General features: G+C 37.6%; 58 protein-coding genes, 1 tRNA gene and 4 pseudogenes (2 of these 63 only partly in view). 39 read left to right on the forward strand and 24 right to left on the reverse strand.

The genetic code is table 11. The features are described 5' to 3' along the window. Positions 1 to 1,089, forward strand: partial view of a M1 family metallopeptidase gene (locus tag N4G44_RS05225; RefSeq protein WP_474924915.1) — the 3' portion only. It extends 780 nt beyond the left edge of the window; only the last 1,089 of its 1,869 coding nucleotides appear in the window; its start codon lies beyond the left edge, outside the window; its stop codon occupies positions 1,087 to 1,089. Positions 1,090 to 1,142: 53 nt separating this feature from the next. On the opposite strand, the gene N4G44_RS05230 is transcribed toward N4G44_RS05225, so the two are convergent. The 8 genes from N4G44_RS05230 to clpB form a co-directional block, all read right to left on the reverse strand. After that, on the reverse strand, positions 1,143 to 2,132 hold the full coding sequence (locus N4G44_RS05230) for a zinc metalloprotease (protein WP_474924919.1): 990 nt from the start codon (positions 2,130 to 2,132) through the stop codon (positions 1,143 to 1,145). Positions 2,133 to 2,548: 416 nt separating this feature from the next. Then, entirely contained in the window at positions 2,549 to 3,565 is a 1,017-nt protein-coding gene (locus N4G44_RS05235) for a zinc metalloprotease (RefSeq protein WP_474924921.1), read from the reverse strand. 260 nt (positions 3,566 to 3,825) lie between these two features. Continuing rightward, positions 3,826 to 4,467 (reverse strand): response regulator, encoded by a 642-nt coding sequence (locus N4G44_RS05240; protein ID WP_474924925.1) that lies wholly within the window; start codon positions 4,465 to 4,467, stop codon positions 3,826 to 3,828. Further along, positions 4,464 to 5,249 carry a sensor histidine kinase gene (locus tag N4G44_RS05245; protein WP_474924927.1) on the reverse strand — a complete coding sequence of 262 codons (786 nt, stop codon included), beginning with the start codon at positions 5,247 to 5,249 and terminating at the stop codon, positions 4,464 to 4,466. Before N4G44_RS05245 ends, N4G44_RS05240 begins: the two co-directional genes overlap by 4 nt. Next, positions 5,219 to 5,875, reverse strand: coding sequence for a hypothetical protein (locus tag N4G44_RS05250; RefSeq protein WP_474924929.1), 657 nt, complete (start codon positions 5,873 to 5,875; stop codon positions 5,219 to 5,221). Before N4G44_RS05250 ends, N4G44_RS05245 begins: the two co-directional genes overlap by 31 nt. 23 nt (positions 5,876 to 5,898) lie before the next feature. Further along, complete coding sequence (locus tag N4G44_RS05255) at positions 5,899 to 6,441, reverse strand: hypothetical protein (RefSeq protein ID WP_474924931.1); 543 nt, start codon at positions 6,439 to 6,441, stop codon at positions 5,899 to 5,901. Positions 6,442 to 6,619: 178 nt separating this feature from the next. Then, entirely contained in the window at positions 6,620 to 6,772 is a 153-nt protein-coding gene (locus N4G44_RS05260) for a hypothetical protein (protein ID WP_474924932.1), read from the reverse strand. Between the two features lie 333 nt (positions 6,773 to 7,105). Continuing rightward, positions 7,106 to 9,700, reverse strand: a complete 2,595-nt coding sequence (clpB, locus tag N4G44_RS05265; RefSeq protein ID WP_474924933.1) for an ATP-dependent chaperone ClpB — start codon at positions 9,698 to 9,700, stop codon at positions 7,106 to 7,108. Positions 9,701 to 10,166: 466 nt separating this feature from the next. Between clpB and N4G44_RS05270 the strand changes: the two genes are divergently transcribed. The 15 genes and pseudogenes from N4G44_RS05270 (at position 10,167) to paaZ (ending at position 25,286) form a co-directional block, all read left to right on the forward strand. Next, complete coding sequence (locus N4G44_RS05270) at positions 10,167 to 10,742, forward strand: TetR/AcrR family transcriptional regulator (RefSeq protein ID WP_474924934.1); 576 nt, start codon at positions 10,167 to 10,169, stop codon at positions 10,740 to 10,742. A 161-nt stretch (positions 10,743 to 10,903) separates the two neighbouring features. Continuing rightward, positions 10,904 to 12,220 carry a phenylacetate--CoA ligase family protein gene (locus N4G44_RS05275; protein WP_474924935.1) on the forward strand — a complete coding sequence of 439 codons (1,317 nt, stop codon included), beginning with the start codon at positions 10,904 to 10,906 and terminating at the stop codon, positions 12,218 to 12,220. Further along, a complete protein-coding gene (locus N4G44_RS05280) occupies positions 12,220 to 13,305 on the forward strand; it encodes a 2Fe-2S iron-sulfur cluster-binding protein (RefSeq protein ID WP_474924936.1) in 1,086 nt (361 codons plus the stop codon). The genes N4G44_RS05275 and N4G44_RS05280 overlap by 1 nt, the downstream gene beginning before the upstream one ends. Positions 13,306 to 13,379: 74 nt before the next feature. After that, positions 13,380 to 14,321, forward strand: coding sequence for a 1,2-phenylacetyl-CoA epoxidase subunit PaaA (gene paaA, locus N4G44_RS05285; RefSeq protein ID WP_474924937.1), 942 nt, complete (start codon positions 13,380 to 13,382; stop codon positions 14,319 to 14,321). A gap of 387 nt (positions 14,322 to 14,708) precedes the next feature. Beyond that, the gene (gene paaB, locus N4G44_RS05290) at positions 14,709 to 14,990 is read left to right on the forward strand and encodes a 1,2-phenylacetyl-CoA epoxidase subunit PaaB (RefSeq protein WP_260540475.1); all 282 of its coding nucleotides are present in this window, start codon (positions 14,709 to 14,711) and stop codon (positions 14,988 to 14,990) included. 87 nt (positions 14,991 to 15,077) lie between these two features. Next, positions 15,078 to 15,827, forward strand: a complete 750-nt coding sequence (gene paaC / locus N4G44_RS05295) for a 1,2-phenylacetyl-CoA epoxidase subunit PaaC (RefSeq protein WP_474924938.1) — start codon at positions 15,078 to 15,080, stop codon at positions 15,825 to 15,827. Positions 15,828 to 15,908: 81 nt separating this feature from the next. After that, a pseudogene (paaD, locus tag N4G44_RS05300) lies at positions 15,909 to 16,372 on the forward strand (1,2-phenylacetyl-CoA epoxidase subunit PaaD). 224 nt (positions 16,373 to 16,596) lie between these two features. Beyond that, complete coding sequence (locus tag N4G44_RS05305) at positions 16,597 to 17,397, forward strand: enoyl-CoA hydratase/isomerase family protein (RefSeq protein ID WP_474924939.1); 801 nt, start codon at positions 16,597 to 16,599, stop codon at positions 17,395 to 17,397. A gap of 126 nt (positions 17,398 to 17,523) precedes the next feature. Beyond that, entirely contained in the window at positions 17,524 to 18,693 is a 1,170-nt protein-coding gene (locus tag N4G44_RS05310) for a 3-hydroxyacyl-CoA dehydrogenase NAD-binding domain-containing protein (protein ID WP_474924940.1), read from the forward strand. 86 nt (positions 18,694 to 18,779) lie between these two features. Then, positions 18,780 to 19,181, forward strand: coding sequence for a PaaI family thioesterase (locus tag N4G44_RS05315; RefSeq protein WP_474924942.1), 402 nt, complete (start codon positions 18,780 to 18,782; stop codon positions 19,179 to 19,181). Positions 19,182 to 19,269: 88 nt separating this feature from the next. Next, entirely contained in the window at positions 19,270 to 20,475 is a 1,206-nt protein-coding gene (pcaF, locus tag N4G44_RS05320) for a 3-oxoadipyl-CoA thiolase (protein WP_474924944.1), read from the forward strand. 78 nt (positions 20,476 to 20,553) lie between these two features. After that, positions 20,554 to 21,147 (forward strand): acyltransferase, encoded by a 594-nt coding sequence (locus N4G44_RS05325; protein ID WP_474924946.1) that lies wholly within the window; start codon positions 20,554 to 20,556, stop codon positions 21,145 to 21,147. Between the two features lie 238 nt (positions 21,148 to 21,385). Next, positions 21,386 to 21,802, forward strand: coding sequence for a transposase (locus tag N4G44_RS05330; RefSeq protein ID WP_474924947.1), 417 nt, complete (start codon positions 21,386 to 21,388; stop codon positions 21,800 to 21,802). 75 nt (positions 21,803 to 21,877) lie between these two features. After that, positions 21,878 to 22,705 carry an alpha/beta hydrolase gene (locus tag N4G44_RS05335; protein ID WP_474924950.1) on the forward strand — a complete coding sequence of 276 codons (828 nt, stop codon included), beginning with the start codon at positions 21,878 to 21,880 and terminating at the stop codon, positions 22,703 to 22,705. Between the two features lie 85 nt (positions 22,706 to 22,790). Next, positions 22,791 to 25,286, forward strand: coding sequence for a phenylacetic acid degradation bifunctional protein PaaZ (paaZ, locus tag N4G44_RS05340; RefSeq protein WP_474924952.1), 2,496 nt, complete (start codon positions 22,791 to 22,793; stop codon positions 25,284 to 25,286). Positions 25,287 to 25,350: 64 nt separating this feature from the next. Here paaZ and N4G44_RS05345 read toward each other — a convergent pair whose 3' ends face one another. Further along, positions 25,351 to 25,887 (reverse strand): CPBP family intramembrane glutamic endopeptidase, encoded by a 537-nt coding sequence (locus N4G44_RS05345; RefSeq protein ID WP_474925056.1) that lies wholly within the window; start codon positions 25,885 to 25,887, stop codon positions 25,351 to 25,353. A 346-nt stretch (positions 25,888 to 26,233) separates the two neighbouring features. Between N4G44_RS05345 and N4G44_RS05350 the strand changes: the two genes are divergently transcribed. The 4 genes from N4G44_RS05350 to N4G44_RS05365 all read left to right on the forward strand — a co-directional run bounded on the left by N4G44_RS05350 (position 26,234) and on the right by N4G44_RS05365 (position 30,245). Then, positions 26,234 to 26,962, forward strand: a complete 729-nt coding sequence (locus N4G44_RS05350; protein ID WP_474924953.1) for a DUF4241 domain-containing protein — start codon at positions 26,234 to 26,236, stop codon at positions 26,960 to 26,962. Further along, complete coding sequence (locus tag N4G44_RS05355) at positions 26,955 to 27,641, forward strand: SMUG2 DNA glycosylase family protein (protein ID WP_474924955.1); 687 nt, start codon at positions 26,955 to 26,957, stop codon at positions 27,639 to 27,641. The genes N4G44_RS05350 and N4G44_RS05355 overlap by 8 nt, the downstream gene beginning before the upstream one ends. A 28-nt stretch (positions 27,642 to 27,669) precedes the next feature. After that, on the forward strand, positions 27,670 to 28,896 hold the full coding sequence (locus N4G44_RS05360) for a DEAD/DEAH box helicase (RefSeq protein WP_474924957.1): 1,227 nt from the start codon (positions 27,670 to 27,672) through the stop codon (positions 28,894 to 28,896). Positions 28,897 to 29,072: 176 nt separating this feature from the next. Beyond that, positions 29,073 to 30,245, forward strand: a complete 1,173-nt coding sequence (locus tag N4G44_RS05365; RefSeq protein ID WP_474924958.1) for a hypothetical protein — start codon at positions 29,073 to 29,075, stop codon at positions 30,243 to 30,245. Between the two features lie 188 nt (positions 30,246 to 30,433). Here the strand turns inward: N4G44_RS05365 and N4G44_RS05370 are convergent, their stop codons facing one another. Genes N4G44_RS05370 through N4G44_RS05380 form a run of 3 tightly spaced genes read right to left on the reverse strand, consistent with a single transcriptional unit; the run spans position 30,434 to position 31,821 of the window. Further along, positions 30,434 to 30,640 (reverse strand): T9SS type A sorting domain-containing protein, encoded by a 207-nt coding sequence (locus N4G44_RS05370; protein ID WP_474925058.1) that lies wholly within the window; start codon positions 30,638 to 30,640, stop codon positions 30,434 to 30,436. Next, positions 30,544 to 31,254, reverse strand: coding sequence for a T9SS type A sorting domain-containing protein (locus N4G44_RS05375; protein WP_474924959.1), 711 nt, complete (start codon positions 31,252 to 31,254; stop codon positions 30,544 to 30,546). Before N4G44_RS05375 ends, N4G44_RS05370 begins: the two co-directional genes overlap by 97 nt. A gap of 21 nt (positions 31,255 to 31,275) precedes the next feature. After that, a complete protein-coding gene (locus tag N4G44_RS05380; protein ID WP_474924960.1) occupies positions 31,276 to 31,821 on the reverse strand; it encodes a phage tail protein in 546 nt (181 codons plus the stop codon). Positions 31,822 to 32,128: 307 nt separating this feature from the next. Between N4G44_RS05380 and N4G44_RS05385 the strand changes: the two genes are divergently transcribed. The 12 genes and pseudogenes from N4G44_RS05385 to N4G44_RS05440 all read left to right on the forward strand — a co-directional run bounded on the left by N4G44_RS05385 (position 32,129) and on the right by N4G44_RS05440 (position 38,895). After that, positions 32,129 to 32,893, forward strand: coding sequence for an enoyl-CoA hydratase/isomerase family protein (locus N4G44_RS05385; protein ID WP_474924962.1), 765 nt, complete (start codon positions 32,129 to 32,131; stop codon positions 32,891 to 32,893). A gap of 134 nt (positions 32,894 to 33,027) precedes the next feature. Beyond that, on the forward strand, positions 33,028 to 33,645 hold the full coding sequence (locus N4G44_RS05390) for a hypothetical protein (RefSeq protein WP_474924964.1): 618 nt from the start codon (positions 33,028 to 33,030) through the stop codon (positions 33,643 to 33,645). A 60-nt stretch (positions 33,646 to 33,705) separates the two neighbouring features. Continuing rightward, positions 33,706 to 33,995 (forward strand): annotated as a pseudogene (locus N4G44_RS05395) (winged helix-turn-helix domain-containing protein). 65 nt (positions 33,996 to 34,060) lie between these two features. Further along, entirely contained in the window at positions 34,061 to 34,351 is a 291-nt protein-coding gene (locus N4G44_RS05400; protein WP_474924965.1) for a hypothetical protein, read from the forward strand. Positions 34,352 to 34,372: 21 nt separating this feature from the next. Then, positions 34,373 to 35,212: a metallophosphoesterase gene (locus tag N4G44_RS05405; protein ID WP_474924966.1), complete on the forward strand. Its 840-nt coding sequence runs from the start codon at positions 34,373 to 34,375 to the stop codon at positions 35,210 to 35,212. Between the two features lie 12 nt (positions 35,213 to 35,224). Continuing rightward, positions 35,225 to 35,524 carry a hypothetical protein gene (locus N4G44_RS05410; RefSeq protein WP_474924967.1) on the forward strand — a complete coding sequence of 100 codons (300 nt, stop codon included), beginning with the start codon at positions 35,225 to 35,227 and terminating at the stop codon, positions 35,522 to 35,524. 6 nt (positions 35,525 to 35,530) lie between these two features. Next, positions 35,531 to 36,016, forward strand: a complete 486-nt coding sequence (locus N4G44_RS05415; RefSeq protein WP_474924968.1) for a Coq4 family protein — start codon at positions 35,531 to 35,533, stop codon at positions 36,014 to 36,016. Between the two features lie 9 nt (positions 36,017 to 36,025). After that, on the forward strand, positions 36,026 to 36,322 hold the full coding sequence (locus N4G44_RS05420; protein ID WP_474924969.1) for a hypothetical protein: 297 nt from the start codon (positions 36,026 to 36,028) through the stop codon (positions 36,320 to 36,322). 91 nt (positions 36,323 to 36,413) lie between these two features. Further along, positions 36,414 to 37,526 (forward strand): DUF4153 domain-containing protein, encoded by a 1,113-nt coding sequence (locus N4G44_RS05425; protein WP_474924970.1) that lies wholly within the window; start codon positions 36,414 to 36,416, stop codon positions 37,524 to 37,526. After that, positions 37,523 to 37,777 carry a hypothetical protein gene (locus N4G44_RS05430; RefSeq protein WP_474924971.1) on the forward strand — a complete coding sequence of 85 codons (255 nt, stop codon included), beginning with the start codon at positions 37,523 to 37,525 and terminating at the stop codon, positions 37,775 to 37,777. Before N4G44_RS05425 ends, N4G44_RS05430 begins: the two co-directional genes overlap by 4 nt. Before the next feature lie 13 nt (positions 37,778 to 37,790). Then, a complete protein-coding gene (locus N4G44_RS05435) occupies positions 37,791 to 38,330 on the forward strand; it encodes a hypothetical protein (RefSeq protein WP_474924973.1) in 540 nt (179 codons plus the stop codon). A 52-nt stretch (positions 38,331 to 38,382) separates the two neighbouring features. After that, positions 38,383 to 38,895, forward strand: coding sequence for a hypothetical protein (locus N4G44_RS05440; RefSeq protein ID WP_474924974.1), 513 nt, complete (start codon positions 38,383 to 38,385; stop codon positions 38,893 to 38,895). Positions 38,896 to 38,967: 72 nt separating this feature from the next. On the opposite strand, the gene N4G44_RS05445 is transcribed toward N4G44_RS05440, so the two are convergent. From N4G44_RS05445 to N4G44_RS05465, 5 genes are all read right to left on the reverse strand, one after another. Further along, positions 38,968 to 39,156: an ACT domain-containing protein gene (locus N4G44_RS05445; RefSeq protein WP_474924976.1), complete on the reverse strand. Its 189-nt coding sequence runs from the start codon at positions 39,154 to 39,156 to the stop codon at positions 38,968 to 38,970. 20 nt (positions 39,157 to 39,176) lie between these two features. Then, positions 39,177 to 39,320 (reverse strand): ACT domain-containing protein, encoded by a 144-nt coding sequence (locus tag N4G44_RS05450; RefSeq protein WP_474924979.1) that lies wholly within the window; start codon positions 39,318 to 39,320, stop codon positions 39,177 to 39,179. A gap of 138 nt (positions 39,321 to 39,458) precedes the next feature. Next, complete coding sequence (locus N4G44_RS05455; RefSeq protein WP_474924982.1) at positions 39,459 to 41,111, reverse strand: S8 family peptidase; 1,653 nt, start codon at positions 41,109 to 41,111, stop codon at positions 39,459 to 39,461. Positions 41,112 to 41,220: 109 nt separating this feature from the next. Further along, positions 41,221 to 41,670, reverse strand: a complete 450-nt coding sequence (gene dtd, locus N4G44_RS05460) for a D-aminoacyl-tRNA deacylase (RefSeq protein ID WP_040993744.1) — start codon at positions 41,668 to 41,670, stop codon at positions 41,221 to 41,223. A gap of 1 nt (position 41,671) precedes the next feature. Next, positions 41,672 to 42,127, reverse strand: a complete 456-nt coding sequence (locus N4G44_RS05465; RefSeq protein ID WP_474924983.1) for a Rieske (2Fe-2S) protein — start codon at positions 42,125 to 42,127, stop codon at positions 41,672 to 41,674. A gap of 110 nt (positions 42,128 to 42,237) precedes the next feature. Between N4G44_RS05465 and greA the strand changes: the two genes are divergently transcribed. From greA to N4G44_RS05500, 7 genes and pseudogenes are all read left to right on the forward strand, one after another. Beyond that, positions 42,238 to 42,708 carry a transcription elongation factor GreA gene (gene greA, locus N4G44_RS05470; RefSeq protein ID WP_040993748.1) on the forward strand — a complete coding sequence of 157 codons (471 nt, stop codon included), beginning with the start codon at positions 42,238 to 42,240 and terminating at the stop codon, positions 42,706 to 42,708. 42 nt (positions 42,709 to 42,750) lie between these two features. After that, positions 42,751 to 43,139, forward strand: a pseudogene (locus N4G44_RS05475) (HIT family protein). A gap of 59 nt (positions 43,140 to 43,198) precedes the next feature. After that, the gene (gene clpX, locus N4G44_RS05480) at positions 43,199 to 44,386 is read left to right on the forward strand and encodes an ATP-dependent Clp protease ATP-binding subunit ClpX (RefSeq protein ID WP_474924985.1); all 1,188 of its coding nucleotides are present in this window, start codon (positions 43,199 to 43,201) and stop codon (positions 44,384 to 44,386) included. A 73-nt stretch (positions 44,387 to 44,459) separates the two neighbouring features. After that, positions 44,460 to 46,400, forward strand: a complete 1,941-nt coding sequence (locus N4G44_RS05485; RefSeq protein ID WP_474924986.1) for a T9SS type A sorting domain-containing protein — start codon at positions 44,460 to 44,462, stop codon at positions 46,398 to 46,400. Positions 46,401 to 46,405: 5 nt separating this feature from the next. Next, positions 46,406 to 46,624 carry a signal peptidase gene (locus tag N4G44_RS05490; RefSeq protein WP_474924987.1) on the forward strand — a complete coding sequence of 73 codons (219 nt, stop codon included), beginning with the start codon at positions 46,406 to 46,408 and terminating at the stop codon, positions 46,622 to 46,624. 62 nt (positions 46,625 to 46,686) lie between these two features. Beyond that, positions 46,687 to 47,979: a TlpA family protein disulfide reductase gene (locus N4G44_RS05495; RefSeq protein WP_474924988.1), complete on the forward strand. Its 1,293-nt coding sequence runs from the start codon at positions 46,687 to 46,689 to the stop codon at positions 47,977 to 47,979. A 44-nt stretch (positions 47,980 to 48,023) separates the two neighbouring features. Then, a tRNA-Met gene (locus tag N4G44_RS05500) sits at positions 48,024 to 48,097 on the forward strand. 217 nt (positions 48,098 to 48,314) lie between these two features. On the opposite strand, the gene N4G44_RS05505 is transcribed toward N4G44_RS05500, so the two are convergent. The 7 genes and pseudogenes from N4G44_RS05505 to N4G44_RS05535 form a co-directional block, all read right to left on the reverse strand. Next, positions 48,315 to 48,893: a hypothetical protein gene (locus N4G44_RS05505; RefSeq protein WP_474924990.1), complete on the reverse strand. Its 579-nt coding sequence runs from the start codon at positions 48,891 to 48,893 to the stop codon at positions 48,315 to 48,317. A 74-nt stretch (positions 48,894 to 48,967) separates the two neighbouring features. Continuing rightward, positions 48,968 to 49,612 (reverse strand): hypothetical protein, encoded by a 645-nt coding sequence (locus N4G44_RS05510; RefSeq protein ID WP_474924991.1) that lies wholly within the window; start codon positions 49,610 to 49,612, stop codon positions 48,968 to 48,970. Between the two features lie 41 nt (positions 49,613 to 49,653). After that, positions 49,654 to 51,845: pseudogene (locus N4G44_RS05515) on the reverse strand (peptidase domain-containing ABC transporter). A 232-nt stretch (positions 51,846 to 52,077) separates the two neighbouring features. Continuing rightward, positions 52,078 to 53,586: a vitamin K epoxide reductase family protein gene (locus N4G44_RS05520; protein ID WP_474924992.1), complete on the reverse strand. Its 1,509-nt coding sequence runs from the start codon at positions 53,584 to 53,586 to the stop codon at positions 52,078 to 52,080. A gap of 729 nt (positions 53,587 to 54,315) precedes the next feature. Beyond that, on the reverse strand, positions 54,316 to 55,149 hold the full coding sequence (locus N4G44_RS05525) for a DUF3810 domain-containing protein (RefSeq protein WP_474924993.1): 834 nt from the start codon (positions 55,147 to 55,149) through the stop codon (positions 54,316 to 54,318). A 142-nt stretch (positions 55,150 to 55,291) separates the two neighbouring features. Further along, positions 55,292 to 56,737, reverse strand: coding sequence for an MFS transporter (locus tag N4G44_RS05530; protein ID WP_474924994.1), 1,446 nt, complete (start codon positions 56,735 to 56,737; stop codon positions 55,292 to 55,294). 5 nt (positions 56,738 to 56,742) lie between these two features. Then, on the reverse strand, positions 56,743 to 57,472 hold the 3' portion of the coding sequence (locus N4G44_RS05535; protein WP_474924995.1) for a lysophospholipid acyltransferase family protein. It continues 32 nt past the right edge of the window; 730 of the gene's 762 nt are visible here — the last part of the coding sequence; its start codon lies off the right edge, out of view; it ends in the stop codon at positions 56,743 to 56,745.

Consider the following 57,472-nt stretch of genomic DNA (forward strand, 5'->3'; position numbering starts at 1 on the left):
CAGGAAATGAGATCCGGAAAGGTAACCAAACAAAACAAATGGAATACCTGGAAATTCAAAGCTAACCATATTACAGATTTCTGCTTTGCAATGAGTAATCATTATGAATGGGATGCTTCAAGTGTTCAGTTAAAAACAAAAAGGGCAAGCGTACAGGCAGGTTATAAAAACGGAGCCAAGGATTTTGAGCATTATGTAGAATGGATGCGTTATAATCTGGATTGGTTTTCAAAAAAATGGCCGGGCGTGGAATATCCGTATAATGTAATGACGGCTATCCAGGGGTATGCAGATATGGAATATCCAATGATGATTAATGATACCAGTATTCCGGATGATCTTCGTGATGCGCGTCTTACGGCAGATCATGAGATTGCCCATACTTATTTCCCTTTTTATATGGGAATCAATGAAACCCGTTATGCCTTTATGGACGAAGGCTGGGCTACCACACTGGAATATCTGATTGGAATTGATGAAAACGGAGAAGCTGCTGCAAAGGAATTTTATAAAAACTTCAGGGTTAAAAGATGGATCAACGATGCTTCTGCCGAGCAGGATCAGCCGGTGATTACCATGAGTACGCAGGTAAGCGGAGCCGGGTATGGAAATAATTCTTACGTAAAAGCGTCCCTGTCTTATCTTGCACTAAAAGATTATTTAGGAGACGACCTGTTTAAAAAAGCACTTCTTCACTATATGGATAACTGGAATGGGAAACATCCTGTTCCATGGGATTACTTTAATTCAATGAATACAGGGTCCGGTAAAAATCTGAACTGGTTCTTTCAAAACTGGTTTTATACGAACAACTATATTGATTTGAAAATAACCGGTGCTTCTCAGCTTAATGATCTCCTTACGGTCAACGTGGATAATGTAGGAGGTTTTGCCATTCCTTTTGATGCTGTTCTTAATTATGAGGACGGATCTGTGGAAAGGCTTCATTTTTCGCCGGGTCTGTGGGAAAAGAATCAGAAGCAGGCGGATCTTACCGTTCCTATTAAAAAGAAAATAAAGTCGGTAACTTTGGATGGAGATATCTTTATGGATTATACTCCTGAAAATAATACAAAAGCATTAAAATAAAGAAAGCGCCTGAATTGAAAATTCAGGCGCTTTTTATTGAAATCAAATTGTTATTAATTAATTCTTAATCCAGCTCTTGCTCCTGTAGAAGCTACTACAGATTGCATTCTAGTTTTTTGTCCGGAAGAGAACATGAACATTGCCGCATCATCCACATAATCCATATAATTCATGAACATAACAGATCTTTGAACTCCACTACAAGTGTTGTATAATGGATAAGTAGGTTTTCCATAATTAGCACCTGTTTGTGTAGGAGTGTCTGTTACTAAATCGTTTCCACAATTAGCATCTCCCCAAATGTGTCTAAGATTCAGATAATGTCCTACTTCATGAGTAGCAGTTCTTCCCAAGTCATAAGGTGCAGACGATGTATTTCCGAAATATTTAGCTGCAATTACTACCCCATCATTCCAAAGTCCTGCAGATTCTGGAAATGTTGCATAGCCAAGTATTCCTGCCATATCACTAACTACCCATATGTTAAAATAATGGGTAGGATCAGTAGCATCTATTCCTTTAGTTGATGTTTTTTTCATGGCATCATTTGTTTTCCAGCTTCTTACAGTCGTGGCTTTTCTGTTAACCGTTACTAATCGGAATTTAACACCGATATTACCTGCAGCAGTAGAAGCAAATTCTGCTGGAATTTTATTAATATCACTATTAGTAGCAGAGTAATCTGCATTTAATGTATTGATTTGAGATTGAATCTGGGCATCAGAAATGTTTTCTGCGGCAGTTCTATATAATACATTAACAATAACCGGAATTTCTACAGTACCATCTGCTAGTACTTTCCCCACTTTTAAGTCATTTGCAAATTTTTCTGTATTAGCTTCTAATTCAACGAACCTTTGTCTAAGTTCAGCATTGTTTTTTAATGCTTCCTGTCTTACTTCTTCAGATGCACAGCCTCTTTTTGACATATTAGCTGTAGTTACATCCTCATTTGCAGGATTTTCATTTTGGTTTGACATGTTGTCGCTGTTACAAGCCGACAGAAAGCCTAATACAACGGCTCCCAATAATAGTTTTTTCATAAGTTGTTATTTTGTATAGTTTCAGATTGTGAATTTATATGATTAAAAATTATTATGCAAATTTTTTTTAATTTTTATTATAGATGTGATAATTTTTGATTCGATTCATTATTGTTTTATTTGTTTATTTTGCTTTTCTTTGATTTTATGCTAATTTAAAAATTGTATGAAAAATAATTTGATATTTTTAAAATTTATAGTAAAATTTTAATTTTTCAGAGTTGTAAATAGGTTGTTTGGTTTGCTATTGATGAAGATCCGAATGGTGATTTTTAAACTCAAATTTCTTGAGTCAAAACATTTTCCTTTTGCATTTATCATTTTGTCTTAATAGATCAAAGCCTTAAAAATACTGATCGTAAAAAGAGCCTGAAGAAAAAACTTCAGGCTCCTATTTAAGTTAATTTGAATATTGATTATCTTAATCCGGCTCTTGGTCCGCCTGCAGCTACTACGGCTTGCATTCTTGTTTTCTGATTGGCAGAGAACATGAACATAGCTTTGTCATCTACGTAATCCATATAGTTCATAAACATTTGGGAACGGCTTACTCCTCCGCAAACTCTGTTTAAAGGATAAGTAGGAGTACCGAAGTTAGGACCCGGAGAAACAGGAGTGTCATTAGAGTAATCTGTCTGGCAGCCTGTATCGGAAGATCCCCAAAGGTGAGGCAAGTTCAGGTAATGACCTACTTCGTGCGTAACGGTTCTTCCTAAGTTAAACGGAGCTGAGGCACCAGTTTTTCCAATATATTGGTAACCTATTACAAGACCATCATACCATAATCCTGCAGATTCAGGATAGTAGGCATATCCAAGGGTTCCCGGCTGGTTGCTCTCATCAAGGATAGAATTAACCACCCAGATGTTAAGGTTTTTAGTAGGATCAGTGGCGTCAATCCCTCCTGTAGAGGCTTTCTTCATTTCTTCCAGATCAGATCTCCAGCCTGTTTTTGTGTATTGTTTACGGTTGGTTGCTACCAGTTTGAAGCTGATTTTAACGTTCCCGGCGGCAACGGGCTGAAATGCTGCTGGTATTTTATTAATATCCGTGTTGGTTGCTCCATAATCTGCATTCAGTACTGCGATCTGTTCTGCAATTCTTGCATCAGAAATGTTCTGTGTGGAAGTGTTGTAGATTACATTAAAGACAACCGGTATTTCAACAGTTCCGTCGGCAAGTACCTTGCCCATTGTTAAATCCCTTGAAAACTTTTCAGATTGTAATTCATTGGCTTCAAATCTGGCTCTCAGTGCCGGATCATTCTGAAGTTTCTTCTCTCTTATAAGGTCGGAAGGACAACCTCTTTTTGCATTGGTGATTCCTGTGGGAGCAGCCGCATCCTGGGATATTTCCTCCTGGCTTGAAATATTATCACTGTTACAAGCTGACATGAAGCTCAGAACGAGAGCTCCGAATAGTAGTTTTTTCATAATAAATTATAAATGGTTTGGTCCCCAAATTTATATTATAAAAAATTAATAAACAAAATATTTTTGCAAATATTTGAATATTTTTCATTCAAAGCCCTTTAATATTGAATATTATTCGATTTTTATGTATTTTGGTTGAATTTTAATCATATCACTAATGTGTGTTTAAAATATTTTATAGTTAATTATAGTTTTGTTTAAAATAATCAGGTGATATATCTAAATTGATTTATATTTTTAATTTCATTTTCTGTCTTTGATCAACCAGCAAAGCCATTCTTAATGGCAAAAACAGCCAGACCAACCCGTGTTTTAAGATCAAGCTTATCACAAAGCTGATCCCTGTAGCTTTCCACCGTTCTCGGACTGCAGCACATTTTGTCGGCAATTTCCTTATAACTTAGCTCAGTAACGGTGTATTTCAGGAATTCTTTTTCGCGGTCGGATATTCTTACGGCATTTTCTGCTTCTTTTTCTTTGTTCAGGTTAGAGAATATAATTTTTGATGCCCATTCCGGATAAAAGAATCCATCGGAATTTAATTTTGTGAGAGCAGTTTCCAGATCCTTCGGATGGGTGTTTTTCAGTAAATATCCTTTTGCCCCGTTTTTGATCATTTTAATAACGCTGTTGTCGTCTCCCTGCATACTGAGCGCCATTACTTTGATGTCCGGATGGTGCAGCGTAAGCCAGGCGGCAGTTTCAAAGCCGTCCATAATAGGCATGCTGATGTCCAGCAGAACAATATCCGGGATTTTACCGTTGTCTTCAAATTTCTGGATAAGGTCTTTTCCATTCTCACACACATAGATTACTTCAAATTCATTAAAATTATCAATAATTCCTTCCAGTGCTTTGGCTATAAGTACGTGATCATCAACAATCACTATTGTTTTTTTCATGGCTGTTTCTTTAAAATAATATGAAGTGAAGTGCCGGTATTTTCCTGACTTTCAAGGGTGAAATCGGCTCCTATGATGGCTGCTCTGTTTTTCATATTGGTCAGGCCTATGCCGTTTGATTTTATTGTATCGCTGTCAAATCCAATACCGTCATCTTGAAGGTTCAGCTCCCAAAGTATATCTTCAGACGTATTCAGTTTGATCAGGATATTCTTGCAGTTGGCATGCTTGATGCTGTTCTGGATAAATTCCTGGGTAATCCTGAGCAGTACATTTTTGTGTACAAAGCTCAGATCAAGCTGCCTGAAATTATGTTCAAAAGTCACCTGGCACCTTTTAAACGTATTTGTATTGTCTACCTCTTCCTGAATCAAAGTTACAATTTCCTTTTGGTTTATATTGTCGTCTGTCAGGGTTTTTGAAAGACTTCTGAGATCCTGGAGCGATTGGTTTATGATCTGGGATACCTGGTCGATCCTTTCGCTCACCTCGGGAACTCTGTTTTCGTAGAGAAGCTGTTGGGTGTAAAGGCTTACCAGCGTCAGTTTCTGTCCGATATTGTCATGAAGCTCTCGGCCTATCTGCTGCATGGTAGCCTGCTGAATTTCAAGCTGTGTGGCGAGGAGCTCACGCTTGTGAATCTCGTTTTTTACTTCAATTTCATTCATGTACTCTCTTTTGCGTTGTTTGTATTTGCGGATATATACCATTACAGCGATAACAAACAATACAAAGAAGATATTGAATAAGATTAAGGTTGTGAAGAGCTCTGTTTTCCCCATATGAATGAAATTGAGAATAATAAATACATAATGATCCCTGATATCAGAAAATAGGAAAAATAAACATTATAAATTTCTCTGTAATTTTTTATAAGAGTAAAAAATGTCCAGAAAGGAAGAGTTCCTATATAAAATAAGGTGACTCCCAGATTAATATAAAACATTTTGTTCCTGCTGAAATTCAGAATATCGGAAGAGTTGATCTGCTTATAATATTCCATAATAACGAGTACCATGAGTATTAAACATCCAAAAGTATAATTAAAAGAGAAAATTATTTTTTTGGAGGTAAAGAAAGATTCACTTGGGAGAAATGATAACAGATATAACAGCGACAAAAAATAGAACAGTTTTGGTTTCCCTAATGATTTAGAAGCATAAAGCCAATAAAAGAAAAGAAACTCAACAGGGATAACAAAATAGTTGTAAAACTTGGGCTTGTCATATTCTATCAATAAATGTCCCCATTTTCCCATTACTTCACACAGGAACATGAGGACAAGATAAAGGGAAAAATACTTCCAGTGTCTTTCTTTACTGCTGTTAAAGTAAATAATTGATATTATGGCAGCGAGACCTTCGGCCCAGATTAAAGATTGTTGAAGTATATTCTGAAAATCAGTCATGTGTGTTGTGAAAATTGGTTATTTTAATTAGAAAATTGCTCAACCTTTGGGTTTTCCGGAGGGGACAGGGCTCCATGGTTTTCAGCAATTGTTTCCGGAGAAAGGCTCTCGCCGTTTTTCGATGCCATGGCTAATGAGGATCCGGCATTTGAAGGACAAAAGTCATAATTAAGCATTTCCCCGTTCTCATCTGCTTTTTTCAGGGTAGGAATCATCACCAGGGTATGCCTTTCTGCATATTCCAACTCTACAGGATGGCTTTCCATAATAGCCCAGTCTTCAGCTTTTGGATAGGCTGCATAATAAAACCTGATGCCTAAATCTTCTTCAGAAACTCCGGGATTTACTTTTTGCGCTTCATTTTCTATACAGGCAATGAATTTTTTAAGTTTGGGAAGGTCAAACCAGATCGCGTGGGAATCGGTAATTCCTAATTCTTTATTCACAGCCTGCATCTGGTTATTTCTGTAGTTGTCTATCAGTTTCTGAACAAGATCAGAGGCGATAGTATTGGCAGCTAAAACAGCTCCAAGTGATCCACTCTCAAAAGTAGGTTTTGTTTCCATAACGTTAGTTTTATAAAAGAATGTTAGTTAGTAGTGCAAATTTCGTAAAAAATAAGCAGTAAACTGATGTGTTTTTTCCTGTTTATTTTCCGTGTTTTTACGGATTGTGCATTAGTTTATAAAATGATAAAACCCTCAGGTACACTGAGGGTTACATACTTTATGGAGTTTACTTCTCTTAAATGCAAGGGTATCTTCTGGGATCTCTGCAGATATTCCCTGTTGAGCAGCATAAACCTGCAGGACAGTTCATGTCGATATCGCACTCTACTATTTCAGCAGAGGCACCGCCGCTGATTTTCTTTAAATCATTTCTTTTTAACTTTTTCATAAATTCATTTTTAAAGTTCAAGAACTGGTTGACATTCTGTCTGTGCACAGGCAAGGCTTATTTCAGTACAGTATTCTGTAACGCAGTTGCTGCTTACAGAGCCGTCAGAATAAGTTATTGTTATGCATCTGCAATCTTTTTTCCGCCTAAAATGGTTTTTAGTGCATTTCTTTTTAACTTTTTCATACTGATTTTGTTTTAGTTATAATTTGATGAGATATAAATGTACAAATATTTCACAAGATTTGGATAAATTTAATCTTCAAAAAAATAAGTGATGCAGATTGGGCTGCACCACTTACTTACAAAAATAATATATATGAAAAAAACTACTTATTGATCTGCCGGTCTGAAAACCAAACCGGTCTCTTCGAAATAATCCAGGGCAATCCTGTCGCCGTCATTTACTTTTCCTGCAAGGATCTCTTTGGATAATTTATTTAAAACTTCCTGTTGGATCACTCTTTTCAGTGGTCTCGCTCCGAAAGAAGGATCATATCCTTTATTCATCAGGTAATCTATTGCATCCTGAGTGGCAGTCATGATAATGTTGCGTTTGGCCAGCATATCATTGAAACCTCTCAGCTGATACTGAACAATTTTTCCGATTTCTTTTCTGCTCAAAGGCTGGAACAATACCACTTCATCTATTCTGTTCAGGAATTCAGGTCGTAAGGTCTGTTTCAGAAGATCGAAAACTTCATCCTTGGTTTTGTCGACGATCTCATCCTGATTTTCGTCCGTAATATTTTCAAAGTTCTCCTGGATCAGATGTGAACCTAAATTCGAAGTCATGATAATAATCGAATTCTTGAAATTCACTACACGTCCTTTATTATCTGTCAGACGTCCGTCATCCAGAACCTGAAGCAATGTATTGAAAACATCAGGGTGTGCTTTTTCAATCTCATCAAGCAGAACTACGGAATAAGGTCTTCTTCTTACCGCTTCTGTCAGCTGTCCGCCTTCATCATAACCCACATATCCCGGAGGAGCTCCAACCAGTCTGGATACACTGTGTCTTTCCTGATATTCACTCATGTCGATTCTCGTCATATTATTCTCATCGTCGAATAGATATTCCGCCAGTGCTTTCGCAAGCTCTGTTTTACCGACACCTGTTGTTCCTAAGAATAAGAAAGACCCGATAGGTTTTTTCTCATCACTTAATCCCGCTCTGTTTCTTCTGATTGCATCTGCAACGGCTCCGATAGCTTCATCCTGTCCAACCACGCGGTGGTGGAGCTCCGTTTCAAGATTCAGCAGTTTTTCTCTTTCGGACTGAAGAAGTTTGGTTACAGGAATTCCTGTCCATTTAGCAATAACTTCAGAAATGTTTTCAGCAGTAACTTCCTCCTTAATCAATTCATTCTGATGATTTTGCATCTCCAGTTCCAGTTTTTGCAAAGCATCTTCTTTCTCCTTAATTTTTCCGTACTGGATTTCTGCTACTTTTGCGTAGTCTCCTGCTCTTGAAGCCTTTTCTGCTTCGAGTTTCAAAGACTCAATATCTTTTTTAAGCTGAGTTAAATCCTCAGATTTCTGTTTCTCTTTAAGCCATTTCGCATTGATCTCATTTCTTTCCTCTGAAATTTTAGCGATATCTTCCTTTACATGATCAATCTTCGTCTGGTTGCCTTCTCTCGAAATGGCGGCCAACTCAATTTCCAGCTGCATTAATCTTCTGTCCAGGACATCCAGCTCTTCCGGTTTCGAATTGATCTCCATCCTTAATTTTGCAGAAGCTTCATCAATAAGGTCAATGGCCTTATCCGGTAAGAAACGGTCCGAAATATATCTCTGGGACATTTCCACCGCAGCAATGATCGCTTCATCTTTGATTCTTACTTTGTGGTGAGCCTCGTATTTATCCTTAATACCACGCAGAATGGAAATCGCAGATTCTGTATCCGGTTCTTCCACCATTACTTTCTGGAAACGTCGTTCCAATGCTTTATCCTTTTCAAAATACTTCTGATATTCATTCAAAGTGGTGGCACCAATCGCTCTTAATTCACCTCTTGCCAAAGCCGGTTTAAGAATGTTTGCAGCATCCATAGCTCCTTCACCGCCTCCTGCTCCCACCAAAGTGTGGATCTCGTCGATAAAAAGAATGATCTGTCCTTCAGATTTGATCACTTCATTCACTACAGATTTCAGACGCTCCTCAAACTCACCTTTATATTTAGCTCCGGCAATCAGAGCACCCATGTCCAGTGAATATAAAGTCTTGTCCATCAAATTTTCAGGAATATCCCCTGAAATAATACGGTGTGCAATACCTTCTGCAATTGCGGTTTTACCTACACCGGGCTCCCCGATAAGGATCGGGTTGTTTTTTGTTCTTCTCGAAAGAATCTGCAGCACCCTTCTGATCTCTTCATCACGCCCGATCACCGGATCCAGCTTTCCTTCCGCTGCTAATTCGTTGAAGTTTTTAGCATATTTATTTAAAGACTGGTAAGTTTCCTCTGAGCTTGCAGAGGTTGCCTTACTTCCTTTTCTTAATTCTTTAATGGCACCTTCCAGAAGACTTTTGGTGACCCCCATATCTTTCAGCATTTTGGATACTTCGGAACTGGTGTCCAGTAATGATAACCATAAATGCTCGATCGTTACGTATTCGTCACCCATTTTTTTGGCGATATTCGGGGCATCCAGCAAAACTTTGTTGGCTGATTGAGAGAGGTAAATATTTCCTCCCTGAACTTTTGGAAGCTTTTCAATATTTTCTCTGTTTCGCTCCCTAACCAGGCTTGCATCTGCCTCAGACTTTTTTAATAGGAAAGGCGAAATATTTTCATCTACCTGAAAAATACCTTCAAGTATATGTTGCGGCTCAATACTCTGGTTGCCAAATTCCATAGCAGTCTGCTGTGCTGCTTGGATGGCTTCTTGTGATTTTACAGTATATTGGTTTAAGTTCATATTCTTTATATTTTGTATAATATTTTGTTTTGGTTCAGTTTTAAAAAGACATCAAGAAACCAAATTTTAAGGCCCGGTTTCCTAATGCCATCAATTATTTAATCATTTAATCGGTTACTTTATTTCAAAAACCGTTCAATTATTAAATTTACAAAAAATACGGACAAATTTTCCGGATTATCTATTTTTAACGATAAATTAACTTGACAAATTTTCCGGTTCTTTCATATTTGGTTTAAAATAATGGAAAAACCGTCAGATTGAAGAACGCAAAATTGTAAAACGAAGAAAAAATAGTTTCAGACGACCTCTTTACATCAGCTTAACTTAAAATTCCCCTCCACTGGAGGGATGGCAAATCACAGATTTTACGGGGTGGTTCTACAAAACTCCCGCCTCTGTGTTTAAAATCATAAGGTTAATTCAACTTATTTATCCCAGAATAATTACTTTTGCATTTTACCAGATGGAGCTTAAAGAAAAACAAAGGAAAATTTTAGACGTAGCCGTAGAACTTTTCAAAGAGAAAGGTTATATGGGCAGCTCGGTTCGGGACCTGGCTACAAAGCTTAATATAAAAGCTGCGTCACTGTATGCCCATATCCGTTCAAAAGAAGAAATTCTTGAATGGATCTGTTTTGGTATCGCACAGGAATTTTTTGATGAACTCCAGGAAGTAAAAAATACAGACATTGCGCCAAAAGATAAGCTCAATTTATTTTTAGATAAACACTTATCCGTTGTTCTTCAGAACAGGGATGTTACCCATATTTATTCCAATGAATGGAAACATCTGGAAGAAAGACTTCCCGAATTTATTGAGCTTAGAAAAAACTACCAGGAAGAAGTGGAGCAGTTAATTTCCGAGATTTATAAAGCCGAAAACTGGGAACTGAAATCACCTACCTTTACGACAAGATTTATTCTTCACACCCTGAACAACTCTTATTTCTGGTTCAAAAGAAATACAGAATCTACCTCTGAAATTACTGATGAAATCCGTGCTAAGCTCCTTTACGGCTTATTAGGAAACCAAAAATAGCAATCCCCTAAAGCAAATTGGCCTTTTTGCGATTTTACCTTTTCGCCATGTCCATGCTGAAGTTATTTAGAATCATTCAAAATGTGACAAAAGTCATAAAAATTTTGCCAGCATAGAAATTCTTTTTAAATTTACACCTAACAAATGTTAGTTAGTTGAATATGGATTTTTCAGTTGAATATGTAAAGCTCGACCAGTTGAGACAGCTCCAGTCTGACCGGTTGACAAATTTGGTCGGCTATCTTGGAGAGAGATCGGAATTTTATAGAGGGAAATTTAATGAATCGGGAATATCTCCACAGGATATAAGGTCAATTGAAGATATCACGAAACTTCCTATTACTTACAAACAGGATCTGAGAGATAACTATCCGTTCGGATTGTTTACAGTTCCGAAGAATGAGCTGCAGAGGATTCACTGCTCCAGCGGAACAACGGGAAAGCCTACCGTGGTAGGTTACACCAAAGAAGATGTTGATCTTTTTAGTGAAGTAGTTGCCAGATCATTATATGCAGCAGGGGCTAGGCCGGGAATGCAGCTGCACAATGCCTACGGATACGGAATTTTTACCGGAGGATTAGGACTTCATTACGGGGCGGAAAAATTAGGAATGAGTGTACTTCCGATTTCCGGAGGGATGACAGCCAGACAGGTTGATCTGATTCTTGATTTTAAACCTGAAGTCATTTGCTGTTCACCGTCTTATGCTTTGACGATTGCTGATGAATTTGCCAACAGAGGAATTTCGGCAGATGAAATCAGTCTTAAATATGCTGTTTTGGGTTCAGAGCCCTGGACAGAAATCATCAGGAGTCATATTGAAGAAAGATTAGGGCTTCATGCAACCAATATCTATGGGTTAAGCGAGATCATCGGTCCCGGAGTATCCATGGAAGATTTTGAGGAGAAAGGAGGGGCTTACATCTGGGAAGATCATTTTTATCCGGAAATCCTGGACCCGGTTACCAAACAACCCGTTCCATTTGGAGAAGAAGGTGTTTTGGTGATTACCACTTTAACCAAAAAAGCAATGCCGCTTTTACGCTATTGGACGAATGACATTACAAGTCTCTATTATGATGAAAATGCCAAGAGAAGCATGGTGAAAATGAGACCCATCAAAGGTCGTGTAGATGATATGCTGATCGTAAGAGGGGTAAATGTTTATCCAAGCCAGATTGAAGAAGCATTTTCCCATGTAAAAGGAGTGGTTCCGAACTACTACCTGACCCCTGTTGAAAAAGAACAGATGTGTGTAGCATTGGATATTGATGTGGAAATTGATGATGAATTTGTGAAAACACAAAAAATAGATGCTGATACCGATGATTATTTTAATTTTGTCGGCAGCTTTGGAAAAAACATAGAAAACGAAATCAAAAAGAGGGTAGGGATTACCACGAAAGTAAAAATTCATGCTCAGGACAGCCTGCCAAAGTGCGAAGGCGGAAAAATTAATAGAATACTAAAAAAATAATGAATTCATTTTATAAACTTAAAACGGTAAAAGTTCAGAAAGATACCTCTGATGCGGTAAACGTAGCAGTGGAAATTCCTGAGGAGCTGAAGGATAAATTCAGGTTCAAGCAGGGACAGTATCTTAATTTCCGGATGATGATCGACGGGAATGAGGAAAGACGTTCTTACTCTATCTGCAACGCTCCGAGTGAAAAAAGCAATACACTGGAAGTACTGGTTAAGCTTTTGGAGGGTGGAAAAGTTTCGGGATATTTTAATGAGCACCTTCATATGGATGAAGTGCTGGAAGTAATGCCTCCGATGGGTGGTTTCAATACTTCTTACCATCCCAGCAATGTGAAAACCTATGTAGGTTTGGCAGCGGGAAGCGGTATCAGCCCGGTTTTGTCCAATATTAAGGAAAGCCTTTATCAGGAGCCCAACAGCTCTGCTTATCTGTTCTACAGCAACAGAAGCATGAATCATGTAATGAAGAGGTCTGAAATTGATAAATTGGTTGAGCAGTTCAACGGAAGACTAAAAGTAATCTATCTGGTAAGCCGTGAAAAACATGAAGATCCTGTATTCGAAGGAAGAATTTCTGCTGAAAAGCTGGAGCAGCTGTTTGAAAGATATACTGATATTGATGTAAAAGAGGCTACTTATTTTATTTGCGGACCTGCAGAAATGATCAAAGGAATTGCAGATTATCTGAAAAAAGATAAAAAAGTACCTGCTATCCAGGTATTGTTTGAATATTTTACAGCTCCCGATGAAGAAAATTCGGAGGAAATGAGTGAAGAATTCAAAGCGATAGCCAATATTGAAAGTATGGTAACGGTGATCATTGATGACGATGAGTATTCGTTCCACCTGAATTCCAAAAAAGAAAGTATCTTAGATAAAGCATTAAAAGACAATCTTCCTGTGCCTTTCGCATGTAAAGGAGGAGTGTGCTGTACGTGTAAAGCAGAAGTTCTGGAAGGAGAAGTTTTCATGGAAAAGAATTTTGCGCTTACCGAAGAAGAAGTAGCCAGAGGTTATGTTCTGACATGTCAATGTCACCCGACTACGAATGTGGTGATGCTTAATTATGACGTTTAATTGTATTAATGACTTGATGTAAAATGTATTCATGAATACATTAATACTTTTTACATTTTACAAAAACAAAAGAAATGGACTTAGAAAAATTTGTTCAATACGTTCACGAAGAAAATAAAGTAGAGCCAAAGGATATCATGCCTGATGATTACAGAAAACTTTTGGTAAGACAGATCTCACAGCATGCCCATTCTGAGATTGTAGGAATGCTGCCGGAAGCCAACTGGATCTCAAGAGCTCCTTCATTAAGAAGAAAAATGGCTCTTTTGGCAAAAGTTCAGGATGAAGCGGGACATGGTCTATACCTTTATGCGGCTACTGAAACCCTAGGAAATGGAACCATCAGAGCGGACAGGGATGCAACTTATGATGATATGCTTTCCGGTAAAGCTAAATATTCAAGTATTTTCAATTATCCTACATTAAGCTGGGCGGATATTGGAGCTATCGGCTGGCTGGTAGATGGTGCTGCCATTATGAATCAGGTAATGCTGATGGGAAATTCTTACGGCCCTTACTCAAGAGCGATGGTGAGAATCTGTAAAGAAGAATCTTTCCACCAAAGACAGGGTTATGAAATTCTGATGGCGCTTTGCCGAGGTACCAAACAGCAGAAAGAAATGGCTCAGGCTTCGTTAAACCGTTTCTGGTGGCCGGCTTTAATGATGTTTGGCCCGAATGACGATAGCTCGCCAAACTCTAAAATCTCTATGAACTATAGAGTAAAAAGAGAAAGTAACGACAGTCTTCGTCAGAGATTTATAGACGTTACCGTTTCTCAGGCTGAGTTTTTAGGATTAACAATTCCGGATAAAGACCTGAAATGGAATGAGGAAAGACAGCATTACGATTTCGGGGAACTTCCGTGGGATGAATTCATGGAAATCCTTAAAGGAAATGGACCTGCCAATAAAAAGCGTATCGAGACCAAAAGAAAAGCTCAAAGAGAAAATGCATGGGTAAAAGAGGCAGCAGTGGCTTTTGCTGAGAAAAGTGCAAAAACAGTAGAAAAATAACCATCAAATTATGAAAAGAACATTGGTATTCCTTTTTTCATCTTTAATATTTTTAATAGCATGCGGTACTCAATCTGCGGCAACAAATGTTTTTGATGATACTTATGGATATTCAGAAAAAATCCGGTTAAAGTAGGCAATTTAAGCCCTGTAAACTCGATTGAATATTTATCATCATTAACAGGTCCCAACGGGGAGGAAGTCAGTTTTGACAGACTGGGAAGTTGCTGTGCTTTTAAAACTAAAAATGCATTAATCGGAGATATGGGACTTCTTGATAAATATCGGGTTACCTATGAAGGTAAAAAAGATACCGTTTATCTGTATATGAATATTTATGATAAAGCAGAATTAGGAACACCAAAAGGATTTAAAAGAAAATAAGATATGAGTCAATTAGATATGTGGGAAGTGTTTATTCAGACTAAACCGGGATTATCTCACAAACACGCCGGAACAGTTCAGGCACCGACAGCAGAAATGGCCTTGCAAAATGCAAGAGATGTTTATACAAGAAGAAAAGAAGGAACCTGCGTATGGGTAGTTCCAAGTAAATATATTGTGACTTCGGAAGGGATGGACCAGGATGCATTTTTCGATCCTGCAGATGACAAACTATACCGTCATCCTACGTTCTACGATATTCCTAATGACGTAAAAAATATGTAATTAATAAGACTTCAAGATACAAGATATCAGATACAAGACTTTTGTCAATCTGAAATCTAATGTCTGAAATCTGAAATCTATTAAATAATGAATCCACTATATAATTATTTATTGAAATTTGCCGATGACAGTTTCATCATGGGGCAGAGATTATCCGAATGGTGCGGTGAAGGCCCCTACCTGGAGGAAGATATTGCATTGACGAATATTGCGCTGGATGAACTCGGGCAGGCCAATAATTTCTATCAGTATGCTTCAAGAGTTGCCGATAACGGTAAAAGTGAAGATGACCTGGCATTTTTAAGATACGAACACGAATATGTGAATGCCCACTGGGTGGAACTTCCCAACGAAGATTATGCACAAACTATTCTTAAGGTATATGTTTTCTCTGTATACCAGAAACTGATGTACGAAGCATTATCCCATTCTGCGGATGAAGAGCTTTCCGCTCTTGCCCAGAAATCTTTGAAAGAAGTAAAATACCACTATACCCATGCTTCTTCATGGATGAAAATTTTTGCCCAGGGAACGGAAGAAAGTAAAAGCCGTTTGGTAAAAGCTATTGAAAATATCTGGGAGTATACCAAAGGCTTGTTCGCAAAAGTGGAAGGAGAAGATGATTTAATTGCTTTAAACATTGCTCCGGATGTTGATGAATTATACAAAGAATTTGTAGCGATTACAACAAAAGATTTCCAGGAATATGGATTGGCATTCCCTGAAAATCCATTTATGCAGCCAAAATCCAGAACAGGATATCATACAGAATATTTCGGATACATTCTTTGTGAGCTTCAGTATATGCAGAGAGCTTATCCGGGATGTACATGGTAAGATAATTTGTTGATGTTTTGATTTGTTGATGTGAAATTATCAACCCATTATCAAATCATCATATTATCACATCTATTATTTATGAATGATTTATTAAACATACTATCCCAGGTTCCCGATCCCGAAATTCCGGTGATCAATGTTGTGGAACTAGGTATTGTAAGAGAGGCAAAAGTTACAGGCGAGAATGCCTGCGAAGTAACCATAACGCCTACTTACTCTGCCTGTCCTGCCATGTTTACTATTGAGGAAGATATCATGAAAATCATGAAGGAAAACGGCTGGGATGCCAAAGTAGTCACCAAAATGTTTCCCATATGGACCACAGATTGGCTGACGGATGAAGCGAGGAAAAACTCCGTGCTTACGGAATCACACCTCCTGAAAAAGGAGCAGACGAGCACCACATCGGGAAACCGAAAAAATGTCCGCGTTGTGGCTCTATGAATTCAAAACAGATCAGCAGATTCGGATCTACCTTGTGTAAGGCTTCTTACCAATGTCTGGACTGCCTGGAACCTTTTGATTATTTTAAATGCCATTGATTATTAATGTAACAATATACCAATGTACCGGTTACCAGAATAATTGTTACACTGTTATCCTAATAGATTGCTAAATTATTTTGATGTTATGCATAACTACTTATTGTTACATAATTAAACTGCTAGATTGTTACATTATATAGATTGTTAGATTATTTTATATTGTTAAATTAGAGCAGTGTAATTTTTAATTCTTTTAATCATTTAATTTTAAATTTAAAACCATGTATACACAACTTGATATTGAAACGCATTTTGACGGGAAACTGAAAATAGCTTACCTCAATCAGCCAGAAACTATGAACGCGCTTACTAAGCCTTCTTTATCGGATCTTAAAGATTTTATTAAAGAATGCAACGAAGATCCAGCAGTAAGATGTGTGGCCATTTCGGGAAGGGGAAGAGCTTTCTGCTCCGGTCAGAACCTGGATGATGCTTTTGTGCAGGGCAATGAGCACCACGATAACAATATCATCAGAAAAATTGTAGTGGACTACTACAATCCTCTGGTAACAGAAATCACCCATTGCAAGAAACCGGTTGTGGCATTGGTAAACGGTCCGGCAGTTGGTGCCGGAGCTATGTTAGCCCTGATCTGTGACTTCGTTTTGGCAGTTGATAAGTCCTATTTTGCCCAGGCATTTTCAAATATCGGACTGATTCCTGATACGGGGGGAACTTATTTCTTACCAAAACTATTGGGAAGACAATTAGCCAATTACTTAGCATTTACAGGAAAAAGGCTGTCAGCTGAAGAATCCAAATCCTATGGTTTGGTTGCTGAGGTTTTCACAGAGGAAGAGTTTGCTACTAAATCCATGGAGATCCTTGAAAAAATGTCAAATATGCCGACTGCTGCCATTAAATTAACCAAAAAAGCTTTTGCCCAGTCTTACAGCAACACATTGAAAGAACAGCTTGAACTGGAAGGTGATCTACAGCAGGAAGCCGCGGAAACAGAAGATTTTATAGAAGGTGTAAATGCCTTTTTACAGAAGAGAAAACCTGAATATAAAGGGAAGTAAATTTCGTATTAATGTATTCATGTAAAAAGTATTCATGACTAATGCGATCTAAAAGTAACCAAGAATGCATTTTGTCCAGCCTTTTACATGAATACTTTTTACATAAATACATTGTACAAAAATAAAATGAACGTAGGAATTATCGGTGCTGGGACTATGGGAATCGGCATTGCACAAGTAGCCGCCACGAACGGATGCAAAGTCTGGGTATATGATGCCAATCCAAAACAGGTAGAAACAGCCACTGTAGGTTTAGAAAAAACATTAACCAGACTGGTTGACAAGCAGAAAATTTCGGCAGAGAAAATGGTTGAAATTTTAGCTAACATATCTATCGCTACAGAATTGAAAGACTTCAAAGATTGCGGACTGATCATAGAAGCCATCATCGAAAACAAAGACATAAAAACCAAAGTATTTACAGAGCTCGAAACCTATGTTTCCGAAGACTGTATCATCAGTTCCAATACATCATCCATTTCTATCACCTCTCTCGGTGCAGAATTAAAGAAACCTGAACGTTTCATCGGAATCCACTTCTTCAATCCGGCTCCATTAATGCCTTTGGTTGAAATTATTCCATCTTTGCTTACAGAAAAATCATTAGCTGAAAAAATGTATAACCTCATGAAAGAATGGGGTAAAATGCCTGTAATCGCTAAAGATATTCCCGGATTTATCGTCAACAGGATTGCCCGTCCTTACTATGGTGAAGGTTTGAGAATTGTTGAAGAAAATATTGCAACTCCTGAGCAGGTGGACGAAGCCATGAGAACACTTGGAAACTTTAAAATGGGACCTTTTGAACTGATGGATTTGATTGGTGTTGATGTGAACTTTGCAGTAACAACAACCGTTTACAAAGATTATTTTTACGATCCGAAGTATAAACCGTCACTTCTTCAGCAAAGAATGTCCGAAGCCAAACTTCACGGCAGAAAGACAGGAAAAGGTTTCTACAATTATACTGAAACCGACAAAGGAGGTTCGACGACCAACGGCAGTCAATATGCAGAAAATCCGGCAGCTCAGAAAGATGATGCCTTATATCAGCAGATCTTTTTAAGAATCATTTCAATGTTGATTAATGAAGCAGTAGAAGCCAAAAGATTAGGTGTTGCCAGCGATGAGGATATTGAACTGGCGATGCAGAAAGGAGTAAACTATCCGAAAGGGCTATTAGCCTGGGGTAAAGAAATAGGGTACTCAAAAATCTCCGAAACCCTTCAAAACCTTTACGAAGAATACCAGGAGGAAAGGTACAGACAAAGTCCTTTACTTAAAAAAATGAATTAGGAATATGCTGATGTGCTAATCCGGTGATTAAACAACAATCAACATATTAACACATCATCACATCATCATATCAACACATTAAATGTATGACGCCGAGACAAGTAGCAGATTATATGTTCGATCAGGATTATTTTTCCCAATGGATGAATATCAAAATGATCGAAGTCAAAGAAAACTATTGCTTAATAGAAATGCCCATCAAAAAAGAAATGCTTAATGGGCTTAAAACCGTTCACGGAGGTGTTACGTTTGCCTTTGCAGATTCTGCACTGGCGTTTTCGTCCAACAGTTCCGGAGATGCAGCTGTAGCATTGAATTGTATCATTAATTTTACCAAAGCAGGAAAAGAAGGTGATGTTTTCAGAGCAGAAAGCATCCTCGTGAACAATACCAGAAAAACAGCCGTTTACGACATTAAAATTACCAATCAAAAAAGCGAATTGGTAGCCAAATTTGTCGGAACTGTTTATAAAATAGGAAAAAAGTAACTGAATTATAGATGTGGTGATGTGTTGATATGTTAATCTGACGATTAATCAACACATTTTCATATCAGCACATTATCAAATTAAAATCATGAACAACGTATACATCATAGACTACGTACGAACGCCAGTTTCAAAACTGCAGGGAGGATTATCAGAAGTAAGAGCTGATGATCTGGCTGCTATTGTTATTAAAGAAGTAGTAGCAAGAAATCCTGAAGTTCCTGTGGACGAAATTGAAGATGTTATTTTCGGATGTGCCAACCAGGCGGGAGAAGATAACCGTAATGTAGCCCGTATGGCTCTTTTGCTGGCAGGACTTCCTTACAAAATCGGCGGTGAAACGGTAAACAGGCTTTGTGCTTCGGGAATGTCTGCGGTAGCTAATGCTTTCCGTTCCATTGCAGCAGGAGAAGGCGAAATTTATATCGCAGGTGGGGTAGAACATATGACGCGTTCCCCTTATGTAATGTCTAAACCGGGTTCTGCTTTCGGAAGAGACAGCCAGATGTTTGATACTACTTTCGGATGGCGCTTTGTTAATCCGAAAATGAAAGAAATGTATGGAGTAGACGGAATGGGAGAGACTGCAGAAAACCTTGCCGATATTCACAATATTAGCAGAGAAGATCAGGATAAATTTGCCCTTTGGTCTCAGCAGAAAGCTACAAAAGCTCTGGAAAGCGGGAGACTGGCAGAAGAAATTGTAAAAGTTGAAATTTCACAGAAAAAAGGAGAACCTAAAATTTTTGATACAGACGAATTCATTAAGCCAACATCTTCTTTGGAAGGTTTAGGAAAGCTTCGCCCCGCTTTCAGAAAAGAAGGAACCGTAACTGCAGGAAATGCTTCAGGAATGAATGACGGAGCCGCAGCCCTTATCCTTGCAAGTGAAGAAGCTGTAAAAAAATATGGATTAAAGCCTAAAGCAAAAATCTTAGGGTCTGCCGTTGCAGGTGTAGAACCGAGAATCATGGGAATAGGGCCTGTAGAAGCAACGCAGAAACTATTGAAAAGACTGAACCTTTCTCTTGATGATATGGATATCATTGAGCTGAATGAAGCATTTGCAGCACAGGCTTTAGCGGTAACCAGAAGTTTAGGCTTAAAAGATGATGATTCAAGAGTGAATCCAAACGGAGGCGCTATTGCCATAGGGCATCCACTGGGAGTTTCCGGGGCAAGAATTGTTGGTTCTGCTGCGATAGAACTTGAAAAACAGAATAAGAAATATGCATTGTGTACCCTTTGTATCGGTGTCGGACAAGGCTATGCAATGGTCATTGAAAAAGTATAATTAATGTGATGGATATGTTGATGCGGTGCAAATTATCATCAACATATCATCACATCAACAAATCAACGCATCAGCATTATGAACATCTACTCATACCACGGCATACGTCCCATCATCAAGCCATCTGCTTACATCCATCCGCAGGCGGTAATCATTGGGAACGTAGAGATCGGCGAAGAAGTATATATCGGACCCAATGCCGTGATCCGCGGTGACTGGGGAAAAATTATCATTAAAGACGGCGCGAATGTTCAGGAAAACTGTACCCTTCACGTATTCCCGAATATTGAGACCATTCTTGAAGAATCTGCACACATCGGACATGGAGCTATCATCCATTCCGGGCATATTGGTAAAAACTGCCTTGTTGGAATGAATTCCGTAGTGATGGACAAAGCCGTTATTGGTGATGAATGTATTATTGGAGCCCTAGCCTTTGTGCCTGCCAACTTCAAATGTGAGCCGAGAAAACTCATTGTAGGAAGTCCGGCAAAGATCATCCGTGACGTTTCCGATGAAATGATCCACTGGAAAACCGAAGGAACCAAGCTTTATCAGGAATTGGCAAGAGAAGGAAAAGAAGCTATCTTGCCTTGTGAACCCTTTACAGAATATGTTCAGCAAATTCCCACGAAAATTGTTGATTACAGTATCTGGGACGATATAAAATAATTGTCCTTAATAAACCTCATAGGTTTTCAAAACCTATGAGGTTTAAATATCAAAAAACACACAAATGAAAAAAGTAAATGTCAAATACAGAAAATTTTGAATATGGATATGTGTATCACATCTACTCTCACGCAAATGGAAGAGATTTAATTTTTAGAGAAGAAAAAATTATAAATATTTTTTAGATAAACTTGTAAAATATATTATTCCAATAGCTGAAATATATGCATATTGTTTAATGCCAAATCATTTTCATTTATTGGTAAGATTTAAAAGTGAAGACCAAAATCCAAATGAAGATGAACATAAATATTTAATGAAACAGTTTAGTAATTTGTTAAATGGTTATGCAAAAGCTTATAATAAAAGATATGATCGAAAAGGTTCTCTTTTTCTTGATTATTTAAAACGTAAAAGAGTGAATGATAATGCGTATTTGATTAAACTATTTCATTATATCCATAATAATCCCGTTAATCATGGATTTGTTGAAGATATTAAAGATTGGAAATATTCATCTTATCATTCTTATATTAATTTGACTAAAGAAAGTAAAATTGAAAGAACAGAAATGATGCAATATTTTGATACAGTAAATGATTTTATAGAATATCATCAATCAAATGTTGAATATGATTTCTTGACAATTGAATAAAATATTTCGACTCAAACCTCATAGGTTTCTAAAACCTATGAGGTTTTGAAAGGACAACCAGTAATAAAATAAAGTATGATCAAAAAAATCCTCACACTTTTCAGTATTCTTTTTGCTTTCCAATTTATGGTTTTAGCCCAGAATAAAACTGTAAAACCTCTGACTATCGGAGAAATTCGAACATTAAAATCTAAGGTATTAAATGAAGACAGAACCTTAAACATCTATCTTCCCCAAGGATTTGATAAAACAAAATCATACCCGGTGATCTATCTGTTGGATGGAAGCATGAATGAAGATTTTATTCACGTGACAGGATTAGTACAATTCTTTAATCAGATGTATGCCATGCCGGAAACTATTTTAGTGGGAATTGCTAATGTAGACAGGAAAAGAGATTTTACTTTTCATACGGATTTAAAAGACTTGCAGAAAGATTATCCTACAACAGGATATTCTGATAAGTTTATTGCTTTTCTTGAAAAAGAATTAAAACCTTATGTTGAAAGCCAGTTTAAAACTACTGACAAATATTTGTTCGGTCAATCTCTGGGAGGACTTCTGGCAACAGAAATACTTTTGAAGAAACCTGAAATGTTCAACAATTATTTTATCATCAGCCCGAGTTTATGGTGGGATGATGAAAGTCTTTTAAAACAGGCTCCTCAGTTACTTACAAAATCTCCGGATACTAAAAAATTCGTTTATGTTTCTGTAGGGAAAGGAGAACATCCTGTGATGGTACAAGATGCTGAGGCCTTCTATGATGTTTTGAAAAAGGCAGGCAAGAAAAACTGGACATTAGAATATAAAATGATGGAAACAGATAACCATGCCACCATTCTTCACAGAAGTTTGTATGAAGGTTTGGTGAAAATGTTTCCTTATAAAGAATCGAAATAAATTAAAATGTAACAATATGAAAATGTATCGGTGTAATAATTATTGTTAAACTGTTAAACTGATACATTGTGAAATTCAATACTATATGGAAAAATTAAAAAACTATATACACGGAGAATGGATAGAAGGAACCGGAAACGGAATCCCGTTATACAATGCCGTTACAGGCGAGCAGGTTGCTGTTTCGGATACGGAAGGGCTTAATTTTGAGCAGGCTCTTGACTATGGGAGAACAGTCGGCTACAAAAACCTTTCTTCCATGACTTTCTACGACAGAGGCGAGATGCTGAAGAAAGTAGCCCTTTACCTTTTGGAAAGAAAGAAAAAATATTACGAATTATCATATAAAACAGGAGCTACCCATGCAGATTCGTGGGTAGATATAGAAGGAGGTTTCGGTACCTTCTTTACCTATTCCGGACTGGCCAAAAGAATGCTTCCGAACACACCGTTTTGGGTAGATGGGGAAACTCAGAAGATTTCGGCCAACGGTACTTTCTTAGGAACTCACATTCTGACACCAAGTGAAGGGGTTTCCATACAGATTAATGCTTACAACTTTCCTGTTTGGGGAATGCTTGAAAAACTATCAACGTCATTATTGGCAGGAGTTCCATCTATTGTAAAACCGTCACCATTCGGGTCTTATCTTACCAATGCTGTTTTTCAGGACATGATCGAAAGCGGTGTCTTACCTGAAGGAGCGGTTCAGTTGGTTTGCGGTGAGCCTGGAAATATCCTTGATTATGTTCAAGATGGTGATTCCGTACTGTTCACTGGTTCAGCCAACACAGGAAGAAAGCTTAAGTCTTTGCCATCTGTGGCCGGAAATGCAGTCCGTTTCAATATGGAGGCAGATTCCCTGAACTGTTCGATTCTTGGTCTGGATGCAAAACCGGGCACCCCGGAATTTGATCTGTTCATCAAAGAAGTAAGAAACGAAATGACTACCAAAGCAGGACAGAAATGTACAGCGATCAGAAGGATTATTGTTCCTGAGCACCTGATTGGAGATGTGCAGAATGCTTTATCCAAAGCTTTGGATCAAACTAAGATCGGGAATCCATTAAGCAGAGAAACCAGAATGGGATCTTTGGTTGGGAAACAGCAGTATGATGAGGTGGTAAGAAAAGTAAATATTTTAAAATCCGAAACAGAACTGATATATGACGGAAAACACGAGCTTGTAGATGCCAATTATGATAACGGAGCATTTATGAGTCCGAAATTATTCCTTAACGATAAGCCTTTCGAGAAAAATATCTCTCATGATGTAGAAGCCTTCGGACCTGTTTCTACATTAATGCCTTACAAAGATGCAGAAGAAGCGGCAGCTCTTGCAAAAAGAGGTAAAGGAAGTCTCGTAGGCTCTATTATTTCTCATGATGAGAACTTTATTGCTGAAACTTCATGGAAAATGGCTTCCCAGCACGGAAGAATTTTTGTGCTGAACAGGGATAATGCTAAAGAAAGTACAGGTCACGGTTCTCCACTTCCTACCCTGATGCACGGAGGTCCGGGAAGAGCAGGAGGAGGTGAGGAAATGGGCGGATTGAACGGTCTTCATTTCTTTCTTCAGAAAACAGCCATTCAAGGTTCACCGGATGTTTTGAAAGCGATTACAAAAATTTATCAGCAGGGTGCGGAGAAAAAGTTCTCAGACAAACATCCGTTCCAGAAATACTTTGAAGAAGTTGAAATCGGAGATTCATTGGAAACAGCAGGAAGAACGGTTACCGATGCGGATATCGTTAATTTCTCCAATGTTTCATGGGATCATTTCTACGCTCATACCGATGCTACAAGTTTAACGGGAACTATTTTTGATAAAACGGTTGCCCATGGATATTTTATTCTCTCTGCAGCAGCGGGATTGTTCGTTTCCGGTAAAAAAGGACCGGTTATTGCCAATTACGGACTCGAAAACTGTTCATTCTTTAAACCGGTGTATGCAGGAGATACCATCACCGTTTATTTAACAGCCAAAGAAAAAATCAACAGAGGAGTAAAAGGGAGAAACATTCCTTCCGGTGTTGTAAAATGGCTGGTTGAAGTGGTAAATCAAAGAGATGAAATCGTTTGTGTCGCAACCATTCTGACACTCGTGGCCAAACATTCTCCATTTATCGACCTCAACGTGAAAAATGTAGGTAAAATATTGAATGGCCTGTCAGAAAATGCCCAGCCTAATTGGGGGAAAATGTCACCTCAGCAAATGATTGAGCATCTGGAGCATGGTGTTCTGGTAAGTTTAGGAGAACCGGAGGCTGAAAAATGCTTCACACCGGAAGAACAGCTGGAAAAATGGCAGGATTCCCTTTACAATCATAGAAAAATGCCAAAAGATTTCCCGGCCCCGTTCCTGGCTGAAGACGAAACTTTACTCGAATTGAAACATAAAAATCTTGAAGCTGCCAAACAGTCTTTCCTTGATAATTTAAAAAGATTTTCAATTTATTACAAAGAAAATCCACAGGCCGAACATATGAATTATGTATTCGGAAAGCTGAATAAAGAAATGTGGGAGCTGATGCACAAAAAGCATTTTACCCACCATTTTGAACAGTTTGGACTGATTTAAAGAATCATCAATAGTGCAATTAATAGCCGCAGCCCAAAAATTGGGCTGCGGCTTTATTATCGGTTTACATGACAGTTTTGGGAGGTTGTTTTGATTTTGAATACCTTAAATAAAAATAGACAATAGCAGGTAAAACCAATATCTGAAACAGAAATACAAATAAGGATAAGATACCTTCAAGCTTATGGTTATTGGCTTTTATAAGAATTTGAGCGCCCAGTGGTCCGGCCGAAAAGACTACAATATTAAAAAGATTCCAGCCCAGATGAAGGCTTATGGGAAGATAGAGTGATTTTGTTTTTGCGAAGGCAAAAGCCAACATCCATCCAAAAATACCGGTCATTAGAAAAATAATACCCATCTGAAACGGATTGCCAAAAGAATTAAAGGAAAACCAGTGATAAATGCCAAAACACGCTGCAGAGAGAATACATGCTTTCTGAATGCCAATTTTTTCTATGGCTAAATATAGTAAAGCTCCTCTGAAGATGAGTTCTTCAAATAATACAGACTTTACAGTAAACCACACACCTGCCATTAAAGTCCGGAATGTCAGTTGATCATTAGCGATCCAGCTGTTATTGGCAAATGTTACCGCCATCACCTGATAAAGCGAACAACAGATAGCTGCTAAAAAAATCCTGCGGTAAAGTGCTTTATTCTTTCCGGGGACAGCTTAAGTCCAAGGACAGATAGGTTTTTTCCTGCGATGAATCGAAGGAGGAGCCAGGAAATTATAAGCTCAATAATAATTCCGATCATGGTAAAGTAGTTTTTTTGAATAAAAGATAAAGCTATATTCTTCGAAAACTAAGTTAATGAAAATATTGAAATTCAGATAGTAACGTTTTGAAACAGTAGTTAAAAATTTAAGAACCAACAAAGAATTTGATTTCGACAGGATAAATAGGTATTTTTAAGACTTCAACCTATCATAAAAATAAATAATGGACGAAAGCTGGGTGCAAAAATGGAAAGAGGTAAAAGATATTCTTACCTGTCCTGTAGATTTGGAAAACTATTTTACTTCAGATGAAATTCTGGAACAGAAGATGGAGGTAATGGAAATTGGAAATGTTTCTCTGCCTTCCGGTAAAATACTTGTAAGAGATCCGTTGGTTTTTCTTAACTCTGGTGAGAAGCCCTATTTTGTACAGGCTCCGAAAGGAAATTTTCCTGTAAAGATCGCGGTTGTAAAATCAGAAGAATGGGGGGATCGTTACGCCGTGGTAAAAGTAGAGTTCACCATGCAGAAACCTGTGCTGTACAGGGAAGCCTTGATTGGGATAGAAAATCTTGAAGGATTAAATGAAGGAGACTATTTCGGGTTCATGGTTGATGCCGGATTGGGCTGCATTACAGATGCGGATGTGCTTCCTTATTTTGATAAGTTTCTCACTGATTTGAATGTTGAAAACATTTATGACGATTATTTTGCAGAGCAGTTTGCAAAAAGTTATAAAGAAAATCCGGAAAACCAAAGAGAGCTGGGAGACTGGATCAACTGGACGGTTCCCAATACAGATTATCATATTCCAATGTTTGCAAGCGGTTTCGGAGATGGATGTTACCCTGTTTATTTTGCATATGATGAAAAAGATGAGATCTGTGGATTGTACATCCAGTTTATCGATATTGAGCTGGCATTGTCTGATGAAGAGGAAGAAGATGAATAAAACATTTGCCGATAAAGTTATAGAATTCAATATAAACCTAAAGTTTTCAGGACATCTTCCTGAAGGCTTCGAAGTGATGAATCCATATCTGGACAGTCCGGAAACGGTGAAGGTTATGCGGGAATTTTATCATAAATATTATAATGACCACAACCGGAGAAAATTTATTATCGGAATCAATCCCAGCCGGCATGGAGCGGGAGTGACCGGGGTTCCTTTTACAGATACCAAAAGACTGGAAAGCATCTGTGGCATAAAAATGAATTCGGCCCGTACCCATGAAGTTTCCTCGGTTTTTGTTTATGATATGATTGATCAATATGGTGGAGCAGAAGAATTTTATAAGGATGTTTACATCAATTCACCTTTTCCGCTGGCTATCGTAAGAAAAGCGAAAACAGGCTGGCTGAATGCCAATTATTATGATGATAAAAATCTTTTTGAAGCAGTAAAAGACTTTATGATAGACTCTCTGAAGAAGCACATCAGCTTGGGTGTAGATACTTCTGAAGTTTTTGTACTTGGGAAAAAGAATTCAGAATTTATTTCGAAGCTGAATAAAGAAGCTCAGTTATTTGAGAAAATGACCGTACTCGAACATCCCAGATATATCCAGCAGTATAAAACAAAAGAAAAACAGCTATATATTGACAAATATATTTTAGCATTGAAAAAATAGCTGTTAATTGCATTATTGAATCTTAACCATGATTATTTTTCCTGTTCATACAAAATTTAAATACACCTGGCGTGCTTATCAGAAGAGATTTCTCGATAATTTGGATGGACTTCTTACCGATCGACATCTGCACGTCACTGCACCTCCTGGTTCCGGAAAAACAGTCTTAGGACTGGAAGTTATGTTGAGGCTTAATCAACCTACTCTTATTATAGCGCCAACTTTAGCCGTCAAAAATCAGTGGGTTCAAAGATTCTGCGAACTTTTTCTGGATACAGAAACCGTCCCCGACTGGATCTCAGGTGATATTAAAAATCCCAGACTTATTACTGTAACCACTTATCAGGGAATTCATGCAGCATCAGGTTTTCATGATGACGAAGAAACGGAAATTAATAAAAAATCAAAGAAGGTTTCCTTAGGTGAAATTATAAAGAAACTGCAGAAGCAGAAAGTCAAAACCTTTATTTTTGACGAAGCTCACCATCTTAAAAATGCATGGTGGAGAAGTTTGATGGAACTAAAAGCAGCGATAGATCCTGTCGTTATATCTCTCACTGCAACTCCGCCTTTTGATGTTTCAGGCTCCGAATGGCAAAAGTATATTCAGCTGAACGGTCCTATAGATGCCGAGATTTCCGTTCCAGAATTAATGATTGAGGGTGATCTCTGCCCGCATCAGGATTTGGTATATTTTACATTGCCATCCTATGAAGAACAGCAGAAAATAGAACATTATCATACCCAGGCAGAGGTCTTTTTTAAAGAAATTGAAAATGATAACATTCTTCTCAATGCATTGGAACAGCATCCGGTGTATCAACAACCAATGGAACATCTGGAATGGATCTATGAAAATATTTCCTCTTATACTTCTGGACTTGTTTATCTTCATTTTAGAAAAAAAGAAATCTCTGAGATCCACTTTAAGATCATTGGCGATCAGCATCAGTACATTCCGGAATTTGATTTTTTCTGGCTCGAAGAACTTCTCGATTTTTATCTGGTTGTAGACGAGATAAATTTTAAAAATGAAGAAGAACACCGTACTACTTTAGGCAACAGATTAAAAAGACAGGGATTTCTGGAGAAAAAGACCATTAGTTTTTTTAACAATAAAAATTTAATTCAGATCCTTAATTCGAGTATTGAGAAGCTTCACGGTATCAAAAGTATTGTAGAATTTGAGTTTTCGGTTCTCAAGGAAAATTTGAAAATGGTGATCCTGACTGATTTTATAAAAAAGAATACGTAAGCACAGAAACAGAAAATAATCTGCCGCTTGATAAAATAGGAGCAATCCCAATATTCGAAAAACTAAGAAGAGATAATTCTCAAAATAAAAAAATTGGAGTTCTGACAGGAAGTATCATTATTATCCCGGCAACTGCAAAAGACAAAATAAATGAGTTGTGCGGCAGAAAGGGGATATTGGAAATTTCATTTTCGCCTCTTCATTATGATCAAGGCTACGTCCAGATCAATCTTACGGAACAGATAAAACATGATATCATCCATATCATTACCGAAATTTTTCAGCAGGGTTACATTCAGATTTTGATTGGAACAAAAGCTTTATTGGGGGAAGGGTGGGATGCTCCCAAAATGAATACCTTAATTCTCGCCAGTTTTGTGAGTTCATTTGTTCTTTCCAACCAGATGAGAGGAAGAGTGATTAGAATAGATAAAGACACTCCTCAAAAGACAGGAAATATATGGCATCTCGTATGTTTCGATCCAAAAAGTGAGAATGGTGGGCAGGATATGGACATTGTGAAGAAGAGATTCAAAACCTTTGTAGGAATTTCCACTCGGGAGGATTCCTCTATTGAAAATAATTTTGAAAGACTTCATATCAAGACTATCGAAAAAGAAGATGAAATCCCATCCATCAATCAGGAAAGTTTTTCTTTGGCTAAAAATAGAGAGTTTTTATCACAACGGTGGAAATCGGCTTTAGATAGAGGAAATATTCTTATCGAAGAAATTAAGATTCCTTCTGAAGATATGAAAGCAGTAAAAAACATGAAGATGACCTATCTGGGAAAAATGACTTCAGCTCTTTCCAAAGTTATGATTTCATCCGTTTTGCTCTTTTGGCATGACCTTCTTTTAGGGATACTGAAAAATATCAGGGGAATTGATTCTATCAGGAATTTTTTCTGGATTGTACTTTTGTTTGGAGGATTGGGATTTGTGATCTATGGCGGAAAGTTTTACCGGGCATTAAGACAATATCTGAAATACAGAAATGCAGCCGGATATATGAGACTTATTGGTGAAGTTGTTCTGAGGTCCTTGATCTATGAACGAATTATTACAAATGTTCCTGAAAAGCTACAAGTAATAAGCTCAGGATCTAAAAGTGATACATTCTGTTATCTGAAAGGTGGAAGCCATTACGAAAAATCTCAGTTTATTCAGATTTTGCAGGAGGTTATTTCTAAAATTGATAATCCACGATATCTTCTTAAACAACAGGCTAAGTTTTTTTTATTAAGAAAAGTATATATTATCCTGTACCTGAAGTTTTTGCCAAAAATAAAAAAAGCGCTGATCTGTTTGCTAAAAACTGGAATGAAAAGATCGAGAAATCTGAGTTGATATTTACCCGAACTATTGAAGGGCGGCAGATTTTATTACAGTTAAGGTTTCAATCTTTGATAAAAAGAAATGTAAGAATTGAACATCTTCATAAATGGACAAGATAAAGTAAAATCCCCGGAATGACCCGGGGGATTTTTCATTTATGCATTTAGAATCTTTAGCGCACAAATCGCTTATGAAAAATTTTACTTTTTGATAATCTTGGAAGATCCTGAAGATGTTTTAAGAATATAAACACCATTCGAAAGTTCCGAAACGTCTGCCTGATTATTTCCTTTCCTCACCTCTAATTTTTTCAGCAATTTACCGTCCTGGCTGTAAATTTCTGCTTGTCCGTTTTCTTCCGTTGTAATGATAAAAGGTCCATTAGTTGGGTTAGGATAGATGTATATTTCTTTTTCGAAACTGCCGTTTCATTCGTTGCCAGCACTATATTGCTGTCTTTTACCCAGGTAAAGGCATCAAACCCTGCATATCTGAAATTACCGCCTAAGGTAATCCGTAGCTCATCAATCACTATATTCGAATAATTCTGGCCATTCAGATTGGTAAGGTCAATAAGAGTATATCCATTAGTGGAGCCCAGTGACGTTGCAAAACCGGTTGTTTTTGTCTGTGTAAACTTCGTGATACCGCTCAGCTTTCCCGTAATGGTAAGGGTGCCGGCTACATTCAGATCCAGATTAAGGGCAGACAGGTACATCCAGAAGCGATTGACTTTAAATAAATTGGATGTAGTTTTTATACTGAATGAAGGAGGCGAAGCAGCATCATTGGAATTATCAATATACCTGTTATCGTTAGCTGTTCCGTTCCAGCCTGTACCCGGATAATTACCCTGGATATCAAAAGTCCCTACATGGGAGATAATGTTAAAAATCACTCCATTGTCTGTGAAGCTCGAACTTCCATGAGATTCGGTTTCAAATTGTTCTGTGCTGGTCTGCCCGAAAGACAGTAAAGATATGAGCAGACTGCAAACGGTTAAAAAAATAGATCTTTTCATGATTTAGGTTTTAAATGGTTTCTAACTGCGAGGTGGATAAATACCTTCTACGCAAATGATATAATTTAGCCCTAAGAAAGGCGGCATATTGTTTACCGGAATACTCTGTCCCGTATAAGAAATTGATTTTACATTAATAGCAGTATCAGGATCGGCCTGTACAAAGCTTGGTACGGCAGTAAAATCCCTTCCTACCTGATTCCCTGTTATGGCAATTGAGGTACTTGCAGAAGGAGTAGATGTTGTAGCATTTGCATTAGCTACCTTTAATTGAAATCCTCCCATGCTTGGCATGTTTTGTTGAAGAAGTGTATTCTGCTCTGTTCCGGAAACGATTCCCAGAGGATAAGACTTACCGGTATTCATATTTCCTGCTCCCAGAGCCATACGTCCGATCAGATTAGGCAGTGCGAAAGTAGATATCCCGTCACCCCCGTACGTTGTTCCCAATAAAGAAAATAGTGCAGAGTTTTGAGAAATACTCAATATACTGCCGTCGCAGAACATCCAGCCTCTTGGTGCAAAATTGCCTGCAAATAGTTTTACGATTCCCATGTACTCATCCATGATAATATTTTTTTCAGTTTTAAAATTTTCCTACTCTGTTCTCTGGGCTTTTCGGATACCGCCTTTAACTGTAAGTTTGATAAGTCAAAGGAACAATATATAGAAAGGCAGTACTAGAGTAGAAAATACCAAATTGGGGAGTCCGTATTTATACGTAGTAGTGATTTATTTTTCCTGATGAAAAGAGGTTTTTATTATGAGAAAATGCGGATATTGAACAGATACATTTTAATCTGGAATTTATGTTCCATAATTTCTCCGGAAAGGCGGTATTTAGTATTTTTGTAAGAATCCAATTAAAATAAAAATGAACGAATTCGTAGCATCAGAAATTAAAAACAATATTGCCGAAATTACCTTCGGAACTCCCAAAAGCAATTCCCTTCCGGGAGCTATTTTAGAAAAGCTGGCTCAGACCATTCTGGATGAAGGAGCTAAAGAAGAAGTGAAAGCTATTCTGGTAAAAAGCGAAGGAGAAAAGGCATTCTGTGCAGGAGCAAGTTTTGACGAGCTTTTAGCAATTGAAGAATTAGAGGCTTCCACAAAATTTTTCGGAGGCTTTGCTAAAGTTCTTAATGCAATGAGAAACTGCGGAAAAATTGTTGTGGTAAGAGTTCAGGGAAAAACTACAGGCGGTGGAGTAGGTATTGCCTGCGGTGCAGATTACTGTTTTGCTACTAAAGATTCAGCTCTGGCACTTACGGAGATTAATTTGGGAATCGGGCCTTTCGTAATCGGGCCTTATGTGGAAAGAAAAATCGGGAAATCACAGTTCGCTGCAATGGCGATTGATGCAGATTTCAGATCAGCAGAATGGGCGGAACAGCATAACGTTTACCATTCCGTATCGGAAAATATCCAGGAAATGGATTCCAAACTGGAAAAATTTATGCAGACGCTGGCTTCCAGAAGCAGTGATGCTTTAGCTTTGATCAAAAAAGTATCCTGGGAAGGAACCGATCATTTCAATGAACTGATGCCGGCAAGAATTCACATGAGTGCAAGCCTGATCCTTGAAGATTCTGCTAAAAAAAATATTGAAGGAATTAAAGAAAGATTAAGAGCGAAATAATCTTTTTCATTATACATTATTAAAACCGCTGATTATTTCAGCGGTTTTTTGTTTGACAAGAAATCACTGAAATTTTAAAAAAATATTTTGCAGATTAAAATTAAATTATAACTTTGTAATTCAAAGTTCTTTTTATGGATTCGAAAAACTATCACGAAGACTTATCTCACATCCGTTCCATGATGGAGCGGTCTTCCAGATTTATTTCATTGAGCGGACTGTCAGGTGTTTTTGCAGGGCTGGCTGCGCTGATCGGTGCCGGATACGTGTATTTTGTTTTCCAAAGGGAAGGAATTGACTATTTTGATGGTGACAGGAACTTTTTCAGTCCTGCATTAGTTAAAGAACTTGTACTTACCGGTGCAGTGATTTTGATGACAGCTTTATTGAGCGGTTATATTTTTACAGCCAATAAAAGCAAGAAGAAAGGCCAGAAGATCTGGGATGCCACAACGAAGCGTTTACTTGTAACCTTTGCCGTTCCTTTGGTAACAGGCGGAGTTTTCTGTCTTGCGCTTCTTTTTCACCATCTGTTCGTATGGGTTGCCCCGGCTACATTGATATTTTACGGAATTGCCCTGGTCGCCGCAGAAAGATATACTTTGACGGATATTAAATATCTTGGATACTGTCAGATCATTTTGGGCCTCATTTCCCTCTTCTTTTTAGGCTGGGGACTCCTGTTTTGGACCATTGGTTTTGGAATTTTACATATTGTGTATGGGCTGATCATGCATAAAAAATATAAATAAAGATTAAATTTGCAGGATTTAAGAAAAACCTCTTAAATTTTCTGCAGCTACTGACTTACTATGATAAAGATCAATCAACTCAATAAAGAATTCGAAAGCCGTGTAAGACTGGGGATTATGTCCGTTCTTATGGTCAACGACTGGGTTGATTTTTCTGAAATGAAAGGACTTCTGGAAATTACGGACGGTAACCTTGCCAGCCATAGCAATGCCCTTGAAAAGTCAGGATATATTGAAGTAAAAAAGAATTTGTAGGTAAAAAGCCTAAAACCTCCTACCGTGTTACCCAAAATGGAAGACAGGCTTTTAACGAACATCTGGATGCCCTTGAAAAATTATTGGGACGATAAGTTCTATATTTTTTTGAAAATTAACTTTGAAATACAAAGTGCTTTATAAAATAAAATTAAATAAAATGATGACACAAAAACAAAAAACAATCACGATTTATGCCCTTCCATTGGCTTTACTGTGTATTCCATTGCTGGGAAATGTATTTTCTAAAGAATTCAATTGGTCAGCTTCAGATTTTCTGGTAGCAGGTGCTTTACTTTTTACAGCCGCTTTTATGATCAATCTGGTCAGAAGTAAAATCAAGAAGCAAAGTCAGAGAATCCTGACCTGTATTGTTATTCTACTGACTCTTGCATTAATCTGGGCTGAACTGGCAGTAGGGATTTTCGGAAGTCCTTTCGCAGGAAGTTAAAAGCTGCTTTTCTTTTCACTTATGACAAGGAAAAAATTTATTAAAAGGCTGATGCAGCTTTCCCTTTTAGGAGTTTTTCCGGGTTTGTATTCCTGGCAGATAGAACCTTTTTGGGTAGAATTCGTCCATAGAAAGCTTCCTATTAAAAATCTGCCTGAAGCACTACATGGAAAAATACTGATGCAAATATCAGATCTGCATGTAGGAGACCGTTTCGACTGGAATTTTCTGATTGAATCCTTTCAGAAAGCCAATCAATTTAACCCTGATTTTGTAGTATATACGGGAGATTTTGTCAACCACGGTACTCCGGAAGAACAGAAAGATTTGAAGAAAGTAATGAGCCATGCAGTCCATGGGAAACTATCGACTTTTGCAATTTTAGGCAATCACGATTACGGAAAAAGCTGGAACGATACGGAATGTTCAGAAAAAGTCTGCGATACTCTCGAAAGCTTTGGAATCCGGATGCTGAAAAATAGCAGTGAAGAAAGCCACGGACTCAATTTTATAGGTTTTGAAGACTTGTGGTCCCCCAATTTCTATCCGGAAAAAGTAATGGGAAATTATGATCCCTCCAAAGCCCACATTGTACTCTGCCATAATCCGGATGCCTGCGACAGGGATGTATGGAACGGGTATAAAGGTTGGATTCTGAGTGGTCACACCCATGGCGGACAGTGCAGAATCCCGGGTGTTATCACCCCTCTTCTGCCTGTGGAAAACCGCAAGTATGTGTCTGGTGAAATAGATCTTCAGGATGGGAGAATGCTGTACATCAACAGGGCGATCGGTCATTCTTTCCAGATCAGATTTATGGTACGCCCGGAAATTACAGTCTTTACTTTAACTAGAGCTTAAAATACAATATAGATGAAAGATCATCAAATAATAAACATCGGGGAATATATTTTCGGATTATGCTTTATGCTCGGAAATATTTGTCTTTTCGGCTATTTAATAACCAGAAATGATGGTTTTGTAGCCTGTGGTTATATGCTCTTAATTTGGGGAACCATTGTAAACCTACTCTTTGTAATTGGATTATTGATTTATGGAATTGCCAGTCAATCTAAACTTAAAGCTTGTCTCAAAGCTATTGGTCTTCTTCTCATCAATATTCCCTTAGCATACCTTTATGCTTTAATAGGAATTAATTTAATATTTAAATAATACATTATGAAAAAAATACGCGTTCAATTTTTGCTGTTTGTCTATGATAAAACCCAAAAAGCTTACAGAAAATATTTTAAAAAGAAAAAAAGGCAGTGGCAGTTCAATGAAGAGCAGCTGCTGAAATTCAAAGAAGATTCTTTAGGAAGAAAGTTGGGAGAGTTTTATAAAAAGCATGGATTTTCAATGATTCCCAAAATGGAAAACCACGATGTGCATCACCTTATTACAGGTTGCGGTACCCAATTCGAAGATGAAATCGCTATGCAATACCTTCTTCTGGGAAATGGTAAACTCAATGCACACCTCCTTGCAGCCATTGTTTTGGGGACAATCATTCTGCCGGAATACCTGAAGCTGTATATAAAAGCCTATAGAAAAGGACAGAGCATGAAGCCATTTTACCACTGGGATTTTGAAAGCCTGTTGTGGCAGAATTTCGATCACCTGAAGGACTATATCCAGCAGAAAGAAACCACAGTTCTATATTAAACAACCGCCATGACGACAACAAAATTTAGCAAAACCGGAAGAACTACCTTTTGGATATCATTTTTATCGGGGAGCTTTTTGCTGGTTTCTTATTTGATAACCAGGGCAGACTTTCTTCTGATATCAGGGTTTTATTTTGTAATCATTGCAGCAGTAATTAATATGCTGGTCCTGCTGTATGAACTTCTGGAATTTCTGAATAATACGTCAGAGAAGAAATCATCCGGGAACTCAGTCCTGCTTCTGCTTGTCAATATTCCCGTAACGATCCTGTATATCTTTATTATTTTGAATTCAAATCCATAGTATTTTTAATTAAATGGCATGGGAAGATTCCATCTTAACATCCTAATCCTTTCTTAATGCTTAATGGTTACAAACTCTTCAATCTTAAATCATGAAAACACATCATTATATATTTCTTACAGCCGCTTTGTTTGTCATCTTGTTCTATGATCAGGAGCCCGGGCTGAATCTTGGCATACTTGGCATTATTTACGCATTGCTTACCCTGTTCAAAACTCCTGATAGAAACAGGACCAGAACTTTTCTGATACTTTTTGTTACCAGTATTCTGTCAAGTCTTGCTTTTGTATGGTTCAGAGATTTTCCGTCCCTGCTGGCGGTTGTAAGTTCCCTTCTGCTGCTGGGTTACCGCTCACGAAACAGAAAGTTGAGAATACTCTTCCTGATTCCCGTTTTTATCATCAACAGCATTACTTCTGTTTTCCGGTTCTTCAGCTTTGATGCATGGCTGCCCAGAAAAAATATTTCGGGCGTATGGCAGAAAACTTTAGCTTTTATCATTATACCATTAGTATTCATCTCCATATTTTTTGGAATTTATTCTGTGGGAAGCGATCATTTTGCTTCTGTTTTCAGGGATTATGAGCTGGATATTAATATATGGCAGGTGCTTGCTCTTTCCGTTCTTGGGTTTTTCATTGCTTTCAACTACTGGAACTATGCCGTGGAAAGATTTATTTATAAAAAGAACCATTTGCTGGATGATGATTTTCAGGATACAGATACAATTCAGAAAGCCACTTACTCCTTTCTTGATCTGGAGGCGGAGAGAACCAGTGGTGTTATTTCCTTCTTTTGCCTGAATATTTTGCTCATATTTTTTATCATCACTTACAATTACGAGCAGTTTTATGAAGTTTCAAAAACACCGGTTCAGCTGTCGGAAGAAACCCACGAAAGAGTTAATGCCGTAATTCTGTCCATTATTATGGCGGTACTCGTGATTATGTTTTATTTTAAATCCGGTTTTAATTTTGATCCTAAAGCCGGACTGCTGAAAATTCTCGCCAAAATCTGGATCGTTCTAAATGCCATTCTCGTATGTTCCGCAGCTTTGAAAAACTATGAATATATCATCAGTTACGGCTATACTTACAAAAGGCTGGGAGTTTTTACTTTTCTACTGTTGGCATTAATTGGGCTGGCTCTTACTTTCATTAAAATTCAGAAGAAAAAAGAAATGTATTCCTGTTCAATACAATGATCTGGTATTTTTATGGAACAATTTTGGCTTGCAGTTATGTGAACTGGGGCGGAATTATTACCTCCCTGAATATGAAACGTAAAGACTTTGCAGTCAGCTATCATCTGGAACAGATTCATTTCAGTGAGAAAAGACTGCTGGAATATGCAGACGAAAAAAGGATCTGCAGCTTAAAAAGAAAGTGCTGGAAAAAATTAAAGCCGAAAAATCCAAAACTTTCCTTTCGAAGATTCTTTACTTTGAAACATTAAAAGAGTAATTATTATGAAAAAATCCTTATTGTTAATTCCATTGATTATTATTTCATGTAAAAAAGAACCAGCCGTAACGGAAACCGTGAACAAGGATTCCGCTGTGGTTACAGAAATGCCGGATTCTGCCACAAAAACAGATTCTGCTGCACTCAGAAAGCAGGATTCAATCATTAACAATGCTCCCGTTACCAAAGAAGTACTGCGCAAAGGCGTGATGAGAAGCGAAAAAGACGGGCAGATCATAAGAACAGCAGATGCTTCACAGCTTCCTTTTACATTAGGGGAGGAATTTACAAAGGACGGACAGGAACTGGTTTTAAAACTAACCCATTATGACAGACCGAATATTAAAGCCAAAATTTCAACCAATGAAAAAGATTTTAATATCAGATTTAATCAGATCAGGCTGCCCAATGGAGATTATGACGGACCTTTCGGAAGAGAAATTACCTACGAAACCAAAGGAACCGGCGAAGTGTGGCTGATCATAGGAAAAAGTAATATGGCTTCCGGTAACACGAAAGGAGGTTTTAATGTAAGTGTAGAATAAGATTCACCATTTTGGTATAATTTCTGCAAACTCAATCCTAAAGTTTAATATTATGAAAAATATATTTTTAATGTCAGCGGCCGTTTCAGTTTTAGCAGTAAGCTGCGGAACCGTACAATCGCTGGTTCAGAATACGTTCCCTTATACAACCAACGTTTTGGTTTCTACGGGAGTACCTACAGATAAAGAAGTTTCTTCCACATCTACTGCTACCAATGTGCAGACATGGTTCGGAGGAAACAATAACGCAAAAATCAAGGATGTAAGAATCTCTGATGCTAAAGTTTCTGTAGTTTCTCCTTCAGGTGGAAACTTAAGTGCAGTAAAATCTGTAAAAGTTTATGTTTCATCTAACGGAACCAGTGAAAGGCTTGTTGCTTCCCGTTCCAATATAACAACGGACTCTTCCAGCTTAAATCTGGATATTAATGACACAGGATATCTGGATGAGGTTGTAAAAAGTACAGGATTAACGGTAAGAACAGTGTATGAGCTGAAAAATCAGACAAGCTCAGATATGACGCTTAAAATAGCGCTTAATTTCAATAGCGTTCCTGCCAACTAATTTGAAAGTTTAAAGTAATAAGGCTGTCCTGAAAAGGGCAGCCTCTTTTTTGAGCTTGCTTTATACAAAGTTTTATTCGGATAGTTTTCTCAATACTTCCATAGCCTTTTCAGTATCTTTCTTATTGACAAAAATATGATCATGATAATAAGCCGCAACTACATTACAGCTGATATTATTCTCAGAAAGAGCTTTGGAAAAGGCAGCAGTTAATCCCACAGCTTCCAGAGAAGAATGTACGGTAAGCGTTATCCATGACATGATAGCAGAATAATCCAGATTTAATGAATCGGCTGTCTCTTTTTTAGAATAACCGTAAATCCTTCCTCTTCCCTGAAGAACATTTCAATCCGGTTCAGATCAATGGCTTCAGTATTTCTGACCGTACAGAAAACATAATCACCTATATTATGTTTAGGCTTCATATTTTTTAAAAGTGTTTCCAAATCTTTTTCTCCATTCATATTTCAGTAAATTAAAGAATACAAGATACCTATTTTGCTGATATAAAATAAGGTGGTCTTAACTTGACCACCTTATTTTTTTATATTATTTTAAAGTTCTTATAATTTAGTAAATTTTTCAACCACTCTTCTTTGTCCTTCCATAATATTGATGATATACTGGCCTGGAAGAAGATCTGCAGTTTCAATTTTTTCATCAGATAAAGCAGATCCTTTTCTGATGGTCCTTCCCTGCATATTGATAATTTCAAAATCCAGTTTTTTATCTTCATTGCTGTGAATGGTGATATGGCTGGTTACAGGATTCGGATAAATTTTAACTTCTAAAGGAAGAGGTACCTCAGCCTTATTGGATTTGACTAAGGAACTACTTTCCAGCTGTAATATGGCATTTTTTACATTAGGAAAAGGCCCAATTTTTTGATTGGCAACGGTACCTCCCTGAGGAATGCCTGTTGATATTAAAAGGTTCTTCATAGCAGCAGGAGTCAAATACTGACCAGTCTTCTGCCGGTAAAAAGACTGGATCAAAGTAGCTGCCGATGCCACCACAGGAGTAGCAGAGCTCGTTCCGCTGAAATAATTGTATGTTCTGTTATTATCGTTGTCGTATTTTTGATACGAGCCATATCCTGCAGCCAGAACGTTGCTTCCCCAGCCCTGTACATCCACGCGGTTTCCGTAAGTACTGAAGCTCAGTTTAGAATGGGTCGTGTTGGGAGAACCTGCCCCTACGATAATAGCTCCGCTGTTTCCTCTGGCCATGTAAGAAGCATAGAAAGGATCATCCAGGTTCTGATTTCCGTTTCCTGCTGCTGCAATAATAATGATTCCGGAATCTGTGGCTGCTTTTGTCAGGTCCCATATTACACTGTCATATTCAGCGGGGCAGTACTGGCCGTCTTTTCCGCCTGTCTGCATTTCGTATAAAATAATATCCCCGGCCTGCGATGCATTGATCGATCTGCTTACTGCTGCAGCCCTGTTGTAGCCCACAGTAGTCCATTCCATATATCCTTTAATTTCTGATGCGCTGTAGGTTGCACCGGAAAGACCGATATTATCTTTCACAGAACCTAAAATACTGACCACAGCAGTTCCGTGATCCCTGTAGTTATTGCCCGATAATCCCGAATTCGGTGAATATCCCGGTTCCAGTTGTATCGAATTTTGATTGGAAAGCATTTCGTGGGTTTTATAAAAGCCGTATTCTACATCACGGATCCGGATATTCTGCCCTGTAATTCCTCTGGACCACGCATATTTCGCATTGATACCGGGATTATCGTTGAGGTAAGTCTGAAGACTTTCAAGATCCGGAGTAGCCACAAAAGCTTTAACGAACGGAGGTTCAACAGGCGTACTGCTCAATACAGAAACATATTCTACCTCCGGAAACTTCTCAAGCGTGCGGGCTGTTCTTTCAGCTTCCTCATGATTTCGGAAAGGAAAGCTTAGTTTGAAGATGCGTTTCAGCTTTTGAACAGATTCACCCGAATTGCCGTTCGCCCTGCTGCTTGCCATCATTTCATCAAGTTTCTTCTCACTGAAGCCGAGATCGTTAATGAATGAAATTTCATTTGTTTTGACAAATTCTGCCAATTCAGGGTTTTTGCTGAGTGCCTCCTTCCCAGAACTGACATCCTTTGAGAAGCACACATAAATGTTAGAACTTAATTGATCGGTTTTCTGCCCGAATGAAAGCACGAAAATGAAAATACATAACGTGAAAAGTCTAATTTTTGTTCTCATAATATCTTATTAAATGGTTGTAAGCCAAATATATAATTTTAATGAGAAATATTAATCACTTTTCTGTGAATTTAGAAAAATATAATTGAAATTTTTAATTTCACTAATATCAGCTTTTCGTGATTGAATCCATAACAATCGTAACAGGGCCGTCATTGACGAGCGATACCTTCATATCCGCACCGAAAATTCCGCTTTCTGTTTTTAATCCTGATTTGGCCAGTTCCTCCTTGAAATAATCAAAAAGAGGAACCGCTTTATCCGGTTTTGCTGCTTTAATGAAAGAGGGGCGGTTGCCTTTTTTATAATCTGCAATTAATGTAAACTGGCTGATGCACAAAATTTCACCGGAAATATCCTTTACAGAAAGATTAAGCTTATCATCTTCATCCCCGAAGATCCTTAAATTCAGAATTTTCTGAACAAGCCAGTCCGCATCCTGCTTTTCATCGTTTTCATCAATTCCGGTCAGAAGCATCAGTCCTTTACCAATTTCCCCGACAATTTTTCCATCTACTTTTACATGAGCTTCGGAAACTCTTTGAATCACAATCTTCATTCTAATAATAAATATTTAATGTTTTGGTGGCAACATCATAGTTGTAAGGATATGTTTTGGGAGGCAGGGAAGTTGCAGCACCGGATTCCGGCTGGCCTGTTCTCAAGATCCAGCGGGTATTGTCCTTAGGACACAGGATACTGATATTATCTTTTACCTCAAGCGTTGTATTGGTATCAGGGCAGATATGGGGTGCATTACGGTCGTAGGCTTTGAATGAATCTCCTACCCGGATTACGATTAATCCTCTTGTCCCGGACTGTTGTTCGTTCACATAAATCCAGCCTCCGTCATAGTTGAGATTATTATAAGCGGGCAGGTTCAGATTTAAAGATACATTGATAGGATTATTGGGAAAGCAGCTCACGGTGTCTTCCCTGCTTCCGCATGAGTTTGTAGTTAAATTGCTGAAAATCAGTAGTGTTAAAATAGACAGGATTGAAAAAGTTTTTTTCATTTCAATTTAAATTTTTATATATTTGTAAAAGTTAAACGATTATAACACGCAAAACATTGTCCGGCAAATGTCGGATTATTTTTTTATACCAAAACTAAATTTTTAAAATTATGGCAAGCTATGTAACAAAGGTGGGACAAGAGAAAATGAAAGCTGAGCTGGAACAGTTGGAAACTGTGGAAAGACCAAAAATTACCCAGCAGATTGCAGAAGCGAGAGATAAAGGAGATTTATCTGAAAATGCTGAATACGATGCTGCTAAAGAGGCTCAGGGTATGCTTGAAATGAGAATTTCCAAGCTTAAGGATGCTATTGCAAATTCCAAGATCATAGATGAAAGTCAACTAGATACTTCAAAGGTTTCAATCCTTACTACGGTTAAACTTAAAAACAATGCAACCAATCAGGAGCAGGTGTTTACCTTAGTGCCGGATAATGAAAGCGACCTTAAAACAGGAAAAATTTCTGTGAATACCCCGATCGCTAAAGGATTACTTGGAAAAGTGATAGGTGAGACTGCGGATATTACATTACCAAACGGAAACAAACTGTCTTTCGAAGTATTGGACATTACTCTTTAGACCACTGAAATTAACTTCAACTTTAAAATTTAACTTCTGAAAATGAGCAGTATATTCACAAAGATCATCAACGGTGAAATTCCTTCATACAAAATTGCTGAAGACGATAATTTTGTAGCATTTCTTGATGCAATGCCTTTGGTGAAAGGGCATACACTGGTAGTTCCCAAAAAGAAGTTGACCTGATCTTTGATCTGGAAAGTGAAGAATATAAAAACCTTTGGGGATTTGCCCAGAAGGTTGCCAAAAAAGTAAAAAATGCAGTTCCCTGCGTAAGAGTGGGAGTAGCTGTAGTAGGACTTGAAGTTCCTCATGCCCATATCCATCTTATTCCCTTGAACAAAATGGAAGACATGAACTTCAGAAATGAGAGACTGAAATTAACAGACGAAGAATATAAAGAGATCCAAAACTCAATTATTAATTCTTAAAAGCATAAAATCGTAAAAAAGAAATTTTTTACGATTTTCTTTAACATATATTATATAGTATGAATTCAAACCAATGTTCTTTCTGCGGCAGAAAAAGAAATGAAGTACAGATGCTTATTTCGGGGCAGAGCGGCTTTATCTGCGAAAACTGTATCGAACAGGCGCATGTTATCGTAAAAGACAGCATTTCTAAGACAGGATCTTCTCCTGCAGCCAATATAGAAGAACTTAAGAAACCGAAAGAAATCAAAGAATTCCTGAACCAATATGTCATCGGGCAGGATCAGGCTAAAAAACAGCTTTCGATTGCCGTATACAATCATTATAAAAGACTGCTTCACGCTCAGGACGAAAACAGAGAAGTAGAGCTGGAAAAATCGAATATCATTATGATAGGCGAAACCGGAACAGGAAAAACTCTTCTGGCAAAAACTATTGCAAGAGAGCTTAACGTTCCTTTCTGTATCGTAGATGCTACGATTCTTACAGAAGCAGGTTATGTAGGAGAGGATGTGGAAAGTATCCTTTCCAGACTTCTTATGGTGGCTGATTATGACGTGGAAAAAGCAGAAAGAGGAATTGTATTTATTGACGAGATCGATAAAATTGCAAGAAAATCAGACAACCCGAGTATCACAAGAGATGTTTCAGGGGAAGGGGTACAGCAGGGATTGCTGAAACTTCTTGAAGGAAGCATTGTGAATGTTCCGCCTCAGGGAGGAAGAAAACATCCTGACCAGAAATACATCCAGGTGAATACCCAGAATATCCTGTTCATTGCAGGTGGTGCTTTTGACGGGATCAAAGAGATCATCGAAAGAAGAATGAATAAACAGGCTATAGGATTCAGCTCGGAAAAAATCAATAAAACTGATGAAGAAGAATATATATTAACCCATATCAACGCAATCGATCTTCGTTCTTTCGGATTAATTCCTGAGCTTTTAGGAAGATTTCCGATTATTACCTATCTGGATAAACTTACCAAAGAGACGATGGTGAGAATTATGAAGGAACCTAAAAACTCGATCATCAATCAGTTTGTAGAGCTTTTCAAAATGGATGGCACGAATTTGGTCTTCACGGATGGAGCTATTGAAAAGATCGTAGAAGAGACCATAGAAAAAGGATTGGGTGCCAGAGGTTTAAGAGGTACAACAGAAAAAGTATTGGAAGACTACATGTTTTCAATAGGTGAAGAAAAAGAAATCGTATTAACGGAAGATAATATTTTTGTTAATAAATAAAATATTTTTTTTCTTTCAAAAAAATCTTACCTTTGCGGGTGAAGATTGTATTAACACACAAATAATTTATACAATGAGAAAAAGTTTATTTGCTATAGGTCTTTTAGCAATTAGTTATTCTGTTCAGGCGCAGATACTATGTCATATTGACACTAATGCTAATATGTATGTAAGCGAAGGCACCCTTGTTTATAGCGGTGGAGGTGTACAAACAAGAGATAATGGTCTTTTGGATGTTCATGGAAACGTTATGATCGTAGGTACGGCCGGGGATGCTTTGAAAACTATTGACGCCGTTGGTGGGGCTAAAACCGATGGTGGAAATATTATTTTAAGGCTCAACACTCCCACAGCTACTGACGACGTATCTACTTACGGACAATTATATGTTGATGGTTTAGCCCAAACCGATATCACCGGAGTTGTAAGTAAGGAATTCAGAACCAAGAAAAATGGTACTGGAAATTATTACCAACAGGTTGGTTTACCTTTCTTTGGTAAAACCCTTAGTAGTTTATCCACTGAATTGGGTAAAACATTTGGTACCGTAAGAAGAAGCCAGAATGAAATTCTAAAATGGAATAATACTGGAGCCGTAGCTGATCATTATACAAGTTTAGCAACTACTACCAGCAATGGTTCAGAGTATTATATGCTTGGATCTAATAATAATAATTTAGATGTAAGCAGTGCTATGCATACTGTTAATGGTCGTCCTTATGCAACATTTGCTTCCGCTGCAACTCTTCAAAATGGAGGTAACGTTACATTTGGCCCAGGTGGTACAGCAATTAACGGATACAATGAAAGATACAACACGTATCTTCAGGATCAGTTTGAGAACTCTGCCACTCCTTGGGGAGGAACTTACGGTAAAAACATTTACCAGTTCGGAAACCCTTTCTTAACTAACGTAGATTTATCAAGAATAGGATATGTAGAACCTGCAACCGGAGGAGTTACTGATGGAAATAACATCACTAATATCTGGGGAGTAAGATATGACCCTGGAACTGTAGTAGTAGGTTCACAAGGCAATGCATACAGTTCAGGAGCATTGATCACGACTTATGACGTAACTTCACACATCCCTGTTGGAGATGTAAGTGTAATGATCAAGCCAATGCAGACTTTTGTTCTGAAATTGAGAGATAATTCTGCCCAAACATTAAATTTCAATACCCTTAGAAGATTTAACAGTACCTCAAGAGCGGAAACCGTTGATTACAGCGTTACTGCTGCCAGAAATGCCAATGGAAAAGTTGGCGAAGGTACAATAAAACAACTTGGAGTTATTGGTTTAGATGTTAACGGAAATGAAATTGCAAGAACATATTACGTAGTTTCACCTAATGCTGTAACAGGTCACCAGACTTCTGTAGCAACTACGGTTCAGGCAACAGCAGGAAGTAACATTATCGGTACATTTGAAGAAGCTTTAAACGGTGGTTATGATACTAACTATACAGGACAGTATTGGTTATACATTAATGAGGCCAATGAAAGCAACTTCAAAGGTAAAAATGTTAAACTTGTAAATTATGATACTGGTAAAGTAAAATCGTATAAATTCGAAATAAGAGAAAACGGACAATTAGTTCCAACAGGTACTCATCTATTGTCTGCAGGAATTGGTTTCTACTATAAAGCATCAAACGGTACTTTGCAGCCGGCGACACAAGATGGTATTGCTTCTAATGTTGTTGCATCTTACGATTTATATTATGGTGAGCCTAGTAATGTGGTATTGGCTACAAAAGAAACAGCCGAACCATCAAGAACAATAGTAGTATATAATCCAGCGGTTACTAACTACATTGTTAGATTTGATCCAAACTGGAAAAAAGCAGATATTGAAGTTTATGATATGAGCGGTAAACTGGTTATCTCTAAAAAAGCAGTTGATGCATCTAGAGATTTTGTAATTGAGCTTGATAGCGCAGTTAAAAATTCTTACGTTGTAAAAATTGTTTCTGATAAAGGAGAAACCGTTAACACTAAAATCTTAAAATAAATATTATGAAAACTATTAATAAACTAGTACTTGCTCTTTTCTTTTTCGGAACACTATTGGTCAAGGCAGATGAAATACCACCAGCACCAGGCGGTGGAGGTACCGGAGGTGTAGGACCGGGAGGAGTAGCATCACCTATTGATATGTATGTTTATTTACTGTCTATTGTAGCAGTAGTATTCATTATATACTTTGCAAAGAATTTAAAGAGCCAAAAAGCTTAAAAATTTTATTAAAATAATATTAAACTCTCTGATTAGTCAGAGAGTTTTTTTATTTTTACCTTATGAAAAAGATATATATATTATCTGCAGTATTAGCTGCATTTTCCCTACAGGCTCAGTTTACAGTTACAATTCAGACCCCTGCGGAATTTAAAGATCAGGATGCTATTCTATATACATTAAACGGTTCGAAAGACATCATCGTTACCAAAGAACAAAGCAAGAACAATACATGGACCTTCAAATATCCCAGCCACTATATGGGAATGATGAAAGTGTATTTTCCGGCTTCAAATAATGCGGTCAACTTTGTTTCGGAGAATAAAAATGTAAATATCAAAATGGATGTTCAGAATAACAAAGTCAAAGATGTAATCTATCTTGATGAAGTGAATGATCTGATGAGCAAGCAACAGGAAGGCTCCCAAAAGAAAGACCTTATCCTTCCGGCCCTGGCACAGATAAAAGAATATTATAAAGACAATACAGACTTCGGGAAAGCCCTGAAAACTGAAATAGAAAGACTTGCCGGAATGAATACGGCTATTGATGCCAGTCAGCATCCGTTTATTTCTTATTATACTACCAATTACAACAAGTTCCTGTCTAACTCTGCAGATCCTGCTAAAAAAGTTACCCAGGACGATATTGTGAACTTCCTGGATAAATCCAATGATATGCTTGAATCTTCTTCCCTCTTAAGACCGGTTTTAGTGGCTTATCTTAATTCAGGAGGAAATACCAATGTAGGAGGTTCTGTAGATACGCTTTTAGACCGTTTAAAGGTGGAAACTCCAAGAGGGCAGACGGTTTTATCGGAACTCATCGATATCTTTGATGCGTACGATATGGAAGAGTTTAAAACCAAATATCTTACACTCGCCAAAAACCTTAAATGCACAATTAATGACAGGCTTGCATCTACTTTAAAGTCCAATGCAAATGTTGAAATTGGAGCAGCATTTCCTAATGTTAAATTTCAGTCTCCGGCAAACACATCTGCAAAGTCACTATATGATGTAAAAGCCGATAAAAAAATAATTGTTTTCTGGTCATCTACATGCTCTCATTGTGAAAGTGAGCTGCCTCAGCTTTTGGCAAAATACAATGATTTGAAAGGTAAAAATATACAGATTGTAGGTTTATCCTTAGATGTAGATAAAAACTCATATACCCAAAAAATTGCTGCCTTCCCTTGGATCAATGATTCCGAATTAAGAGGATGGAACAGCAGTTATGTAGATACGTACAATGTTCATGCAACTCCGACGTATTTTATTTTAGATGCTAACAATAAGATTATCAATAAGCCAGACCATGTGGGGAATGTTTTGGAATATTTTAAGCTAAAATAATTTTGGTGGTAAACAAATATTTTCTATATTTGCACCACCAAAACGGCGAGGTAGCTCAGTTGGTTAGAGCGCAGGATTCATAACCCTGAGGTCACGGGTTCAATTCCCGTCTTCGCTACAACAGAAGGGAAAGTAAGAGATTTACTTTCCCTTTTTTATTTTAAAAAAATCACTGATTGCTATCTCAAAAGGTGATTTAAAATCTGCTCATTCTAAGTTTTCAGTAGATTATTTTTGCAGGGCCCAACAAGGGAGATTATTGAAGTATGATTCATCTAAATAAAATAAAAAACCGCAACTTATACAGTTGCGGTTTTTATATTTTCTGAGGGCAATTAACTTTGGTATCCCAATAATTTTCTGATCTGGTAGAAAAACCTTTCGATCAGTCTCAGGTCCTGGGTCACAATTTCTGCATTGCCTCTGAGTTCCTTATCAAATGGGAGGGTTCTGTTATAGCTTGTTTTTAAACCTTTAGGGAGAGTTATATCTACATAGTAATTTCCTTTTTCATCAGGAATAAGGGAAATATTCTGTACTTTTCCTTCTACGATACCATATTCCTGGAAACGGTAGTTATCGAGTTTAATCAGTACTTTCTGGCCTGTAGCCACCTTTCCAGAGTTTACAGTAGGTACAGACATTCTGCCAACCAGTTTTTCTTTGTTGCTTGGAAGGATAGACAGAATAGGTTCTGCTGTTTTCACAAATTGATTTTCCCCGAAAAACTGTTGAAAACTCGCCATCCCATCAGTGGAAGAGACAACAAGGTAATTCTGCTCCCATTGCTTTAAAGATTTGCGGAGCTGTTCAAAAAGCTGTAATGTCTGAGAAGAATAGGTGATCTTGTCTTTTTCGGTATTAATAGCTGTTCCGCTTTTTGTTTTGTTCAGATTGGAAATCCCTTCATCCATCTGGGAGATAGAAATATTAAGGTTTTCAAGATTCTGCTGGGCCTGGAGGAATTTTATTTTCTCGTTTTCAAGTTCTATGGAAGCAATGACTCCCTGATTGAAGAGCTCCTGAGATCTTTGGTAGCTTTTTTTGATAATTCATACTTGGCCATTTCCAGGCTTTTCTGTTGCTTTAATGTGGCAATTCTTCCCCTGTATTCCGAGATACTCTGATTGGCTGCAATATTTTCCGGAGCATACGGCTGAAGCCTTGTGAAAAGCTCTTCATCCTGAAATGCTTTGGCGAAATTGTTGTAGTCGCCCTGAAGCTCACCCAGCTTAAATCTGGATGTCTGCGCAATCGGAAAAGAGCTGAGCTGATTGGGAGCAATAGAATCCATAAGCTTTTTCAGCTCCAATACATCCTTATAATTTGCCGTGGACTGCATCACCATCAGTACATCGTTCTTTTTAACCTGCTGATGGTCTTTTATAAAAATCTTCTCAATTTTAGAGCTTGTCCTGGCTTCTATTTTTTCAGGAGGATTTTGCGACGTTACAATAACAGGAGCGGAAACGAATTCCGGATATTTTATAATATAGCTCATTGCAAGGATAAGCAGCAGTATAATTAATATGACACTGTTTCCCCAGCGTATCATCCAATGAGGAGGCTGGGTAAGAATGTCCTGAACGCTTTCCGAACGGAGTTCAATATTGTCTAAGATGTCTTCTTTCATGTTTCTGAGATAAATTCTTCCGTATTTCAGGAAGATATTATTTAATTTCCTAATTCCAGCTGATTCTTCACCAGTCTGTAGTATTCCCCTTTTATAGCCACCAGTTCAGCATGGTTACCTTCCTCTACTACTTTTCCTTTATCAAGAACGATAATTTTGTCGGCATGTTTTACCGTTGATAATCTGTGGGCAATCACAATGGCTGTTTTACCTTTAAAAAACTGTTCGAGGTTTTCCATGATTACCTTTTCATTATTGGCATCCAAAGCAGAAGTAGCCTCGTCGAAAAAGATGAATTCCGGAGATTTGTAAACAGCTCTGGCAATAAATAACCTCTGTTTCTGGCCGCCGCTTACGCCTACGCCCTCGTTTCCGATCTTGGTATTATAACTTAATGGCAGGCTTTCGATAAAATCTTTGATATTGGCAATCTCTACAGCACGTCTCAATTTTTGTTTGTCAACATAATCTTCCCCTACTGCAATATTATTAGCGATCGTGTCATTGAATACATATCCCTCCTGCATCACCACTCCGCAATGATCTCTCCAGACCCTTGGCGAAATACTTTTCAATTGGGTATTTCCAAGTTTGATTTCTCCTGAATCGGGTTCGTAAAATTTCATCAGAAGCTTCAGAAGAGTAGTTTTTCCACTTCCGCTGGATCCTACGATGGCTGTGGTCTTCTGATATGGAATTGTAAGGCTTAGATCTTCAAATACCGGAACATCAGAACCGATATAACGGAATGATATATTGTTTACTTCAATGTCTTTCTGAGGAATTTCTCCTGCATACTGTTCATTTTTGTCTTCTTCATCCTCTTTATCATGGATCTCGCCCAATCTTTCCAAAGAGATTTTGGCATCCTGGGTTTGTTTGATAAATTCAATAAGCTGCAGCAAAGGACTGTTCAACTGACCGATGATATACTGTACGGATAGCATCATCCCCAGCGTAAGATTTCCGCTCAGAACCAATTTGGCAGAAAGGAAGCTTACCAGGATATCTTTCATTTGGTTGATAAAATTCCCCCAACGGACTGCCATTGTTCCAGGGAAAGAGATTTTATCCTGATTTTAAATAATTTTACCTGAAGGAATTCCCAGTCCCAACGCTTCTGTTTTTCTGCATTGTGCATTTTGATCTCCTGCATCCCATTGATCAGCTCAATTACTTTGCTCTGTTCCTGGGAAACCTGGGAGAATCTTTTATAATCCAATTCCTTTCTTTTATTAAGGAAAAAAGTGATCCATCCGATGTATAGAGCTGCTCCAACAAGATAAACAAGAAAAAGCCTGTAATCATAGAAGAGCAGAACGATACTGAAGATAATAAGGTTAACAAGAGAGAAAAGGGTATTTAAAGAGGAACTCGTCAGGAGCTGCTCAATTCTGTGGTGGTCATTGATCCTCTGCATGATATCTCCGGTCATTCTTGTATCAAAAAAGCTTATAGGAAGCTTCATCAGCTTGATAAAGAAATCTGAAATAATCGAAATATTGATCCGTGCAGAAAGATGCAGCAAAATCCAGCTCCGGATTACTTCAATGCCCATCCTTCCAAGAAACAGCATCACCTGGGCGAGAAGAACTAAATAAATGAAGTTCAGGTCCTGATTCTGTATCCCGACGTCTACAATACTTTGGGTAAGAAAAGGAAAAATAAGGGACAGTAAACTTCCTGCCAAAAGACCAACCGCCAGCTGTATGACCAGTGACTTGTATTTAAGGAGGTATTTCGAAAGGAAAGAAAAGCTTGCCTTGCTTTCTTCCGTATCAAACTCTGTTTGAAAAAATGCAGGTGTAGTTTCAAGGATAAGCGCAATCCCTTCTTCCGTATTTTCGTTGGCATTTTCCCCAATCCACAATTTGATGAATTCTTCGCGGGTGTACGTGATCAGTCCATAGCTTGGATCTGAAATATAGACTTTATTATTTTTATCAATCTTATAAACTACTACAAAGTGGTTTTTGTTCCAATGGACAATGCAGGGAAACGGAACTTCTTCTGCAAGGGTATTAAAATCGATCTGGACTCCAAGCGATCGGAATCCCAGGTTTTCTGATGCATCACTAAGCCCTAAAAGGCTGCTTCCTTCACGGGTAGTCTCAGAAAGGGTACGGATCTGCTGCAAAGAGATACTTCTGCCGTAATATTTACTTACTATTCTAAGGCAGGTAGGTCCGCAGTCTTTGGCGTCCGGCTGTTTATAAAAGGGAAATTTCTTCAAAATTTATCTCATTATAAAATGCCGTCATTGGATGACGACATTTTTCTTTATTCATTGTTATAACTTAATCATTAACTATAATAGCACTATTATTTGTTATTGCATTCATCAGAACATTTTTTTAAATTTTTCATAGTGTTATTAAGTTTTTATCTCTTACTCTTTTAAAGCTTTTCAGAAACCGCTTTTAATTTTGTCCTAAGATAGTGAATTTTTGAATTCTGGAGATTTCTTATTGAAAGTCCTCATCTTCCATCAATTCATCAATAAAGAACCAGATATCTTCACGATCGTACTTATCCGGGAACTGGTATCCGTTAAGAATAAAAATCGGGGTGAAGTTTAATCCTGAATTACTGTTGTCCTTAGTCATTTCAGCAAATGCAGTAAGATCTTCCGGGGCAGATGAACCTGAAAGGCTAACGATCTTGTTTTCATCTTTTGTTTCAAACCATTCCTCAATGGCCTTTAGGAATTCTTTCTGTGGTTTAGTCTGGTAGATGTGTTTAAAGGCTGAAAGTAATTTGGTATACTTCTCATCAGCCCTTTCTGAAGAATAATTAAAACGGATCTGTACGGAAATATCATCAGGATATTTTTCAAGAAGCCCTTCCATAATCTTATGACCGTCTTTACAGAATCCACAGTATGGATTGGAGACAATGGATAGACGAAACTTAGAGTTTTTATTTCCTAATGTAAAGGTTTCGGTGTCCTGGAACTCTATTTTCTCTTTTTCCAAAAGCTGACTTTTGAAAAGTTCATAATTTCTTTTAAACCTGAGATTTTTAGCATTCGACTTCTGAAGGCTTTCTTTTTGGGAAAGAATATTATTGAAATACAGGACGGCAGAGAAAACAAGAATCCACAGAACAGCGGTTAACAATAACACTCCTATACTGAACGGTGTACTTTGGAAAAACAGTATACTCAGTACCAATTGTCCCACAAGAATTGAAATAATCAAGAGGCAGACTCTGCAGAAAGCTTTTTCCACAAATGCCTGGATATATAATGAATAAGCAATTGCCAGTACGGAAACAAATGTAAATCCTTTTACAATATAAGCTGTTGCCGGAAGAAAAAGTCCCAATGCAGCAAGCCCTGTAAAATAAATCAGGGAAAAATCGGAAAATTTTAAACCTAAAATGCTGGTTTTATCCTGTTTGATGATCTTATCACATGAATTGGTGGTCTGCTTGGCTGAAGTATCTCCACAGATACTTCCAATAACTGTAGAAGTATTTCCGAATTTCTGATTGAAAATTTCAAGCGAAATATAAACGCCGGCAAGGGAGAGTACATTAAAAAGAGCTTCATATATAGTTTGCGTAAAAAAAGAATAACCAAGAATAATGGCGAAAATAACATAGAGAAGAGGCTTGAAATCAAAAACAGCCTTACTTTCTGCATTCTCGGTTTTTTCAAAAAGCAGTACAAAATCTGTCGATTTCTGATGAAGTTCTTCTTTATTAAGTGTTTTTGCCTTTTCAGAATAAACGGAATAGCCGGCTCCTGTTTTCTTTACTAAGGAAAAAGAATTATCTACGATCGCAATAAACTCTTCCGGCAGCTCATCCCAATATTCCTTGTCAAGTTCATAAGCATCATTTTTTACTCCCATAAAGTTAAGCGTATCGCTAAAAGCTAGTGCGGAAGGGTAATTTGGATGAGAATTGAACTGGAAAGAAAATTCCTGTTTATCAAGCTTTAGATAGTTAATTAATTTGTCGAAAATCATAGTAATATTTTTAACTAAAATACGCAGATGTTTTAAAAAAACAAGTTTTTTTCTATTGTCAGTGATATACCTTTGTTAAATACTTGATTTTCTGTAAATATGGTTGCCATTTTTGCTTTATTTGATGAAAAATCAAGCTGATTTCACAATAAAATCCGGTACAGAATTCCTGATGAAGTTGATAGGATAGGATAATTTTTTGTTGATTGAAATTAAAATAGTAAAATAACCGGGGCTATTTGTTGACCTTTATTTTTTCCCCCTTATCATTTCGGATCCGTTTAATTATCTACCGTTAATTTAAAAATAACTCTAATTTTCATGATTGAAAATAAAGGGTGAAATCACAATGCTTTATCATTAAACAATTGTTTAAATTTATAAACTTTTTATAGCTTAATCGATGTTTAAATGATGATTGATGATCTAATCGGCTGTTTCGTTGAAAATGTAATTTCCTTTAATAAACTCAAAAAAACATAAAAAATCATAAAGTTTTCTTAAAGTTTGAAAAAAGAAGGGAAATGTTTTTGTATTTATAAAATATGTTGTACTTTTACATCGCCTTGAATGAGGGAACAAGTCAAGGTAATAAATTTTTTTTCATCATTTGTGTTTTTAGAATCGTATCGCCTGATACGATTCTTTTTTTTGTTTACAGCTTTTCGTAGTTCAAAAGAAGATCAATAAAGTAGGAGTAAGTAACTGCACCTTCCTGCTGATTGCTTTTTAAAAAAGATTGTTGGTAAACCCAAAGAAATCATCCAGCCAGCCCTGATGTCTTAAAATAAAACTTCTTTCATACATGCGGTCTCTTTTCATGGCAGGAGAATATTGATTAAGAACTGATTTTACAAATTCAGGATCTTCTTCTACAATAAACCTTAAAAGGCTTTTTAACGTAAAATATTCAGTGCTATACTTCAGGTCGGCATTTTTAGAGTTCACACCAAGCAGATAACCTGCAAAATTGGCTTCCTGCTCTCTGGCAAAACCGAGCTGGTGAGAACTTTCGTGCGCAGACGTAAACGGAATAAAGGTATGGGGAAGCTTTGCATTGTACTGTGCTTCGGCTGTAAAAGGATTGTAATAGCCTAATATTCCTGTGAAATTCATCACACTTTTAAAAAGGCTGGGTTTAAAAGAATTAATCTGTAGAGCTTTTTTATCGGAAATGTATTTTGGAAGTTTTGCCTGCTGCTGTAAAATTTCTGTCTGAACAGAGGAAAGATCAGTGATGATGAATACACCATTCCTGTCTTCCTTTACAGTTTGCCGGGTCGCTTTACACTTTTCCAGATAACGTAATGCTAATGTTTTTGCTTTGCCAATTTCCGGTTCTTTCTGATCAGAGAGCTTCTTGATAATAGGCGTCTGGAAGTACAGCATACCCCAGAAAACCTGGTAAATGAAATAGAAGATATTAACGGCAGCCAGAAGCTTTAAGACGGCCCCATTCCTTCTTTTCTTTTTAAAGCATAAAACAATTTGGTATAAAATAAAAATACCCAAAAGAATATACATAAGATCCCCGAAAGAAAAAGGAATCCAGCTGAAAAGCATCTGATGGATTTTCTTCTGTAATTCAAAAAACTTTTCGAAAAAAGAAATCATAGCCCCTGACTTTGAGAAGCCATAAAACAAAAGAAATTGGGCAAGTAAAATACCTGCCCAAAATCTCTTCTTATATATTATTTTTGTATTATTAGTGACCACTGCCTTTAGAGATTTTATCCAGATCAATACCCTGAGATTTCAGAATCCCGGTTACGCGGACTGCATAGAATGCAAGATAAGCAAAACAAATTACTCCAACCATATAACTCATATGAATAGTTGTTAAGTCAGCTACATACCCTTGAATTAAACTCACAATACCTCCTCCCATAATCATCATAATCAATAATCCGGAACCCTGGTTGGTATGTTTTCCAAGTCCGTTAATGGCTAGTGCAAAAATACAAGGCCATAGGGTAGAGCAGAATAACCCTACACTAGTAAAGGCATAAACGGAAACCATTCCTGAAGTAAACATTCCTATTAACAGGGCAGCGATACCTGCTACAGAGAAGATCAGAAGCATTCTTGCCGGATTTCCCTGGCTCATGATATCACAAATAATCATGACAATGATAACAGCGCCGTAAACATAGAATGGAGAAAGGTCATGCTTGGCAATGGCATTCACTAATAAGAATACGCCAAACGCAAGATAAGGGGCAAGGAATCTCAAGATCTTTTTGAATCCAGCACTCAGGTCAAATGCTTCTACAGCACCAGTCCAACGGCCAATCATCAGTGAGGCCCAGTATAATGAAATATAAGGTGCTACATCTTTAGTTTCAAAGCCTAAGCTTTTTTCCATATAAGCAGGAAGATTACTGGCTGTAGAAACTTCCACGCCTACATATACGAAGATCGCAATCATCCCCATCACCAATTGCGGATACTGGAAAGCAGATGTTTTATGGTCTCCCGGAATAACATCATCCGTATTCTCTACATTGGTAGGAGTTATGGCAGGAAGGGAAGAGAATTTAAGCATTACGGCTACCAATACAAATGCAGCTCCCAGCATGAGATAAGGAACCTTTACACTTTCGATGCTTGCTTCCGTATTGGCTGCAGTAGCTGATCCGAAAATAGCAAATGATACAAGAAGCGGCCCGATGGTAGTTCCGAGGTTATTAATTCCTCCTGCCATGGTAAGCCTTTGGGATCCTGTTTCAGTTGGTCCTACTTCAATAGCCAGCGGGTTGGCAACAATCTGCTGTAAGGAAAATCCTAATCCTACAATGAACAGACCGGAAATCATTAACGGGAACGATGCCATATTCGCTGCCGGATAGAACAGTAAAGTTCCCGCCGCAGAAATAAGGAGCCCTAAAATAAGGCCGTTTTTATAGCCTATTTTATTAATAAGATCCTGTTTCAAACCTTTTGAGACGACCATATAAATTAAAGAACCCACAGTGTAAGCCACGTAGAAACAAATCTGTACGAGCATACTTTCGGTTTGGGATAATTTAAAGGCTTTTTGGAAAACTGGTATCAGAATATCATTACTTGCAGCAACAAATCCCCAGAAAAAAAACACAGTAACCAAGGGAATAAACTGTCCCCAATTGGTTTGTTTAGAATAATTTGACATGTTTGTTAAAAATTTCGCAAACAAATATAACTATTTCTTTTAAATGGAATGTTCCAGCAATGTTTTTTTATCTCTTTATAAGCTTCGGCTTTCAGATCTCTCGGAGAATCTGATGGTTCCATAATTCCGTTGAAATACACTTTTACTCTTCCAGGGTAGCCTTTTCCATTGTCAAAGGGGAATATTTCCTTCAATCCGATAAAAGTATACACTGCAATTGGAGAATGATGTTTCGAGGATAAAGTAAATGCTCCGTCTTTAAATTCATCAAGAATAACAGATGTATCGTCGGGAACACCGCCTTCAGGAAATATGGCAATGCTGTTTCCTTCTTCCATCTTTTCAGCACACCTTCTGTAGACATCTGCACGGCTTCTTGCACTGTTTCTGTCTACCATGACGCATATCCTTTTATATATAGTACCAAAGATCGGAATCTTTACAAGCTCTTTTTTGCCCACAAAACAGATCGGGTGGTGCGGCATCAGGATACAGGTAAGCATAATATCCATAATGGACGTATGATTCGAAATAAAAACATATGGTTTGGTCTTATCCTTTTTCTGGTCGGAAAGATTAATGAGATCATATCTCAGCCCCATGCCGTAGAACATTCCGAAACACCAGATACGGATAAACCTGTAAGCATATTTGTAATGCTTTTTGTTAAAGGATAAAATATAGACAGGAATTCCTAATGTGACTGTCAGGATAAATGCCAGTAGCAGCAGCCAG

The sequence above is a fragment of the Chryseobacterium sp. GTID13 genome, assembly GCF_056172655.1.

What these genes read in the sequence shown, in the direction of transcription:
- clpB (WP_474924933.1), bottom strand. Translation starts at nt 9,700, where the DNA reads ATGAACTTAAACCAATATACTGTAAAATCACAAGAAGCCATCCAAGCA.
- paaC (WP_474924938.1), top strand. Translation starts at nt 15,078, where the DNA reads ATGAATCCACTATATAATTATTTATTGAAATTTGCCGATGACAGTTTC.
- N4G44_RS05305 (WP_474924939.1), top strand. Translation starts at nt 16,597, where the DNA reads ATGTATACACAACTTGATATTGAAACGCATTTTGACGGGAAACTGAAA.
- N4G44_RS05355 (WP_474924955.1), top strand. Translation starts at nt 26,955, where the DNA reads ATGAATAAAACATTTGCCGATAAAGTTATAGAATTCAATATAAACCTA.
- greA (WP_040993748.1), top strand. Translation starts at nt 42,238, where the DNA reads ATGGCAAGCTATGTAACAAAGGTGGGACAAGAGAAAATGAAAGCTGAG.
- paaB (WP_260540475.1), top strand. Translation starts at nt 14,709, where the DNA reads ATGAGTCAATTAGATATGTGGGAAGTGTTTATTCAGACTAAACCGGGA.
- clpX (WP_474924985.1), top strand. Translation starts at nt 43,199, where the DNA reads ATGAATTCAAACCAATGTTCTTTCTGCGGCAGAAAAAGAAATGAAGTA.
- N4G44_RS05280 (WP_474924936.1), top strand. Translation starts at nt 12,220, where the DNA reads ATGAATTCATTTTATAAACTTAAAACGGTAAAAGTTCAGAAAGATACC.
- N4G44_RS05330 (WP_474924947.1), top strand. Translation starts at nt 21,386, where the DNA reads ATGCCAAATCATTTTCATTTATTGGTAAGATTTAAAAGTGAAGACCAA.
- N4G44_RS05350 (WP_474924953.1), top strand. Translation starts at nt 26,234, where the DNA reads ATGGACGAAAGCTGGGTGCAAAAATGGAAAGAGGTAAAAGATATTCTT.
- N4G44_RS05310 (WP_474924940.1), top strand. Translation starts at nt 17,524, where the DNA reads ATGAACGTAGGAATTATCGGTGCTGGGACTATGGGAATCGGCATTGCA.
- N4G44_RS05270 (WP_474924934.1), top strand. Translation starts at nt 10,167, where the DNA reads ATGGAGCTTAAAGAAAAACAAAGGAAAATTTTAGACGTAGCCGTAGAA.
- N4G44_RS05275 (WP_474924935.1), top strand. Translation starts at nt 10,904, where the DNA reads ATGGATTTTTCAGTTGAATATGTAAAGCTCGACCAGTTGAGACAGCTC.
- N4G44_RS05315 (WP_474924942.1), top strand. Translation starts at nt 18,780, where the DNA reads ATGACGCCGAGACAAGTAGCAGATTATATGTTCGATCAGGATTATTTT.
- N4G44_RS05335 (WP_474924950.1), top strand. Translation starts at nt 21,878, where the DNA reads ATGATCAAAAAAATCCTCACACTTTTCAGTATTCTTTTTGCTTTCCAA.
- N4G44_RS05435 (WP_474924973.1), top strand. Translation starts at nt 37,791, where the DNA reads ATGAAAAAATCCTTATTGTTAATTCCATTGATTATTATTTCATGTAAA.
- N4G44_RS05235 (WP_474924921.1), bottom strand. Translation starts at nt 3,565, where the DNA reads ATGAAAAAACTACTATTCGGAGCTCTCGTTCTGAGCTTCATGTCAGCT.
- N4G44_RS05495 (WP_474924988.1), top strand. Translation starts at nt 46,687, where the DNA reads ATGAAAAAGATATATATATTATCTGCAGTATTAGCTGCATTTTCCCTA.
- N4G44_RS05230 (WP_474924919.1), bottom strand. Translation starts at nt 2,132, where the DNA reads ATGAAAAAACTATTATTGGGAGCCGTTGTATTAGGCTTTCTGTCGGCT.
- N4G44_RS05410 (WP_474924967.1), top strand. Translation starts at nt 35,225, where the DNA reads ATGAAAGATCATCAAATAATAAACATCGGGGAATATATTTTCGGATTA.
- N4G44_RS05380 (WP_474924960.1), bottom strand. Translation starts at nt 31,821, where the DNA reads ATGGATGAGTACATGGGAATCGTAAAACTATTTGCAGGCAATTTTGCA.
- N4G44_RS05345 (WP_474925056.1), bottom strand. Translation starts at nt 25,887, where the DNA reads ATGGCGGTAACATTTGCCAATAACAGCTGGATCGCTAATGATCAACTG.
- pcaF (WP_474924944.1), top strand. Translation starts at nt 19,270, where the DNA reads ATGAACAACGTATACATCATAGACTACGTACGAACGCCAGTTTCAAAA.
- N4G44_RS05525 (WP_474924993.1), bottom strand. Translation starts at nt 55,149, where the DNA reads ATGCTTTTCAGCTGGATTCCTTTTTCTTTCGGGGATCTTATGTATATT.
- N4G44_RS05425 (WP_474924970.1), top strand. Translation starts at nt 36,414, where the DNA reads ATGAAAACACATCATTATATATTTCTTACAGCCGCTTTGTTTGTCATC.
- N4G44_RS05250 (WP_474924929.1), bottom strand. Translation starts at nt 5,875, where the DNA reads ATGACTGATTTTCAGAATATACTTCAACAATCTTTAATCTGGGCCGAA.
- N4G44_RS05240 (WP_474924925.1), bottom strand. Translation starts at nt 4,467, where the DNA reads ATGAAAAAAACAATAGTGATTGTTGATGATCACGTACTTATAGCCAAA.
- N4G44_RS05505 (WP_474924990.1), bottom strand. Translation starts at nt 48,893, where the DNA reads ATGGATGAAGGGATTTCCAATCTGAACAAAACAAAAAGCGGAACAGCT.
- N4G44_RS05415 (WP_474924968.1), top strand. Translation starts at nt 35,531, where the DNA reads ATGAAAAAAATACGCGTTCAATTTTTGCTGTTTGTCTATGATAAAACC.
- paaZ (WP_474924952.1), top strand. Translation starts at nt 22,791, where the DNA reads ATGGAAAAATTAAAAAACTATATACACGGAGAATGGATAGAAGGAACC.
- N4G44_RS05390 (WP_474924964.1), top strand. Translation starts at nt 33,028, where the DNA reads ATGGATTCGAAAAACTATCACGAAGACTTATCTCACATCCGTTCCATG.
- N4G44_RS05420 (WP_474924969.1), top strand. Translation starts at nt 36,026, where the DNA reads ATGACGACAACAAAATTTAGCAAAACCGGAAGAACTACCTTTTGGATA.
- N4G44_RS05490 (WP_474924987.1), top strand. Translation starts at nt 46,406, where the DNA reads ATGAAAACTATTAATAAACTAGTACTTGCTCTTTTCTTTTTCGGAACA.
- N4G44_RS05520 (WP_474924992.1), bottom strand. Translation starts at nt 53,586, where the DNA reads ATGATTTTCGACAAATTAATTAACTATCTAAAGCTTGATAAACAGGAA.
- N4G44_RS05465 (WP_474924983.1), bottom strand. Translation starts at nt 42,127, where the DNA reads ATGAAAAAAACTTTTTCAATCCTGTCTATTTTAACACTACTGATTTTC.
- N4G44_RS05385 (WP_474924962.1), top strand. Translation starts at nt 32,129, where the DNA reads ATGAACGAATTCGTAGCATCAGAAATTAAAAACAATATTGCCGAAATT.
- N4G44_RS05255 (WP_474924931.1), bottom strand. Translation starts at nt 6,441, where the DNA reads ATGGAAACAAAACCTACTTTTGAGAGTGGATCACTTGGAGCTGTTTTA.
- N4G44_RS05325 (WP_474924946.1), top strand. Translation starts at nt 20,554, where the DNA reads ATGAACATCTACTCATACCACGGCATACGTCCCATCATCAAGCCATCT.
- N4G44_RS05245 (WP_474924927.1), bottom strand. Translation starts at nt 5,249, where the DNA reads ATGGGGAAAACAGAGCTCTTCACAACCTTAATCTTATTCAATATCTTC.
- N4G44_RS05405 (WP_474924966.1), top strand. Translation starts at nt 34,373, where the DNA reads ATGACAAGGAAAAAATTTATTAAAAGGCTGATGCAGCTTTCCCTTTTA.
- N4G44_RS05260 (WP_474924932.1), bottom strand. Translation starts at nt 6,772, where the DNA reads ATGAAAAAGTTAAAAAGAAATGATTTAAAGAAAATCAGCGGCGGTGCC.
- N4G44_RS05430 (WP_474924971.1), top strand. Translation starts at nt 37,523, where the DNA reads ATGATCTGGTATTTTTATGGAACAATTTTGGCTTGCAGTTATGTGAAC.
- N4G44_RS05400 (WP_474924965.1), top strand. Translation starts at nt 34,061, where the DNA reads ATGATGACACAAAAACAAAAAACAATCACGATTTATGCCCTTCCATTG.
- N4G44_RS05360 (WP_474924957.1), top strand. Translation starts at nt 27,670, where the DNA reads ATGATTATTTTTCCTGTTCATACAAAATTTAAATACACCTGGCGTGCT.
- N4G44_RS05440 (WP_474924974.1), top strand. Translation starts at nt 38,383, where the DNA reads ATGAAAAATATATTTTTAATGTCAGCGGCCGTTTCAGTTTTAGCAGTA.
- N4G44_RS05445 (WP_474924976.1), bottom strand. Translation starts at nt 39,156, where the DNA reads ATGTCATGGATAACGCTTACCGTACATTCTTCTCTGGAAGCTGTGGGA.
- dtd (WP_040993744.1), bottom strand. Translation starts at nt 41,670, where the DNA reads ATGAAGATTGTGATTCAAAGAGTTTCCGAAGCTCATGTAAAAGTAGAT.
- N4G44_RS05530 (WP_474924994.1), bottom strand. Translation starts at nt 56,737, where the DNA reads ATGTCAAATTATTCTAAACAAACCAATTGGGGACAGTTTATTCCCTTG.
- N4G44_RS05450 (WP_474924979.1), bottom strand. Translation starts at nt 39,320, where the DNA reads ATGAAGCCTAAACATAATATAGGTGATTATGTTTTCTGTACGGTCAGA.
- N4G44_RS05375 (WP_474924959.1), bottom strand. Translation starts at nt 31,254, where the DNA reads ATGAAAAGATCTATTTTTTTAACCGTTTGCAGTCTGCTCATATCTTTA.
- paaA (WP_474924937.1), top strand. Translation starts at nt 13,380, where the DNA reads ATGGACTTAGAAAAATTTGTTCAATACGTTCACGAAGAAAATAAAGTA.
- N4G44_RS05485 (WP_474924986.1), top strand. Translation starts at nt 44,460, where the DNA reads ATGAGAAAAAGTTTATTTGCTATAGGTCTTTTAGCAATTAGTTATTCT.
- N4G44_RS05455 (WP_474924982.1), bottom strand. Translation starts at nt 41,111, where the DNA reads ATGAGAACAAAAATTAGACTTTTCACGTTATGTATTTTCATTTTCGTG.
- N4G44_RS05510 (WP_474924991.1), bottom strand. Translation starts at nt 49,612, where the DNA reads ATGAAAGAAGACATCTTAGACAATATTGAACTCCGTTCGGAAAGCGTT.